The organism is Pseudomonas sp. CFII68, assembly GCF_000416195.1.
Classification (GTDB): domain Bacteria; phylum Pseudomonadota; class Gammaproteobacteria; order Pseudomonadales; family Pseudomonadaceae; genus Aquipseudomonas; species Aquipseudomonas kilonensis.
The window spans coordinates 1-54,888 of record NZ_ATLN01000088.1; the positions used below are offsets into that span (position 1 = coordinate 1).

Here is a 54,888-nt window from a genome sequence, read left to right on the forward strand (position 1 = left end):
CCGGCGGTGGCCGAGCCGTTGCCCATCGAGGCCGCGGCCCTGGTCAAGCGTCTGCGGGCGCTGGGGCAGGCAGAAGCCGAGCGCCTGGAAATTGCCCCGGAGCTGATGCTGCGCAAGAAAACCCTCGAAGCGCTGATCAAGAGCGGCTTCCCCGAGGGCCCTTACCAATTGCCTGATTCGCTGCGTGGCTGGCGCCGCGAGTTGATGGGCCAGGCGCTGCTCGACAGCCTGGCCACTGTAGGAGAACAGCCTTGAAACGTATCTGCTCCATCTACCGAAGCTCGAAGAAAAACGAGATGTACCTGTATGTGCTCAAGAGCGATGCCTTGGAGCGTGTACCTGAGCCGTTGATGGCCGCCTTTGGCAAGGCGATTCATGCCTTCGACCTGGTGCTGAGCCCCGAGCGGGCGCTGTCCCGGGAAGACATCAACAAAGTGCTGGAAAACCTCGACACCCAGGGCTATCACTTGCAAATGCCGCCGGCCGAAGATGAGTACATCGAGCATTTGCCTGAAGAGTTGCTACGCCGCAACGACCCGATCTGACGATTCCCTGGGCCCCCTGTCCTGGGGGCTCTTGAAACACACTGGAATAGTTTATTGGCGATGACCGCCTGGATGGAGCGACACTCTGTCGGCGGTTGTCCGCACTGTTTTTGAAAGGTTTGATTCATGCGCGTTCTGATTGCCGAACACGACCACCCGGTGTACGCCCAGCTTTTGCGTCAGGCGGCACCCGATATTGAAGTGCTGACCAGCGGCGACTCCGCCGAACTGTCGCGCCTGGCCACCGATTGCCCGGTCTGGCTCGGCCAGCCTGATCTGCTGGCCACCCTGTTGCGTCAAGGCCATAGACCCAGCTGGCTGCAATCGACTTGGGCGGGCATCACGCCGTTGCTGGCCGAGGGCTTGACGCGCAATTACCGCCTGACCCGCGCGGTGGGCATTTTCGGCCAGGTGATGGCTGAATACGTGCTGACCTACATGCTCGGCCATGAGCGTGAGGTGCTGGCACGCTTGGTCAGCCAGGTCGAGCGCAAGTGGGACAACCGCCAGGGGCAAGGCCTGGCCGGGCGCAAGGTGTTGATCGTCGGGACCGGTGACATTGGCCAGCGTGTGGCGCAGTTCCTCGTGCCGTTTGGTGTGCAGCTGTATGGCGTGGCCCGCGAGGCGCGGGCATTGGCGCCGTTCCTCGAGGTCGGGGCGCTGAAGGATCTGCCGCGCCTGGTGGGCGAGGCGGATTACGTGATCAATTTGCTGCCCAACACCCCCGATACCCATGATGTGTACGACGCGGCGCTGTTCAAGCAATTCAAGCCGACCGGGTTGTTCATCAACGTCGGTCGCGGCGTAGCGGTGGTGGATGCGGACCTGGTGCAGGCCCTGAAGGACGGGCACCTGGCCGGTGCGGTGATCGACGTCTGCCGCCAGGAGCCGCTGCCGCAGCGCCACCCCTTCTGGACCGCCTGGGGCCTGCTGCTGACCGGCCACAGCTCGGCACCGACCTCGCCACCGATGATGGTGCAGCTGTTCCTGGAAAACCTGCGGGCCTACCAGGCGGGCGAAGCACTGCGCGGGGAAGTGGACTTCACCCGGGGCTACTGACTTGGCGAGGGAGCGTGCTCCGTCCCGCCCTGTAGGAGCTGGCGAAGCCTGCGATCTTTTGATCTTTCGCTTGAGATTCAAGTGTCTTTGGAAAGATCGCAGCCTCGTTGCACTCGACAGCTCCTACAACGCAGCCTGGCGGGAGCAAGCTCGCTCCCACAGGGGGTCTTCAGCGGTCATAAAATGGGATTACAGGCTGAAATCGCCTTCTGCCACCAGTTCGCTCAACGGCCGGCGCGGGCTTGGGGTTTCGCGGGCCTGGAGGTACTCGGCCAGTGTCGATTTGTCCCCCAGCTTGCCAATCGCCACGGCGGCGTGCAGGGCGTAGCCTTCCGGGATCTTCAGTTCCTTGCGGGTCAGTTCCTGGTCGAAACCGGCCATACCGTGGGTATGCCAGCCGCTGAGGCTGGCTTGCAGCGCCAGGTGGCCCCAGGCCGCACCCGTATCGAAGGTGTGGGACTGCGCTGGGGTTTCTTCGGTGGCGCCGGGCACGGCGAAGGTGGTTTTCGAAACAATGATCACCAGTGCCGAGGCGTGTTGGGCCCAACCGCGGTTGAATTCATTGAGCAGACCCAGGAAACGCTCCCAATTCGGCGTGTCGCGGCGCGCATACAGAAAACGCCACGGCTGGGAGTTGTACGCCGACGGCGCCCAGCGTGCAGCTTCGAAGAAGCCCAGCAGGGTTTCTTCGGCAAGGGTCTCGCCGGTAAAGGCACGGGGCGACCAGCGCTCGATGAATTGAGGGTGAATCGCGTAATCGGCAATGCGGGGATTGGCACTCATGGGCTTACCTGGGTGGGGTTTGGAAAGTCAATGAAACAACCTACGTCCCGCCGCCCGGCCTGACAAGTCCCGGCCTACCGACAGTCGCCAATGCTTGGCCTGAAGAGGCCCGGGCACTAGACTGTCGGCCTTTTCACCACCTGATGTTGATGCTTGAGCCATGGCCGCCAAAGTCGAACCGTTCTGGAAACGCAAAACCCTCGATCAGCTCGACCTGCAGGAGTGGGAATCGCTGTGCGATGGCTGTGGCCTGTGCTGCCTGCAAAAGCTCGAAGACGAAGACGACAACAGCGTCTACTACACACGTATCGCCTGCAAACTGCTGGACCTGAAAACCTGCCAGTGCACCGACTATCCCAACCGCCGCGATTTTGTCCCCGATTGCATCCAGCTCACGCCGGGCAAGGCCGATGAGTTCAAGTGGCTGCCGCCGACATGCGGTTATCGGCTGGTCAGCGAGGGTAAGGACTTGCCGTTGTGGCACCACTTGGTCTGCGGTGATCGCGATGCCGTGCACCACGAACGTATTTCCCAGTCCGGGCGCATGCTGGCCGAAGGCAGCGTGCCGGAAGACGATTGGGAAGATCATCTGATTTTCCGCGCCGGCTGAACCGCCGGGCGGCGCACCACCAGGGAGACCCCATGGCTGCAGGATTGAAACGGATGCTGGCGGCGGGGCTGCTGGCGGTGTGCGCGCCGCTGTGGGCGGCGCAGAAAGTCGATCTGGATTATCACGTGCACCTGTTGCCCCAGAGCGATCAGGCCGAGGTGCGCCTGACCCTGGCCCGTGGTTCTGCGGTGCGCAGCCTGGATTTCGACCTCGGCGACGGCAGTCGCTACAGCGATTTCAAGGCCGACGGTCAATGGCAACTCACTCCCGGCAAGGAGGCGCGAGGTGTCTGGCGCCCGGCCGCCGACAAGGCCAGCCTGAGCTACCGCGTACGCATCAGCCATGCGCGCAAGAACGCCACCTTCGAAACCCGCATGACCCCGACATGGGCGTTGCTGCGCGGCGACGACCTGGTGCCGTCGGCCACGCTCGACCAGCAGGACGGCGTCGAACTGGTGGCCCGTCTTGAGGTTGAATTGCCCGACGGCTGGAAAAGCATCGAGACCCCCTGGCCGCGCATCGGCAAGCAACGCTTTCGCATCGACAATCCCTCGCGCCTGTTCGACCGCCCCACGGGCTGGATGCTCGCCGGCAAACTGGGCAGCCGCCGCACACGCCTGGGCGAAACTGAAGTGACGGTGGCCTCGCCCCAGGGCCAGGGCATGCGCCGGATGGATGTGCTGACATTGCTGACGTTCGTCTGGCCGCAGGTGCAAGCGCTGGTGCCGCGTCATCCGGCCAAGTTGCTGATTGTCGGCGCCGGTGACCCGTTGTGGCGTGGCGCCGAGGCCGGTCATGACTCGATCTACCTGCACAGCCGTCCGCCGCTGGTCAGCGAGCGGGGCAGTAGCCCGTTGTTGCGGGAGTTGGTGCAGGCGCTGGCCCGGGTCAATGATCATGATCGCAGCGACTGGATCAGCGAGGGGCTGACCGAGTACTACGCCATCGAACTGCTGCGCCGCGCTGGCGGCCTGAGTGATGAGCGCTATCAGACCTTGAACGACCGGCTCGCCCGCGACAGCAAGGGCATCACCACCTTGCGCGGCGAACAGATCAGCTCGGCGGCGGTGGCCAAGGCGGTGTTGCTGTTGCAGGAGCTGGACCGCGAGATTCGCCTGAAAACCCGTAACAAGCGTTCGCTGGATGATGTGTTGCAGGCGGCGATGCGACTGGAGACAGTGGATACCGAGGAGTTTGTGCAACTCAGTGAAAGTGTCCTGGATGGGGCTTCTACTGTGCTCGATAGCCGGTTACTTCAGTAATACCGCTATCGCGGGCAAGCCTTGCTCCCACAGGTATTGCATCGTATCTGTGGGAGCAAGGCTTGCCCGCGATGAGGCCATCAGCGGCACTGCAAAAATCAGAGCCCAACTTTGGGCGAATCCAACGAATCATTCCCCGTCACCGTAGCCGTGCCAGTCGCCGCCTCGGCATTGGCTTTCAAGCGGCTCAGTTCGTCACCGGCCTGCTCGATGCGGGCGCGGGCGCTGTTCAGGTTCTGGCGATTCTTTTCCAGCAGGCTCTTGGCCGAGCAATGCCCGGTGATCCCCCGTGCCAGCGCCATGCCGCCGATCGCCAGTTGAGCCAGGCCGACCACACCGCCACGGCGCAAACCCTTGCCCATCATCAGCACACCGCCGGCCAGTGAGCCAATGCGTTCCCAACCCTGCACGTTTTGTGGTGGATGGGATTGGAAAGGGGTGGTCTCAATCGGCTCGAACGGATTGTTATCGCTCATGATCTGTCTCCAGTGTGGGGATTGGTATAAAGCTGACTGCCCGAGCGCCTGCCTTGTTCAATCCAATTGCGCACCGATCAGCGGAATTGCGGCCCTGAGCGGGTGTTGTTGCCTTTGGCCATGCGGTCATACAGCACGACGTTGACGGTGGCGGCCAGGTTCATGCAACCGGTGGTGGGGATGTACACCACGTCCTCACACCAGTCGCGAATGTCCTTGTCGAGCGAGCCGTCTTCCGGGCCGAAGATATACAGCGCCCGGTCCGGGTGGGTGTATTCGGGCAGCGGGCGAGCACCTTCCACCAGTTCCACGGCCACCGGCACACAGCCCAGGGGCAGGATTTTCTTCAGGTCGTCGATACCGATCAGCGGGATGTCGTAGTGGACTTTCTTGGTGTCGGTGACGAAGTCGGCGGCACGCTCATAGCGCTTGCCGGTGTAGAACACCGACGCCACGCCGTAGCAGCCGGCGGCACGCATGACCGAACCGACGTTTTCCGGTGACTTGGGGTTGAACAGACCGATGCAGCTATAGCGTTTGTTGGCCACGGGCGGGGTGCCTTTGGGGAAAAGGCGCGATTATACGGGGAATGGGGGAGGGTGGTCAGGTTCGAGATGTGTGGTGTTTGTTTGATCGCCATCGCGAGCAAGCTCGCTCCCACATTGGACTTGTGGGGGCTGATGGTCGGTTACCTGTTCACGAACCTGACCAATCGGTAACGTCCCCGCCAGCGTCGTGAAAGGCACCAGTCGTTATGGTTTGCCTGACAAATGACTGCCGGAGTTCCTCATGAAGACCCTTGATGCCTTGCTCGCCGTTTCGATCCTGTCCCTTTCTTCCCTTGCCTTGGCGGAAGGCGGAGGTGACCGGGTTTATGGCCAGATGATCCAGAACAATCAACAAGCCATGGCGCGATACGCCGCCGAAAACGGCAAAGCTGTCGCCGAAATCGTTCATTACGAATACGGCATGAAACTCGATGTAAAAAAAGTGGTGAGCATTACACCGGCCAATAAAAGCTGTGGTGTCGGGCCGTCGCGCATGACTTACGAAGACTCGAACGGCAAGCTCAAAACCGTGGAATATAGACTCCTGGGTGATAACTGTCCGAATGGCGGCTGATTACCGTCTCGTTTGTTCTCCTTTGGTTTTGAGACGGTCAGGCGCCCTGGTGGCGCCTGTTTTTTGCGCGGATTATTGTGCTGGCGTGTTACGCAACCGCAAGGCATTGAACACCACCGACGCCGAACTCACGCTCATGGCGATGGCGGCAATCATGGGCGAGAGCAGGTGACCGGTCAGGGGATACAGCAGGCCGGCAGCCAACGGAATACCCATCGAGTTATAGAGGAAGGCAAAGCCGAGGTTCTGGCGCATGTTTCTAACGGTTGCCACCGAAAGGGTGCGGGCCCGCAAGATCCCCATCAAATCGCCTTTTACCAAGGTCAGTTGGGCGCTGTTCATCGCCACGTCCGTGCCTGTACCCATGGCAATGCCTACGTTCGCCCGAGCCAGGGCGGGAGCATCGTTTATTCCGTCACCCGCCATCGCGACCTGGCGGCCATCGCGCTGCAGGTCCGCCACCAGACGTTCCTTGTCCTCGGGTTTGACTTCCCCATGGACCTCTTCAATGCCCATCTCCCTGGCCACGGCGCGTGCAGTGGTGAGGCCGTCGCCGGTGGCCATGATGATTTTTATGTTGTGAGCCTTGAGCTGGCTGACCGCTTCCCTGGAGGTTGGCTTGATCGGGTCCGAGACGGCCAGCAGCCCGGCCAGCACACCGTCGACTGCCATGTAGATAATGCTGATGCCTTGCGCGCGTAGCTGCTCGGCCTGTTGTTGCAGTGGGCTGACGCTGATGCTGGCGGCGTTCATCAGGGCGGTATTGCCCAAGTGGACCTGTTTGCCGTCCACCTGGCCACTGACACCGATGCCGCTGCCGGATTCAAATGAAGCCGGCTTGATCAGTTCAAGATGCTCGGCTCGTGCGTGATCGACGATGGCGTGGGCCAGGGGATGTTCGCTGCCCTGGTCGAGGCTGGCGGCCAACAGCAGTACCTGGCGGTCGTCGAAGCCCTGGGTGGCTTTCACGCTGTGAAAGGCCGGGCGCCCTTCGGTCAGGGTACCGGTCTTATCGACGATCAGCGTGTCGATCCTGCACAAGTTCTCGATGGCGCTGGCGTCCCGGAAAAGCACGCCCAGGCTGGCAGCCTTGCCGGTGGACACCATGATCGACATGGGGGTGGCGAGCCCCAGCGCACAGGGGCAGGCAATGATCAGCACGGCGACGGCATTGATCAGCCCGAAGACCCAGCCAGGTTCGGGACCTAACAGCCCCCAGCCGAAAAAGGTCAGTACGGCGATGGCAATCACGCCCATGACGAAATAGCCAGCGATCACGTCGGCCATGCGCTGCATAGGCGCTTTCGAGCGCTGGGCCCGGGCGACCATCTGAACAATTTGCGCCAGGACGGTCTCGGCGCCGACCTTCTGCGCCGTCATCACCAAGCTACCGTGGGTGTTGATCGTGGCGCCGATCAGGTTGTCTCCGGCGCGTTTGATCACCGGAACCGGCTCGCCGGTGAGCATCGACTCGTCAACAGCGCTTTCACCTTCTAGCACCGTACCATCGACCGGGACCTTTTCACCGGGCCTGATCCGCAGGTGGTCACCCTGATGGACGTGGGTCAGAGGGATGTCTTGTTCCTGGCCATCGGCATTGATCCTGCGCGCGGTTTTGGGTGACAGCCCCAGCAGCGACTTGATGGCGGCCGACGTCTGCGAGCGAGCCTTGAGCTCCAGCATCTGCCCCAGCAAAGTCAGGGAGATGATCACCGCGGCGGCTTCAAAGTAGACGCCGATCCGCCCCTCTTGCACGAACGTGGCGGGGAATCCTCCCGGCCAAAACGTGGCGGCGACACTGTAGAGATAGGCCGCCGCGGTGCCCAGGCCAATCAGGGTCCACATGTTCGGGCTACGCTGGCGAACAGAGGCCACTGCCCGCACAAAAAACGGCCAGCCTGCCCACAGGACCACTGGCGTGGCCAGGAAAAACTCGACGAGATTTTGCGTTTCACCGTGAAACAGCGACAAGGCGTGCCCCGCCATGGCGAGCACCGTGACGATGACCGTCAACGGCAGTGACCACCAGAAGCGGCGGGTGAAGTCCTTGAGTTCTGGATTGTCCTCTTCTTCCAGCGCGGGCATCACCGGCTCCAGCGTCATGCCACACTTGGGGCAGGTGCCGGGGCCGGATTGGCGTATTTCCGGGTGCATGGGGCAAGTGTATTCAGTCGCCATGTCGCCGTTGGGTGCTGAAGCACTGTGGTGAAGGTGCGCTGGAGTGTCGGGCATGGCTAGGGGCCTTCCTGATCCCTGCGGTTGACGGGTGGTTGGCCATGTCGTCCATGACCGCCATGGCCGTGTCCGTGTCCGAAGATATGCATCAAGGGACATATCAGGAGAATCAGGTACGGCCAATTCGCCGCGATGTGGCTGAAGTGTTCTCGCGCCAGATAGAAGAGGCCGATGGCCAACAACATGATCAAGACAATGCCGGTCTTGCCCCGCCAGAATGGCGTTGCGCCCGCTGGGGGTTGATGAGTGTTCATGCTGTCGCTCCTTCAGGCCAGGCGAGCCACCGCCACCGATAACCACAGAATAGGCAGGGAGGGCTTTGGCAGATTGATATTCATCAACCTTGGCTTACTTCACCTGCAAATGAGGGAAGTAGCGGGCATGCTAAAGGTGCGAAGCTGTCAGCGACCTGACGGGGGCATTGCAGATTTGTCAGCGGGGCCATGAAAGCGGCCCAGGCAGCCGCTCCACAGTCGAGTGAGGGGATTTTATCTGTGGAGCAACACTTTGCGGCGCAAGGTAAACCCGCTCGTCACAACGGCTAATTACTCGTCTTTCTTCATCAACCCGGCCAGTGCGGCGAAGGGGTTGTGGGTCGCCTTGGCGATTTTCGGGGTGCTCAGGGAGCCGTCGCCGAAATATTGCTGGTCGGTGTAACGCGAGTGTTCGTTGTCGTGGCAGTACAGGCACAGCAGTTCCCAGTTGGAACCGTCCTGCGGGTTGTTGTCGTGGTTGTGGTCGCGGTGGTGAACGGTCAGTTCGCTCAGGCGCTTGCCGGAAAACTCACGGGCGCAGCGGCCACAGACATGGGGGTACATTTTCAGGGCTTTGTCGCGGTAGCCCATCTCCCGGTCGCGCTGGGCATCGGCGAGGATGCGGTCCAGCTTGGCGGTGTTGGACGGTGGCGTTGACGAACTCATGGGTTCACCTTTGTAAAAAAGACTGATGACGGTTGGGCACAGTTTAGCTCAGCCCTTGAGCTTCTCGGCAATCCAGATGGTGTGGCGGGTGCCTTTGTTGCCATGGGCGAACACTTGCACCTCTTCGGCCTTGAAGCCGGCCTTCTTCAGTTTGTCGGAAAACTGCCGGTCAGCGCTGGCCGACCACACCGCCAGCACGCCCTTGGGCCGTAGGGCCTTGGCGCAGGCGGCCAGGCCTCCAGCCGAATACAGCCAACTGTTGGCTTTCTGGGTCAGGCCTTCCGGGCCGTTGTCGACATCGAGCATGATCGCGTCGAAACCCTGGGGTTCGGCTTGCAGCACCTTGGCCACGTCTTCCATGCGGATCACCGTGCGTGGGTCCGCCAGCGGTCGCCCGGCCTTTTCACCCAATGGGCCACGGTTCCACTCCACCACGCCGGGCACCAGTTCAGCCACCACCACTTCGGCGGTCTTGCCCAGGTGCTTGAGGGCCGAGGCGAGGGTGAACCCCATGCCAAGGCCGCCGATCAGCACACGCGAGCCAGGACGACCGGCCACCTTGCGGCAGGGAATCTCTGCCAGGGCATCTTCGGAACCGTGCATGCGGGTGTTCATCAACTGCCCGCCGTCACCGCCCTGGATCTTGATGACGAAGTCTTCGCCGTACTCGAACAGGCACAGGGCACCGCCGTTATCAGGGATGGGCGTGGTGTCGAGCAGAACGAAACGTTTCATGGAAATCTCGTAGGAGGGCAGACCGGCGCGGTAACGACTAGCCTTAAAGCAGACAATAGCCACGGAGCCATTGATGAAGTGCATCATTCTAACGGCCATTGCCCTGACGGCGCTCTCAATAAGTTGCGCCCAGGCTCAACAACCGACGATTCCGGTCAACCCGCCGAGCATCCCCGGGTCGCCTGGCACCGCCACTCCCATGCCCTACCCGCCGGTCACGCCCAACGGTGTGCCCAAGGCTGGCACCGGAAGCGGTGGGCCGCCCTTGCTGCCACCGATCGAAATGCCCAAGCCGCCCAAGGACCAGCCGATACCGGGCATGGAACCCAAGCCTGTGAAGGCCAAGTCGCCGGGGGGGTAGATCTGAAGCCATTCGATGAAACAACTGAATGGTAAAAACCTGTGGGTTCGGGCATTGCGGTGGACTCTGTGGGAGCAAAGCTTGCTCGCGATGACGTCGGCATATGCAACACCGCTATCGCGAGCAAGCTTTGCTCCCACAGGCTTTGCTCCCACAGGCTTGCTCCCACAGGCTTGCTCCCACAGGTTCTGTGTTTCAACTGACAGAGGGGGTCAGACCTGCTGCGACAACAACTGCCCATCGGCCATGCGCAAGCGCTTGGACAGGGAGACGGCGAGGGCGCGGATGATCTTGGCGGCGATCTTCGGGGCGTCGTTGAGCATTTTCTCCAGGGAGTCTTTGCCCAGGTTCAGCAACTGGCAATCGCTGGCGGCGATGCAACTGGCCGAGCGCCGTTCGCCGTCGAGCACAGCCATTTCGCCGAATGCCCGGCCGCTGCGCAGCGTGGCGATGGTCACGGGTTGGCCGTCGGGGCCGGTTTTCTGCACGGCCACCTGGCCGGTGTGGATGATGCACATGAAGCTGCCGGCATCGCCCTCGCGGAAAATCGCTTCGCCCTCGGCGATGGCGCTGATGCTGAAATAGCCCGATGCCGCGGCGAAGTCGACGGGTAGCAACTGGTCGAACAGGCCGCAGTCCATCAGCCAGTCGCGGATTTCTTTGTTCAGTAAGGTCGGTTCTGACATGTTGGCACGGTCTTTTTCTTGTGTTTGTTGCAGGTTCAGTTTGGCCCGGGTGTAAGCAGATCTCTGGGACAGGCTTTTATCTTTTGTGGGAGCAAGGCTTGCCCGCGATACAGGCGACTCAGTTCTGTCTGTCAGATCAAGCCGATGCCATCGCGGGTAAGCCTTGCTCCCACAAAGCCTTCCCCACATTGGGCTGGGTTACAGCAAGGCCTTGCGCATGGAGCTAAGACCCGGCCATCCCACAGAGTTCCTCAGACCCTCCCCAAAACCTTCAAGACAAATGCATATTCGAGCGCTACGTCACGCAATCCCTGGTAGCGCCCGCTCATTCCACCGTGGCCGGCGCCCAGTTCGGTCTTGAGCAGCAGAGGGTTGTCGTCGGTCTTGGTGGCTCGCAATTTCGCCACCCACTTGGCCGCTTCCCAGTACTGCACACGGCTGTCGTTGTAACCGGCGATCACCAGCAGCGCCGGGTACGCTTGGGCGCTGACGTTTTCGTATGGGGCGTAGGCCCGGATCCGATCATAAACGTCCGGCTCCTCTGGATTGCCCCATTCGTCGTATTCGGTGACGGTCAGCGGCAGGTCGGGGTCGAGCATGGTGTTGAGCACATCGACAAACGGCACTTCGGCAATCGCGACCTTGAACAGCTCCGGGCGTTGATTGAGCACTGCGCCGATCAGCAGGCCACCGGCGCTGCCGCCGCTGATCGCCAGTTGCTCGGCGGTGGTCAAGCCGTTGGCGATCAAATGCTCGGCGCAGGCGATGAAGTCGCCGAACGTGTTGTGCTTGTGTTCCTGCTTGCCGGCGCGATACCAGGCTTCCCCCAGCTCACCGCCGCCCCGCACATGGGCGATGGCAAACGCCACGCCGCGGTCGAGCAGGCTCAGCCGCGCATGGGAAAACCACGGGTCGAGGCTCTCGCCATAGGCACCGTAGCCGTACAGGTACAGCGGTACCGGCTGGCCGAGGGCTTCGCGCTTGACCACCAGGCTGATGGGCACCTGGGTGCCATCCGCTGCCGTCGCCCAAAGCCGCTGGCTGACGTAGGCATCGGCATCGAACGGGCCCAGTACCGGGGTTTGCTTGAGCACGACCTGTACGCCGCTGGCCAGGTCCAACTGACGGATCTGCGCCGGACGGTTCAGGGCCTCGTAGCGCAGGCGGATGCGATCGCTGACGAATTCCAGGCTGTTCTGCACATGCAGGCTGTAGGCCGCATCCGGCAGTTGCACCCGATAGGCCGGCAAGCCTTGTGGGTGTACCTCGATGATGGGCAGGCCGCCTTCGCGCAGGCTCAAGGTCATGGCCCCGGCGTTCAGGCTCAGGCCGTCGATCATCACCGTGTCGCTGTGGGGGATCAGGTTCTGCCAGTCAGCCTCGGTCGGCGCCACGCCCGTGTCGGCAGCCTGGTACAGGGCGAAGTTGATCCCGTCGCGGTTGCTGCGGATCAACCAGGTCCATTGGCCATCGAGCAGGCCGTGGTCGACGTCGTATTCGTGGTTTTCCAGGCGTGGCGCCAGGCAGGTGAAGGGGTGTTGCGGCTGCGCAGCGTCCAGCACCCAGACTTCGCTGGTGGTCTTGCTACCGAGGGACAGGATCAACTGTTTTTCTGAGCTGGAGCGGTAGCAATGCAGGAAAAAACGCCCGTCTGGCTCATGGAACACTTCTTCGGCGGCCGTGCCATCCAGGCGATAGCGCCAGAGTTTGTGCGGGCGGTGGGTGTCGTCCAATTCGCCAAAAAACAGCGTCAGGCTGTCGTTGGCCCAGGTCATGCTGCCGTCGCAATCGGAGAAGGACAGTTCGCTGACCTTGTCGTTGGACAATTCCTTCACGAACAGGGTGTAGATCTCGTCGCCCGTGGTGTCCAGGCTGTAGGCCAGGCGCTGGTGGTCGGGGCTGATGCTGAAAGCGCCCAGGGAAAAGAAGCCGCCGCCAGCCAGCACGTTCGGGTCCAGCAGCAGTTGTTCACGGCTTTCATCCACGCTCAGGCTGTCATCGGCCGGACGCGGGCAGCGGTAGTGGCGCGGGTATTCGTCACCGGCCGTGGTACGGGTGTAATACAGGTACGGGCCCCAAGGCGAGGGCAGTGACAAGTCGGTTTCGAGAATCCGCCCCTTGATCTCCTGGAACAGGCTTTCGCGCAGCTCGGCCTGGTCGGCAAGTTGCGCCTCCTGGTAGCCGTTTTCCGCCTTGAGGTAGTCGAGCACGGCGTCGGTGTCGCGTTCCTGCAGCCAGGCGTATGGATCAACACCGGCGTCCCTGCGGGCAATCGGGGCGTTGGAAACGTGGGCAGATAGGGACATGAAAGGCTCTCGAACGTTATACGAAAAGGGACACATGGCCTGGACAAAACCCACCACACAGGCCATTCGCCAGACGCCGGGGCAGCCTGACGCGCGAAAAGCCGTTACTATAAGCGTCTCTTTGCCTGCCTTGCCATGGACACCATGACCGAGAACGACTATCTGATCGCCTGGGGCCTCTACGCCTTCGCCGCCCTGGGCTGCCTGCTGGTGTGGATGCGCATGACCCGCTGGATGTGGCGCTGGTTGCGCGAACCGCTGCGCTTGTTGATGGCGGTGTTGCTGTTCAGCCCCACTGTCGTTGACCCGGTGAAGGACAAGGTTGCCCCGGCCTTGGCCATTGTCGCCCTGGACGTCATGTTCAAGGTCGGTAATAACGTCTGGCGGGCGGCTTCCGATCTGCTCATGTACGGCATGATCGTCTTCGGCCTCTACTTGATTTTAGTGCTGATCCGCTTCCCTATCGAGCGTGCCGCCAACGCTCGCAAGGAACGGGCTGCCGCCGCCAAAGCCGCCGCCGCGGCCGATGAGCCGGAGGATGAGCCACCGTTCGGCGTAGCCGGTGATGACCGTTACGGTCGCCCGCCCGTGCCGAGCAACCCCCAGCGTTCGCGTATCGAACCGCGCCTGTAACCGGGCCTGCCCCTTGAAGCGAGAGTTCGAGCATGTGTGAGTTATTGGGCATGAGCGCCAATGTGCCGACCGACATCGTGTTCAGCTTTACCGGGCTGATGCAGCGCGGCGGCAAGACCGGGCCGCACCGGGACGGGTGGGGCATCGCCTTCTATGAAGGCCGTGGCCTGCGCCTGTTCCAGGACCCGGCCGCCAGCAGCGAATCGGAAGTGGCGAACCTGGTGCAGCGCTATCCGATCAAGAGCGAAGTGGTGATCGGGCATATTCGCCAGGCCAACGTCGGCAAAGTCAGCCTGTCCAACACCCACCCGTTTGTGCGTGAGTTGTGGGGCCGCAACTGGTGTTTTGCCCACAACGGCCAGCTCGCCGATTTCCAGCCGGGCGTGAGCTTCTACCGTCCGGTGGGCGATACCGACAGCGAAGCGGCCTTCTGCGATCTGCTCAACCGCGTGCGCCAGGCCTTCCCCGAACCGGTGGCGGTGGAACAATTGCTACCGGCGTTGATCGAGGCCTGCGCTGAATACCGCAGCAAAGGCGTGTTCAACTGCCTGCTCAGCGATGGCGATTGGCTGTTCTGCTATTGCTCGACCAAACTGGCCCAGATCACCCGTCGCGCGCCGTTCGGCCCGGCTCGCCTCAAGGATGTGGATGTGATTGTCGATTTCCAGGCTGAAACCACGCCCAACGACGTGGTCACGGTGATCGCCACCGAACCCTTGACCGAAAACGAAACCTGGACCCGCTACGAACCGGGCCAATGGAGCCTGTGGCGACGCGGCGAATGCGTCAGCCACGGCCGGACCGAATAAGGACGTCACGCTATGTTGCTCAGTTATCTACGGCTGGTGTTGTTCGCGGTGGGCCTGTTGGTTGGGGTCCAGGTGCCGGGCTTCATCAATGATTACGCCAAGCGGGTCGAGGCTCACCTGATCGAGGCGCAGACCGGCCTGCAAGGTTTCCAGGGCACTGCCAACCAGTTCTTCAAGGGCGACATGCAAGCCCTGGTGGCCCATTACCGCGCCAGCGAAGACCCGATCTTTCGCAGCGATGCCGACAGCCTGAACACCTTGCTTGTGCGCCAGCAGGCCTTGGACAAGCAATTCCAGGCGATGCAAGGCCCGTGGTACATCCGCTTGCTGCAAGTGGCGCTGGCCGCCGATCCGGACATTCGCAAGGAAACCTGGAACGGCTACAGCTACCAGATCCTGCTGACCCCCGAGGCCATGGTCTGGGGCATCAGCGGTGCGATGTTGCTGTCGTTCGGCCTGGAATGCCTGTTCCGCCTGATCGACTGGGTGGTGCTGGGCGGCAAGCGCCTGCGCCAGGGCCGGCCGATTGAAGAGCGCGACCTGCGCGGGCTGTAGCCTGTTGTGGCGAGGGAATTTTGCGAAGTCCCGCTGGGCACTGTAGGAGCTGCCGAGTGCAACGAGGCTGCGATCTTTCCATTGGCAATTGAGTCTTGAGCGAAAGATCAAGATCAAAAGATCGCAGGCTTCGCCAGCTCCTACAGGGATCTCTTGTGTGACGAAGATCCAGTGTGGGGACGAGCCTGCTCTGCCCTGAAGGGCAGCAAGCATCTTACTTGGAAAGAAACCGCATCCCTTCCTCCAACCCCCGCAAGGTCAGTGGATACATCCGATCTTCCACCAACTCGCGCACGATGTTGGTCGAGGCGGTATAGCCCCAGGTGTCCTTGGGGTACGGATTGATCCAGATGAGCTTCTTGTATTTCTCCATGAAGCGTTGCATCCACACATAACCGGCTTCTTCGTTCCAGTGTTCAACGCTGCCGCCGGCCTGGGTGATTTCATAGGGTGCCATGGCGGCGTCACCGATGAAGATCACTTTGTAGTCGGCGCCGTATTTGTGCAGCAAATCCTGGGTCGAGGTGCGTTCCGAGGTGCGGCGCAGGTTGTTCTTCCACACCGATTCGTAGACGAAGTTGTGGAAGTAGAAATACTCCAGGTGCTTGAACTCGGTCTTGCAGGCCGAGAACAGTTCTTCGCAGATCTTCACGTGGGCATCCATCGAGCCACCGATGTCGAACAGCAGCAACAACTTGACGGTGTTGCGTCGCTCCGGGCGCATCTGGATGTTCAAAAGGCCGGCGTCGCGGGCGGTGTGGTCGATGGTGCCGTCGATGTCCAGCTCTTCGGCCGCACCCTGGCGGGCGAACTTGCGCAGGCGGCGCAGGGCGATCTTGATGTTGCGGGTGCCCAGTTCCACCTGGTCGTCGAGGTTCTTGTATTCGCGTTGGTCCCAGACCTTCACAGCCTTGCCCTGGCGCTTGCCGGCGTCGCCGACCCGGATGCCTTCGGGGTTGAAGCCGCCGGAGCCGAACGGGCTGGTCCCGCCGGTGCCGATCCACTTGTTGCCGCCGGCATGGCGTTCCTTCTGTTCTTCCAGGCGTTTCTTGAATTCTTCGATCAGCTTGTCCAGGCCTCCCAGGGACTGGATCTGCGCCCGCTCTTCGTCGGTCAGCGAACGCTCGAACTCCTTGCGCAACCAGTCTTCGGGAATCAGCGCCTGGAGGTGATCGTCGAGTTTCTCCAGGCCGTTGAAGTAGGCGGCGAACGCCCGGTCGAACTTGTCGAAATGCCGTTCGTCCTTCACCAGGATCGCCCGGGACAGGTAATAGAACTCGTCCATGTCGGCGAAGATCACCCGCTGTTTCAGCGCGTTGATCAGGTCCAGCAGTTCACGCACCGACACGGGCACCTTGGCGGCGCGCATCTCATTGAACAGGTTAAGCAGCATGGCAATCGCCCTCGCTCTTGTTAGACGAAGAGGATCAGCGAGTGCCGCGACGGCTCATGAACGCCAGGCGCTCGAGCAATTGCACGTCCTGTTCGTTCTTGACCAGGGCGCCGGCCAGCGGCGGGATGGCCTTGGTCGGATCACGTTCGCGCAGCACCGCTTCGCCGATGTTGTCGGCCATCAACAGCTTGAGCCAGTCCACCAGTTCGGAAGTGGAAGGTTTTTTCTTCAGGCCCGGCACCTTGCGCACGTCGAAGAACACGTCCAGCGCTTCACTGACCAGGTCCTTCTTGATGTCCGGGTAATGCACATCGACGATTTTCTGCAGGGTGACGCGGTCGGGGAAAGCGATGTAGTGGAAGAAGCAGCGGCGCAGGAACGCGTCCGGCAGTTCCTTTTCGTTGTTGGAGGTAATGATGATGATCGGCCGTTGCTTGGCCTTGATGGTTTCGTCGGTCTCGTAGACGTAGAACTCCATCTTGTCGAGTTCCTGCAGCAGGTCGTTGGGGAACTCGATGTCGGCCTTGTCGATTTCGTCGATCAGCAGAATGACTCGCTCCTCGGAGTCGAACGCTTCCCAGAGCTTGCCCTTCTTCAGGTAATTGCGCACGTCGTGGACCTTGTCCACGCCCAACTGCGAGTCCCGCAGGCGGCTGACCGCGTCGTACTCGTAGAGGCCCTGGTGGGCCTTGGTGGTGGACTTGATGTGCCAGGTGATCAGGCGCGCGCCGAAGGATTCAGCCAGTTGTTCGGCCAGCATGGTCTTGCCGGTGCCCGGTTCGCCCTTGACCAGCAATGGTCGCTCCAGGGTGATGGCGGCGTTCACGGCCAGTTTCAGGTCATCGGTGGCCACGTAGGCGCTGGTGCCTTCGAACTTCATTCTGCAATTCCTCGAACGGTGTCGCCGGCCTGGCGAGGCGGGGCGCGGGAAATAAATATCGTGCCCGACTATAACGCGGCGCCCCGCCGACTGTGAACGCAGACGCTGTATTCAGTCTCTGAATGGGGCGTCACATGTTGACTCAGTCTTGGCGCCTTGCCAGTATTGCGTATCGCCAAATTGGCGATACGCTCGGTGGAATGTCTACTAAATATCGATTCAAAAATACGTACCGCATTCAATTGCGCGAAAGGGATCATCCACCGCCCCATGTCCACCTCACCGGTGGCGGGGTGGATGTGGTCCTGAGGCTGGACCCCGTCGAAGTGATGATGGGCCGGGCGCCGCCATTGATCATCAAGGAAGCGCTGGACTGGGTCAGCGCCCATCAAGCGCAACTGCTGGAGGATTGGCAACGATGCTACCCATGAAACGGCCACGGCTATTGGCCGTGCAGCCTTTATTGCCGTTCAGTCTGGACCTGACGTTCATTGACGGTCAGCAACTGAGGCTGGACTTGAGCGCCGATGTACAACGTTATCCAGGCTTGCAGCCTTTGCTTGAAGATGGAGCGTTTGAGGGCGCAGTCCTGGGCGACGATGGCTGGAGCGTGGAATGGCCTGCGCTGGATATCCAGATCGGTTCCGATACCTTGTATCTGGACGCACTGGCGCAGAACGCCGTGGACGAAAATACCCGCATCTTCATCGGTTGGCGCGCCCGCACGGGCCTGCCGCTGAACCAGGCGGCTGAAGCACTGGGGGTCAGCGCTCGCAGCATCAGCCGCTACAGCAGCGGTCGCGAGGCTGTGCCGCGTTCGCTGGCCTTGGCATGCCTGGGCTGGGACTCGTTGCAACGTAGCGGGGCAAGCGTGGCGGCGGAGCCGACCGGCCGTTACACCGTCACGCGCAAACCTTAGTCGGTCGACGGCGGCGGTTGTTCGTAACGGGCATTGAAGGCCTGGACGAAACCGTTGCGCAGGATCTGCAGGAAGGCTTCGAAGGCGCTGATGTCCTGCTGATGAACATTGCCGCTGAGTTCCACCCGGGTGGCGAACTGGTTCTTGCGCTGGTTCTTGAGGGCCGTTTCACCCGTGCCCACCAAGGCTTCCCAGACCGAACGGAAGATGTTCTTGTTCTGGTTCTCCACGTCCTGCTGCCAGTCGAACACATCGACATCGCGCAGCAATGGCTTGATGTAGCCGCTGAGCCTGGCGTTGTTGGCTTCGGCCTCGATCACCAGGTCGCCGTGGCCGGCATTGAAATCGAATTTGCCATAGGCCGCGGCGAAATCGTTCAGGCGCTTGAGTTCGATGTTCCTGGCCCGCAGACGGAAATCGAAATCTTCGAAATTGCTCAAGGGGTCGAAGGTGGCCTGCATCTCAAGGGGCGCGTGTTCGGCCACCAGGGCCTTGCCTTCGAAACGGGCGTCGCGCTTGCCTTTGGTGTCGACCACGTTGGTCAGGTTGTAGAAGCTGGCGTTGACGTCGGTGGCCCGCAGGTTGACCGGTGGCTTGGAGTTGAAATTGCGAAAGGTGACCTTGCCGTCCCTGATTCGCACTTCGTTGAAGGTGATGGGCAGCAGTTTGCTCAACTGCTCGCGCCAGTTGGTGCCCTGGCCAGTTTGGGAGTTCTGGCGGTTGGCGCCGCCGTCGACGAAGTTTACTTCCGGGCGGGCGAATTCCACCTCGGCCACCACCGCTTGGTCGTACCACAGCGAGTGCCAGCTCACAGACAGGTCCACCAGCGGTGCCTTGACGAACGGCACCGGGACCTTACCGTCGACCTTGACGATTTCCAGGCCGTTGATCCGGTAGGCCCCGCGCCACAGGGCCAGGTCCACGTCGGTGATCTGGCCGCGATAGTCGCCCATGTCGGCCAGTTTCTCGTTCAGGTAGTCGCGTACCAGGTAAGGCAAGGTGAAATGCAGGGTCACCAGCACCGCGACGATGGCGGCGAAAACCCACAGTGGCCAGCGGTATCGACGCTTCATGTCAGTCAGTCTCCAGCGTTTGTTGGGGAGCGCCTCCTAATGCCATTGACTGTTGCAACAACGGGAACGTTCGGTGCAACTGGACGACCATGGGCAACAGGCATACCTTTAAAGGCTTAAATTCCCGCCGCATCAAGGACCCAGCCATGAGCCGTATATTCGCTGACAACGCCCATTCCATCGGTAATACGCCACTGGTACAGATCAACCGCATTGCCCCGCGCGGCGTGACCATCCTGGCCAAGATCGAGGGGCGCAACCCAGGGTATTCGGTCAAGTGCCGGATCGGCGCGAACATGATCTGGGACGCCGAAAGCTCGGGCAAACTCAAGCCGGGCATGACGATTGTCGAACCGACGTCGGGCAACACCGGGATCGGCCTGGCGTTCGTCGCCGCCGCCCGTGGCTACAAGCTGATGCTGACTATGCCTGCCTCCATGAGCATCGAGCGGCGCAAGGTGCTCAAGGCCCTGGGCGCGGAGCTGGTGCTCACCGAGCCGGCAAAGGGGATGAAGGGGGCCATCGAGAAAGCCACCGAGATCCTGGCCAGCGATCCTGCCAAATACTTCATGCCGCAGCAGTTCGATAACCCGGCGAACCCGGCGATCCACGAAAAAACCACCGGCCCGGAAATCTGGAACGACACCGACGGCGCGGTGGATGTGCTGGTAGCGGGTGTGGGCACCGGCGGAACCATCACTGGGGTATCGCGGTATATCAAGAACACCTGTGGCAAACCGATCCTGTCGGTGGCGGTCGAGCCTGAGGTTTCGCCGGTGATTACCCAGGCGATGGCGGGCCAGGAGATCAAGCCCAGCCCCCACAAGATCCAGGGGATCGGCGCAGGATTCGTGCCGAAGAACCTCGATCTGTCGATCGTTGACCTGGTCGAGCGGGTCACTGACGACGAGTCCAAGGCCATGGCCCTGCGCTTGATGCAGGAGGAGGGCATTCTCTGCGGGATCTCTTGTGGCGCGGCGATGGCCGTGGCCGTGCGCCTGGCAGAGAAACCGGAAATGCAGGGCAAGACCATCGTCGTGATCCTGCCGGATTCGGGCGAGCGCTACCTGTCGAGCATGTTGTTCAGTGATCTGTTTACCGAGCAGGAGATTCAGCAGTAACCGTGAATTCACTGCGGTGGTGAGGGATCCCTGCTGTGGGAGCAAAGCTTGCTCGCGATAGAGGCGCCTCGGTTTCCTGGCAGACCGCATCATCTTCATCGCGGGCAAGCCTTGCTCCCACAGAAGGCCTGCCTGCAAAGGTTCATATAGCGGTGTTTTGACAGGCGTCAGCCAAGGTTCAGGTAGCGCCTGTTAGAAAGTGTTTATTGCGTTTTACTCAACAGAGAATGTTGCGTCAGACGGTTGCGGCCGGTGTTGGCTGTGGCGGTGCTGACGGCGCTTGGCCATTGGTTGTTCGTTTAAACATTGCGCAGTCCATCGAGCGCTGGTTATAGTCTGCGCTCTTCGGGTTTTCGAACCCCCCTTCAAGAGATCGGCTCATGCCTGCATCCCCTGTCATCGCGGTCGTGGTTCCAGCGTTCAACGCTGGCGTCGTGCCGTGTGGGAACCAGCAGCCTGCGCAGATCGGTCAATACCCCCCACCTGTCAGTAGCTCATCGGTGTACGCCTTCGTATCACCGCCGGGTGTTGGCATTCAGGGCTGATCGGCAACGGTTGCCGTCCCCTGTGCCCGCCTGAAAAAACTACTGGACTTCAGCTTCGGCTGAGTTGGCTTTTTGCCTGACTACAGGTGGTATCCATGTTTTCCCTTTCCAAAAACGCCTTGTTGGCGGCGGCTTCCACGAGCCTGTTCGTTTTACTGTGGAGCAGCGGGGCGATCTTTTCCAAGCTGGGCCTGGCCCACGCTTCACCCTTCGCCTTTTTGCTGATCCGTTTTGCCATCGCGCTGTCGGCGCTGGTGCTGTTGATTCCGTTGCTCAAGTTCAAGCTGCCCAAGACTGGCAAGCCGATGTTGTACGCGGCGACCACCGGGATGGTGCTGCTGGGCGCCTACCAGATCTTTTATCTGCTGGCGCTGCAAATGAGTGTCACGCCGGGGGTCATGGCAACGCTGATGGGTGTGCAACCGATCCTGACCGTGGTGCTCATGGAGCGGCAGCGTTCCTGGTCGCGGATGTTCGGCCTGGCGCTGGGTTTGGTCGGGCTGGTGATGGTGGTGTACCAGGGCATCGGCCTGGCCGGTATGTCCCTGGCCGGGATGCTCTGCGGGTTGCTGGCACTGGTGAGCATGACGGCCGGTTCGATCATGCAGAAGCGCATCACCGACAACCCACTGGGCACGCTGCCGGTGCAGTACCTGGCCGGGCTGGTGCTGTGCGCGGTGTTCGTGCCGTTCCAGCCGTTTCATTTCGAGTACAGCACGGGGTTCTTCGTGCCGGTGTTGTGGATGGGGCTGGTGGTGTCGGTGCTGGCGACGTTGTTGCTGTACCGACTGATCGCCCGCGGCAACCTGGTGAATGTCACCAGCCTGTTCTACCTGGTGCCGGCGGTGACGGCGATCATGGACTACCTGGTGTTTGGCAACCGGCTGGCGTTGTTGAGCTTGCTGGGGATGGTGCTGATCATCGTGGGGTTGGTGTTTGTGTTTCGTAAAAGCCGCTGAGTTTTGGCTGCTCGCTGACTGAACAACCGCCATCGCGGGCAAGCCTTGCTCCCACAGGTCATGTACAAGTCTTGCTCCCACAGGTGATGTACAAGCCTTGTTCCTACAGGTGATGTAGTCCTTGTGGGAGCAAGGCTTGCCCGCGATGGCATCTTGCGCTACACCGATGAACTACCGGGCAGACGCTTCAGCCGGTTTCACAACCGCAGGCTTGAGCACCAACCACAACGCCGCCGCAATCAACACCCCGCCATACAAATGCGCCATCCCCAACGGCTCATCCAGCAGCAACGCCCCCCACAGCACGCCGAACGGCGGGATCAGGAAGGTCACCGTCATCGATTTGACCGGGCCGATGGAACTGAGCAGGCGGAAATAAAGGATGTACGCCAACGCGGTACACACCAGGCCCAGCCCCAGCAATGACAACCAGACGCTCCAGCCACCCCAGCTGGCCGGTGGTTGGCTGATGACGCTGTAGCCAAACAGCGGCAGCAAGAACACCGTGGCGCCGAACATGCTGCCCAGGGCCGAGAGACGGCTGTCCAGGCCCCCTTGCTGATCGAGCCAGCGACGGGTGAGGAAACCGGCGAAGCCGTAGCAGGTGGTGGCCAGCAGGCAGGCGAGGGCGCCCATCAACAATTGCAGGTCGAACGCCACCGGGCCGGCGCGGGTCAGGATGCCGACACCGAGCAGCCCAAGGAAGACACCGCCGACCTTGGCCAGAGTAAGTTTTTCGCTGAAGAACAAGCCGCCGATCAACACCCCCATCAACGGCGTGGTGGCGTTGAAGATCGCCGAGTAACCGGCCGGCAGCACCTGGGCCGCCAGCGAATAGAACGTGGCCGGAATGCCGGAGTTGATCAGCCCCAGCCCCATCACGACCTTGAGCTTGCCGCGAAAATTCCAGTCGACGCGCATCAGGGCCAGGATCACCAGCAGTCCGACGAAGGCGATGGACACGCGAAAAAATGCCGTGGGGATGGTGCCAATGACGGGGGCGATAATGCGCATGAACAGGAAACTGGCGCCCCAGATGGCGGCCAGTGACAGTAAACGCAGGATATCGACGAGGTTCACGAGTCATTCCTTCCTTGATTGGGCGGCAAGTGTCGCCGCCCTGAATAGCGATGGCAATGGTTGCGTTGGCGCGTGATTGGCCTCTAAGCTCAGTCGCCAATAACAAGCATGACCCGCCGAGGTTTACCCTATGCCGCAGCCATGGCCCGCCCTCGAAATCGCCCGTTCGATTCTCGACGGCTTCGACGATTATCGTGAGCATTTCCGGCAGATCACCGATGGCGCTCGCGCCCGGTTCGAACAGGCCTTGTGGCTGGAGGCGCAAACGGCTTCGGCGGCGCGCATCAACTTGTATGAAGAAAAAGTCGTCGAAACCGTCGCCAGGCTGCACAACGCCTTCGATGACGAAACCCTGATGGACGTGAGCTGCTGGCCGCTGGTCAAGAGCGCCTACATCAGCCTGATCGACCTGCGCTTCGACGATGAGCTGTCGGAAACCTGGTACAACTCGATCTTCTGCGGGTTGTTCAGCCACGACCTGATCAGCGACGGCACCATGTTCATCCACACCACCCGGCCCAGTCTGCGCCGGGCCCGCGCCGCCCAGACCCGCACCTACAAACCCCAGGGGCAGTTGGACCGGATGCTGGCGAGCGTGTTCGCCGATTACCGTTTCAGCGAGGACTACGCCGATCTACCGGGTGACCTGCAGCGCCTCGAAGCGCAATTGCGCGAGAACCTGCCCGACTGGGTCTGCAAGGACCCGGAACTGACGGTGGAGTTGTTTTCTTCAGTGCTCTATCGCAACAAGGGCGCCTACCTGGTGGGCCGGATCTACACCCGCGAGGACCAATGGCCGCTGGTGATCCCGCTGTTGCACCGCGAGGGCCGAGGTATCCAGATCGATGCGCTGATTACCGACGAGGCGCAGGTGTCGATCATCTTCTCGTTCACCCGCTCGTACTTCATGGTGGACGTGCCGGTGCCGGCGGAATTCATCGGCTTTCTCAAGCGCATCCTGCCGGGCAAGCACATCGCCGAGTTGTACACCTCCATCGGTTTCTACAAGCACGGCAAGTCCGAGTTCTACCGGGCACTGATCAACCACCTGGCGAATACCGACGACCAGTTCATCATGGCCCCGGGTGTGCGTGGCATGGTCATGAGCGTGTTCACCCTGCCGGGCTTCAACACGGTATTCAAGATCATCAAGGACCGCTTCTCGCCGTCGAAAAACGTCGACCGGGCCACGGTGATCGAGAAGTACCGCCTGGTGAAAAGCGTCGACCGGGTCGGGCGCATGGCCGATACCCAGGAGTTCGCCGATTTCCGTTTTCCTCTGAGCAAGTTCGAGCCGGCCTGCCTGGATGAACTGTTGGAAGTGGCGCCGTCCACGGTGTCGGTGGAAGGCGAGACGGTGTTGATTCGCCACTGCTGGACCGAACGCCGGATGACGCCGCTGAACCTTTATCTGGAAAACGCCAACCCGGACCAGGTGCGCGAGGCGCTGGAAGACTATGGCCTGGCCATCAAGCAACTGGCGGCGGCCAATATCTTCCCCGGCGACATGCTGCTCAAGAACTTCGGCGTGACCCGCCACGGCCGCGTGGTGTTCTACGACTACGATGAAATCTGCTTCCTGACCGAAGCCAACTTCCGCCACATCCCCCAGCCCCGCACACCGGAAGACGAAATGGCCTCCGAGCCCTGGTACTCCATCGGCCCGCTGGACGTCTTCCCCGAAGAGTTCCCGCCGTTCCTGTTCGCCGACGCCGGGCAGCGCAAGCTGTTCGACCAGTTGCACGGCGAGTTGTACAACGCCGACTACTGGAAAGGCCTGCAAGAGGCGATTCGGGCAGGGAAAGTGATCGATGTGTTCCCGTATCGGCGCAAGGACCTGGACAACGAATAACCCGGCAAGAGCCCTCAAAAAAACTGTGGGAGCAAAGCTTGCTCGCGATGAAGATGACGCGGTCTCCCGGGGGACCGAGGCGCCTGTATCGCGAGCAAGCTTTGCTCCCACAGGTTTATTTGTGCGCAAATCTGCGACAATCGCCCCCTGCTCAAACCGACGACCCTTGCGTACCTGATGACTGACCAAGCCCCCGCTATCGACAAGCTGCTGAAAAACCTCGACCACGCCATGCTCGCCGACCGTCACCGGTTGCGGCGTCAGCTGCTCGAGCTGCGCAAGAAGCCCGACGAGGCCAAGCTGGCCCAGTGGGTGACGCGCATGCAGGCGTCGTGCGATCAGGTGCTGGCGCGCAAGGCGAGCCTGCCGGTGATCCGCTACGACGACAATTTGCCGATTGCCGCCAAGCGCGACGAAATCAAGGACGCGCTGCTCAAGCACCAGGTGCTGATCATTGCCGGCGAAACCGGCTCGGGCAAAACCACGCAGTTGCCGAAGATCTGCCTGGAAATCGGTCGCGGCCAGCACGGCTTGATCGGCCACACCCAACCGCGCCGGATCGCCGCGCGCAGTGTGGCGAGCCGGGTGGCCGAGGAACTGGCCACGCCCTTGGGGGCGCTGGTGGGTTATCAGGTGCGCTTCGAGGACCAGAGCGACGCCAACACCCTGATCAAGCTGATGACCGACGGCATCCTGCTGGCCGAGACCCAGAATGACCGCTACCTCGAGCGCTACGACACGATCATCGTCGACGAAGCCCACGAACGCAGCCTGAACATCGACTTCCTGCTCGGCTACCTCAAAACCCTGCTGCCGCGCCGACCGGACCTGAAAGTCATCATCACCTCGGCGACCATCGACCTGGAGCGCTTCTCCAAGCATTTCGATGACGCGCCGATCGTGGAAGTCTCCGGCCGCACCTTCCCGGTGGACACCTGGTATCGCCCGCTGACCCTGGAGCAGGACGAGGAGGGCAACCGGGTCGAGGACGACTTGACCGTCGACCAGGCGATCCTCGCCGTCCTCGACGAAATCGCCGCCTACGAGCGTAGCGAGCGGCGCAGCCCTGGGGACGTGCTGGTGTTCCTGCCGGGCGAGCGGGAAATTCGCGACGCCGCGGAGATGCTGCGCAAGGCCCAGCTCAAGCACACCGAGATTCTGCCGCTGTATGCGCGACTGTCGCCGGCCGAACAGCAGCGCATCTTCCAGTCCCACCCGGGCCGTCGTGTGGTGCTGGCGACCAACGTCGCCGAAACCTCGCTGACCGTGCCGGGCATCCGCTACGTGATCGACAGCGGCACCGCGCGCATCAGCCGCTACAGCTATCGGGCCAAGGTCCAGCGCCTGCCCATCGAAGCCATTTCCCAGGCCAGTGCCAACCAGCGCAAGGGCCGCTGCGGGCGGGTCGAGCCGGGGATCTGCGTGCGGCTGTACAGCGAAGAAGATTTTCTTGGGCGGCCGGAATTTACCGACCCGGAAATCCTGCGCACTAACTTGGCGGCGGTGATCCTGCAGATGCTGCACCTGCGCCTGGGTGAGATCACCGATTTCCCGTTCATCGAACCGCCGGATGGCAAGGCCATCAGCGACGGTTTCAATCTGCTGCAAGAATTGTCAGCGGTGGACCGCAACAGCCAGCTGACTCCGCTCGGTCGTCAGTTGGCGCGCCTGCCGGTAGACCCGCGCATGGGCCGCATGCTGCTGGAAGCGGCCAAACTGGGCAGCCTCCAGGAAGTGCTGATTGTCGCCAGCGCCATGTCGATCCAGGACCCGCGCGAGCGTCCGCCGGAGCGCCAACAGGCGGCGGACCAGGCCCACGCCCAGTGGAAGGACGCAGACTCGGACTTCGCCGGGCTGGTCAACCTGTGGCGCGGTTTCGAAGAGCAGCGCCAGGCCCTGACCGCCAGCCCGTTGCGCAACTGGTGCCGCAAGAACTTCCTCAATTACCTGCGCCTGCGCGAGTGGCGCGACTCCCATCGGCAGTTGAGCCTGATCTGCCGCGACATGCAGCTGAGCCTCAACAAAGAACCGGCCGACTTTCCGAAACTGCACAAGGCGGTGCTCTCGGGCCTGTTGAGCCAGATCGGCCAGAAAACCGAAGACGGCGACTACCTGGGCGCTCGCCAGCGGCGGTTCTGGGTCCACCCCTCGTCGGGCCTGGGCAAGAAGCGTCCGCAATGGCTGATGACCGCCGAGTTGGTGGAAACCACCAAGCTGTACGCGCGCATGGTCGCCAAGATCGAGCCGGACTGGATCGAGCCGCTGGCCGGGCACCTGATCAAGAAAAACCACTTCGAACCCCATTGGGAGAAGAAGCGCGGGCAGGTGGTGGCCTATGAGCAAATCACCCTGTTCGGGCTCATCGTCGTTGGTCGGCGGCCAGTGCATTACGGGCCGGTGGACCCGGTGGTCTCCCGTGAACTGTTCATCCGCGAGGCGTTGGTGCGCGGCGAGATCCAGTCCAAGGCCAAGTGCCTGAGCGCCAATACCCGGTTGCTGGAGCAACTCGACGAGCTGGAAGCCAAGGCCCGTCGCCGCGACATCCTGGCGGACGAGGAAACCCTGTTTGCCTTCTACGACGCGCGCTTGCCGGCCGAGATCCACCAGACCGCGACGTTCGACAGCTGGTACCGGATCAACAGCCAGAAAGACCCGCAACTGCTGATCATGCGCGAAGAAGACGTGCTGGCCCGCGAAGCCAGCGAAGTCACCGCCGCACATTACCCCGACACCTTGCGCGTCGGTGACCTGACCTTGCCGCTGAGCTATCACTTCGAGCCCAACCACCCGCGCGACGGCGTGACGTTGCGAGTGCCGGCGCCGCTGCTGCCGATGCTGCCGCCGGAACGCCTGGAATGGCTGGTGCCGGGGGTGATCGAAGCCAAGTGCATCGCCCTGGTGCGCAACCTGCCCAAGGCCTTGCGCAAGAACTTCGTGCCGGTGCCGGATTTCGTCAAGGCGGCGCTGCAACGCATCACCTTCGCCGAGGGCTCGTTGCCGCAGTCCCTGGGCCGTGAGCTGCTGCGCATGACCGGGGCGCGGGTCAGTGACGAAGCCTGGGCCGAGGCGGCCCAGCAGGTGGAAAGCCACCTGCGCATGAACCTCGAAATCGTCGACGGCCAGGGCAAGTTCCTCGGCGAGGGCCGCGACCTGGCCGAGCTGACGGCGCGTTTTGCCGAAGCCAGCCAGGCGGCCTTGGCCGTGCCGCAAACGGCGAAAAGCCAGGCACCGGTGGAGGCGAAGGTCTTCGCGCCGGTGGCCGAGAAAACCCAACAGAAGATCGCCGGGCTGTCGATGACGGTCTACCCGGCGCTGGTGGAAGAGGGCGGCGTGGTCAAGGAAGGGCGTTTCCCGACGCCGGCCGAAGCCGAGTTCCAGCATCGCCGCGCCTTGCAGCGCCTGCTGATGCAGCAATTGGCCGAATCGGCGAAGTTCCTGCGTGGCAAGCTGCCGGGGCTGACGGAGCTGGGCCTGCTGTACCGCGACCTGGGCCGCATCGACAGCCTGGTGGAAGACATCCTGCTCGCCAGCCTCGACAGTTGTGTGCTCGAAGGCGAAGCGAGCCTGCCCCGTGACGGCGCCGCACTGGCCTCCCTGGCCGAGCGCAAGCGCGGCGGCTGGACCGAGCACGCCGAGCGTCTGGCGAAACTGACCCTGGACATCCTCAAGCTCTGGCATGGCCTGCAAAAACGCTTCAAGGGCAAGATCGATCTGGCCCAGGCCGTGGCGCTGAACGATATCAAGCAGCAACTCAGCCACCTGGTGTATCCGGGCTTCGTCCGCGAAACCCCGCATCAATGGCTCAAGGAATTGCCGCGCTACCTCAAGGCCATCGAGCAACGCTTCGAGAAGCTCGGTAGCCAGGTACAGAAAGACCGGGTCTGGAGCGGCGAGCTGTCGAACCTCTGGGCCCAATACCAGGCCCGCGCCAGCAAACACGCCCAGGAAGGCAAGCGCGACCCGCAACTGGAGCTGTACCGCTGGTGGCTGGAGGAATACCGGGTGTCGCTGTTCGCCCAGCAACTGGGGACCAAGGTGCCGATCTCGGACAAGCGCCTGGGCAAGCAGTGGGGGTTGGTGGAGGGGTGATCGTACAAATTGGACAACACCACATATCCCCTGTGGGAGCGGGCTTGCTCGCGAAGGCTGTGGATCAGCTTGCATTTATAGTGAATGTACAACCGCTTTCGCGAGCAAGCCCGCTCCCACAGGGTTTTGTGTCGTAAGTAAGGGAGAATGGGCCAAACGCCAGCGTTTATGGCAAACTTCGCGGCTATAAATGCCGGTCCCGTGGTTTTGAGCTTCAATGCCTCGGGCGGATCGGAATAAAGCGATGCCAGGGCTGCTTCCCCGGATGGAAAAAGTCCCTTTGTGTATTGGTACGTCGGTACCAATACTTTCTGCCTGAACAGATCAGAGACACGACCATGCATAACGTCGTCATCAGCGGCACCGGCCTGTACACCCCGGCCAACAGCATCTCCAACGAAGAGCTGGTGCAATCTTTCAATACCTATGTCACGCAATTCAACGCCGACAACGCCGACGCCATCGCGCGCGGTGAAGTCGAGGCCTTGACCGAATCCAACGCCGCGTTCATCGAAAAGGCCTCCGGCATCAAGAGCCGCTTTGTCATGGACAAGGACGGCATCCTCGATCCACAACGCATGACCCCACGTTTGCCCGAGCGCTCCAACGACGAGTGGTCGGTGCTGTGCGAAATGGCCATCGGTGCCGCGAAACAGGCCTTGGAGCGCGCCGGCCGCACCGTCGCCGACATCGACGGGGTGATCGTCGCCTGTTCCAACCTGCAGCGTGCGTACCCGGCCATCGCCATCGAAGTCCAGGAAGCCCTGGGCATCGAAGGTTTCGGTTTCGACATGAACGTGGCCTGTTCCTCGGCGACCTTCGGTATCCAGGCTGCGGCCAACAGTGTGCAACTGGGCCAGGCCCGGGCGATCCTGATGGTCAACCCGGAAGTGTGCACCGGCCACCTGAACTTCCGTGATCGTGACAGCCACTTCATCTTCGGCGACGCGGCCACCGCCGTGATCATCGAGCGGGCGGACCTGGCGACTTCGCCGTACCAGTTCGACGTGGTCAGCACCAAGCTGCTGACCAAGTTCTCCAACAATATCCGCAACAACTTCGGCTTCCTCAACCGCGCCGCGGAAGAAGGCGCCGGTAGCCGCGACAAGCTGTTCGTCCAGGAAGGCCGCAAGGTGTTCCGCGACGTCTGCCCGATGGTGGCCGAGCTGATCGGTACCCACCTGGAAGAAAACCAGCTGAACGTTGGCGAGGTGAAGCGCTTCTGGCTGCACCAGGCCAACCTGAGCATGAACCACTTGATCGTGCGCAAACTGCTGGGACGCGAAGCCACCGAAGCGGAGGCGCCGGTGATCCTCGACCGCTACGCCAACACCAGTTCGGCGGGTTCGGTGATTGCATTCCACACATACCAGGATGACCTGCCCAGCGGCTCGGTTGCCGTACTCAGCTCGTTCGGCGCCGGTTATTCGATTGGCAGCGTGATTTTGCGCAAGCGTTGATCCACTGTTGCTGCGTCGAATTTTTTTGTGGGGGCAAGTCCTTGTGGGAGCAAAGCTTGCTCGCGAAACAGGCGACTCGGTTTATGGAGGACCGCGTCGCCTGCATCGCGGGCAAGCCTTGCTCCCACAAGTCTTGCTCCCACAAGCTGCAACAACCGCGATCTATCCAGCAATAGGGCGTTGAATGACGATCACCGATGACACCCTCTTGCTCCAACGCCTCCTGGCCGGTGAGCAGCAGGCCTACAAGGAGCTGGTCAGCGCCTACCAGAGCCCGATGCGCGCGGTGGCCTATGCCATCGTCGGCAGCCGCCATGCCGATGAAGTGGTGCAGGACGCGTGGTTGTCGGTGGTACGCAATCTCAGTGGGTTCCAGGGCCGTTCCAGCCTCAAGACCTGGCTGTTGACCATCACGGCCAACGCCGCCAAGGGGCGCTACAAGCAAAACCGCCGGGAAGTGCTGCTCGATGACCTTCCGTCCCCCCACGGTACCCTGGGCGATGATCGTTTCGCCGCCGACGGTCATTGGCTGCTGGCGCCGTTCGCCTGGCACCAGGACACGCCTGAGGCGCTGCTCACGATGAGCGAATTGCGCGATTGCCTGGAAAACACATTGCTCAGCCTGTCGGAACTGCAAGGCAGCGTGCTGACCCTGCGGGAACGTCAGGGCCTGGAACTCGACGAGATCTGTAATCTCCTGGACATCTCGCTCTCCAATGTACGCGTGCTGCTGCATCGAGCCCGACTGAAGGTCTTCGCGACTGTTGAACATTTCGAGGAAACCGGCGAATGCTGACCTGCAAGGAACAAGTGGCACGCTCCAGCGACTATCTCGACGGACAACTGAGCTTTCGTGAACGCCTGATGGTGCGCCATCACCTGATGTTCTGCCCCAATTGCCGGCGATTCATCCGCCAGATGCGGCTGATGCAGGCGACCCTCAAAAAACTGCCGCAACCACCGATTCCCGACCTGGATCACCTCGCCGAGAAACTCGCCGCCGAGCGCCGCAAAAACATCCGCTAAACCCGTAGGAGCTGTCGAGTGCAACGAGGCTGCGATCTTTCCCCTAACGATTGAGTATCAAGCGAAGAGGCAAAAGATCGCAGGCTTCGCCAGCTCCTACGGTTATTCCCATTCGAAGTAAAAAGTTCCGCTGTCATAAAATCTTTATCTGGTAGCAACTCCCCTGACACAACCCATCGCCAAGATCCCCTCCCAACACCAGCGGGCCCAGTTCCGCGTGTTTTCTAACGGCATAGACTACCAACAGGGGAATTCTTCGATGATTCGCAAGCACTTCGCAGGTGTTGCCGCCAGCGCACTGGCAATGGCAGTAACCGCCCAGGCTTTCGCCGGCACCGTCACCACCGATGGCGCCGATATCGTGGTCAAAACCAAGGGCGGCCTTGAGGTCGCTACCACTGACAAAGAGTTCAGCTTCAAGCTCGGCGGTCGTTTGCAGGCTGACTACAGCCAGTTCAAGGGGATTTACACCGACAATGGCGACAAGGCCGATGCCGCTTATATCCGCCGCGGCTTCCTGGAGCTGTCGGGCGTGCTGTACACGGACTGGGCCTACACCATCAACTACGACTTCTCCCATAACAGCGGCGACTCCGATAACGGCTACTTCGACGAAGCGTCCCTGGCCTATAACGGCTTCAAGCCGGTGTCGATCAAAGTCGGTCGCTTCGACCCCGACTTCGGCTTGGAAAAAGCCACCAGTTCCAAGTGGGTGACCGCGCCTGAGCGTAACGCCGCCTACGACCTGATCGACTGGGCCAACGGCCATCAGAACGGTCTGGGCATCCAGGCTTCCAGCACCTTCGCCGATTCTTTCTACGCCTCGGCCGGTGTATTCAGCAAAGACACCGACGACACCGACGGCAACAGCATCAAACAAGCCAACGGTCGTTTCGTATTCGCCCCGATGCACGAAGCCGGCAACGTGCTGCACTTCGGCTTGAACGTGGCCTCGCGTGACGTCTCCGACACTGCGTTCGATGCGCGTTATCGCTCCCGTCTGGGCATGCGTGGCGTCGAGACCCTGGGCGGCAACGATGCCGGTCCTAACGGCAACCGTCCGGTGCTGGGCGGCGCCAACAACTCGCCGGCCGGCTCGTACGACACTGACACCGCTTTCGGCCTGGAAGCCGCTTTCGCCATGGGTCCTGCGTCGATCCAGGGTGAATACGTCTCCCGCAAGACCAAAGCTGACAGCGCGGCCTTCGAAGACCTCAAAGGCCACGGCTTCTACGTCCAGGGTGCCTACACCATCACCGGTGAGTCCCGCGGTTATAAGGTCGGCAAGTTTGACGCGATCAAGCCTCAGAACAAATCCATCGGCGCCTGGGAAGTGTTCTACCGCTTCGACAGCATGACCGTTGAAGACGACAACATCACCACTGCCTCGGCCACCCGTGAAGTGGGCGATGCCGAAGCCAAGGTGCACAACCTGGGCGTGAACTGGTACGCCAACGAAGCAGTGAAAATCACCGGTGCCTACGTCAAGGCCAAGACCGACAAAGTCACCAACGCCAATGGCGACGACGATGGCGACGGTTTTGTGATGCGTGCCCAGTACGTGTTCTAAATCGCGCTGACTTGATACACCGCTCTGACTTCATCCGTTAAAGCGCTCCTTTGAACCCCGCCTCTGGCGGGGTTTTTTTATGTGCGGCCGGTCAGGATCGGCGATACTCGCTCCATCCGTCGTCTGGCTATCGAGTAACCGCATGCCGCTTCACGTCTTGGACAGCCTGTCCGCCATCGCGCCGCACGAGTGGGACGCACTGGTGCCCGCCAACCAGCCTTTCCTGCGCCACGCCTTCCTCAGCACCCTGGAAGACAGTGCCAGCCTGGGGCCGAGTTCCGGTTGGCAAGCCGAGCATTTGCTGCACATTGAGGACGGTCGTCTGCTGGCGGCCTTGCCCAGTTACCGCAAGTGGCACTCCTACGGCGAATACGTGTTCGACCATGCCTGGGCCGACGCTTGCGCCCGCGCCGGCATCGAGTACTACCCCAAGCTGCTGACGGCGGTGCCGTTCAGCCCGGTCAGTGGCCCGCGGTTGCTGGCAGCGCGCGCGGAAGATGGCCTGGAACTGCTGGGCAGTCTGCCCGGCTATCTGGAAATCGAAGGGCTTTCCAGCGCCCACATCAACTTCACCGACGCTTTCACCGACGCGGCACTCGCCGGGCAGGAAGGTTGGCTGCAGCGGATCGGCTGCCAGTATCACTGGCAAAATCGCGGTTATCGGGACTTCCAGGATTTTCTCGATGCCCTCAGTTCCCGCAAGCGCAAGCAGATGCGCAAGGAGCGCGAACAAGTGGCGGGGCAGGGCATCGCGTTCGAATGGCTCGAAGGTCATCAGTTGGACGAGGCGCAGTGGGACTTTGTCTACGTCTGTTACGCCAACACCTATGCGATACGACGCCAGGCGCCGTACCTGACCCGGGCATTCTTCAGCCTGCTGGCCGAACGCATGCCCGAGGCCATCCGTGTGGTGCTGGCCAAGCAAGGTTCGCGGCCGGTGGCGATGGCGTTCAGCCTGGTGGGTGGCGACAGTTTCTATGGACGTTATTGGGGCTGTCTGGCGGAGTTCGACCGCCTGCACTTCGAGACCTGTTTCTATCAAGGCATGGACTACGCGATTGCCCACGGTTTGCAGCGCTTTGACGCCGGTGCCCAGGGCGAGCACAAATTGATTCGCGGGTTCGAGCCGGTGATTACCCGCTCATGGCATTACCTGCGCCACTCCGGTTTGAAAGCCGCGGTCGAAGACTTTCTCGCCCGGGAACAGGAGGGTGTGCTGGCCTATGCCGAAGAGGCGAAGACAGCACTGCCTTATAGGCAGTGCTGATCTTCGCGGGTGTGACTCAGCGGTTTTCCTGGCCCAGCCAGCGGTACGAGACACCGCCGATGACGGCGCCCAGCAGCGGCGCCACCCAGAACAGCCACAGTTGCTCGATCGCCCAGCCACCGACAAGCAGCGCCGGACCGGTACTGCGGGCCGGGTTGACGGACGTGTTGGTGACCGGAATCGAGATCAGGTGAATGAGCGTCAGGGCCAGGCCGATGGCAATCGGCGCCAGCCCTGCCGGCGCACGTTTATCGGTGGCGCCGAGGATGATCAGGATGAACATCGCCGTCATGACCAGCTCGGTGACAAAACCGGCCGGCATCGAATACCCACCAGGGGAATGCTCGCCGTAACCGTTCGCGGCCAGGCCGGACGCAGCCAGGTCAAAGCCTTCCTTGCCGCTGGCGATGAAGTAGATCAGCGCCGCGGCCAACACGCCCCCTATGACTTGGGCAATGATGTAGGCAGGCAACTCCCTGGCCGGAAACCGCCCGCCCACGTACAAGCCCACCGACACCGCGGGGTTCAGGTGGCAACCCGAGATATGCCCGATGGCGAACGCCATGGTCAACACCGTCAAGCCGAAGGCCAGGGCAACCCCCAGCACGCCAATCCCTGAGGCAGCCAATACCGCGCTGCCACAGCCGCCCAATACCAGCCAGAACGTACCCAACAACTCAGTCGTTGAACGTTTGAGTAAAGACATAAGTATCCTTGATAAGACAGTCGTGATAATCGGTTATGCATCCAGCAGCATTACGACAGGTTCATCTCCAGAACCTGGGCTGAGTACAGCAGAGTGCGGCGACAAATCCAGCGACAAAAAAAACGCCAGCGTCATGGGCGGTGGCGGTTTTGGCCGTGGTCGGTGGGGAGTATGTGGTTGCGGTGTGGGCTAAATGGATCCTGGACAGAATTTTTCAGAATGGCGTTCGGACACTGGGCTGTGGGAGCAAAGCTTGCTCGCGATGCAGGCGCCTCGGGCCATCCGGGAGACCGCGTCATCTTCATCGCGGGCAAGCCTTGCTCCCACACGATCCCACACCTCCTGCCTGTAGAGGCCAACCCGACTCAGTCGATCCCCACGAACCCACCCGTCTGATGCTGCCACAGCCGCGCATACAACCCGCCATGGGCCAGCAACTCGGCATGGCTGCCGGTTTCGGCGATGCGGCCATTCTCCAGCACCACCAACCGGTCCATCCGGGCGATGGTGGAGAGGCGGTGGGCGATGGCGATCACGGTCTTGCCTTGCATCAGCGTCTCGAGGCTTTCCTGGATCGCCGCCTCGACTTCCGAGTCCAGCGCCGACGTCGCTTCGTCCATGATCAGGATCGGCGCGTCCTTGAGCAGCACCCGTGCGATAGCGATGCGTTGGCGCTGACCGCCGGACAGTTTCACGCCGCGCTCACCCACATGGGCATCGAAGCCGGTGCGGCCTTCGGCGTCCGACAGCAGCGGGATGAACTCATCGGCCCGGGCCTTGCGCACGGCTTCCCAGAGTTGCGCATCGGTGGCGTCTGGCTTGCCGTAGAGCAGGTTGTCGCGAATCGAACGATGCAGCAGCGAGGTGTCCTGGGTAATCATGCCGATGCGCTCGCGCAGGCTTTCCTGGCCGACTTCGGCGATGTCCTGGCCGTCGATGAGGATACGCCCGCCCTGCACGTCATAGAGGCGCAGCAGCAGGTTGACCAAGGTGGATTTACCCGCGCCGGACGGGCCGATCAGGCCGATTTTCTCGCCGGGCTTGATGGTCAGGTTCAGATCGCCGATCACGCCGCTTTTCTTGCCATAGTGGAAGTCCACATGCTCGAAACGCACCTCGCCCCGGGCCACGGCCAGGGGCTTGGCCTGGTCACGGTCGGTGACACTGACCGGCTGGGCGATGGTCTGCAGACCGTCCTGGACCATGCCGATGTTTTCGAAGATGCCGGTGACGACCCACATGATCCAGCCGGACATGTTGACGATGCGGATCACTAGCCCGGTGGCCAACGCGATGGCGCCGACGCTGATCAGCGACTGGGTCCACAACCACAGCGCCAGGGCCGTGGTGCCGACGATCAGCAGCCCGTTCATGCTGGTGATGACCAGGTCCATGCTGGTCACCACGCGGCCAGCCAACTGGGCTTTTTCGGTCTGCTCCTGGATGGCTTCGCGGGCGTATTGCTGTTCGAAATTGGTATGGGCGAACAGCTTCAGGGTGGTGATGTTGGTGTAGCCATCGACGATCCGCCCCATCAGCTTGGAGCGGGCATCGGACGACACCACCGAGCGCTCCTTGACCCGTGGTACGAAATAGCAGAGTGCGCCGATGTAGGCGGCGATCCACATCAGCAGAGGGATCATCAGGCGCCAGTCGGCTTCGGCGAACAGCACCAGGGAACTGACGGCGTAGATCAGCACGTGCCACAGGGCATCCACGGCCTGCACCGCCGAGTCACGCAGGGAGTTGCCGGTCTGCATGATGCGCTGGGCGATGCGCCCGGCGAAGTCGTTCTGGAAGAAATTCAGGCTCTGCTTGAGCACGTAGCTGTGGTTCTGCCAGCGAATCAGGCTGGTCATGCTGGGGCTCAGGGTCTGGTGCACGAGCAGGTCATGCAGGGCCACGAAGATCGGCCGGAAAACCAGCGCCACCACGGCCATCCAGGCCAGTTCCAGGCCATGGACCTTGAAGAAGTCGACGTTGGGCGTGCCCTGGGTCAGGTCGATGATGCGGCTCAGGTAGCTGAACAGCGCCACTTCGATCAGCGCGCCGATCAGGCCGACCACCAGCAGTACGGCGAAGCTGGGCCAGACCTGTTTCAGGTAATAGGTGTAGAAGGGCAGGACGCGATTCGGTGGGGCCGAGGTCGGGGCGTCGCGGAAGATATCGATCAGTGTTTCGAAACGGCGATAAACCATCAGTCAATGCCCTGGCAAGGGCTCTCCTTTTTGCTATGGGCGGCGCGGGTCACCGCGCCGCCCAGGCTTGCCGTGTGCCTCTTCAGTCGATGCGCTTGGCCGATTTGATGAGCACAGGGTCGATCGGCACGTTTTGCATGCCTTGTTTGGTCGTGGTCTGGGAGTTGACGATGATGTCCACCACGTCCATGCCCTTGACCACTTTGGCGAACACCGCGTAACCGGCGTCACGGCCCGGATCGAGGAAGGCGTTGTCGGCCACGTTGATGAAGAACTGGCTGGTGGCCGAGTCCGGGTTGGACGTGCGGGCCATCGACAAGGTGCCACGAACGTTGTGCAGGCCATTGCTGGCTTCGTTCTTGATCGGTGCCTTGGTGTCTTTTTGCTGCATCTGCTGGGTAAAGCCGCCGCCCTGGGCCATGAAGCCCGGGATCACACGGTGGAAAATCGTGTTGTTGTAGAAGCCGCTGTCCACGTACTCAAGGAAGTTCTTGGTACTGATGGGGGCCTTGACCGGGTCCAGTTCGATTTCGATCTGGCCGTTGGTGGTGTCTAGCAATACATGCGGTGCCTTGGCGGGTGTCGCGGCCATCAGGTTGGCGGCAAACAGTACGGTGCCGGCGGCAAGGGCGAGTTTTTTCAGCATGGGGTCAGAGATCCTGAGTGGTGGAATCGGTTGCGGTCAAAAAGTCGAGCAGGGTTTGGTTGAAGCGTTCGGGTTGATCCAGCGGGGTAGCGTGCCGTGAATCGGCGATGACCACCAGCCGTGCGTCGGGCAGCCGTTTTACATAGGCTTCTTTCAGCGCCACCGGGGTGTAGTCGTGGTCGGCGCAGATGACGAGGGTTGGACAGGCAACCTGCGAAAGTCGTTCCTGAACGCCCCAGCCTACGATCGCATCGAAGCTGGCGAGATAAGCACGTTTGTCGTTCTTTGCCCAGCGTCGGGCCATTTCCAGGCGTAACTCGGTTTGTTCGGGCTTGGGGAATAACTTGGCGCCGAGGGCCTTGCCGATGGTCTCCAGGCTGAGCAGGCGCATCAGGCTCCAGCGCTTGAACCATTGCCAGCAATCGTCGAGCGTGCGGACCTTGACCTCTGGCGCGCTGTTGACGATGCACAGGCTTTTGACCCGTTCGGGCTCATCCACCGCCAATTGGAAACAGATCATGCCGCCCATGGACCAACCCACCAAGTGCACCGGGCCCAGGTCCAGGTGATCGATCAGGGCGCTCAGGTCGGCGCTGAAACCTTCGATGCTATAGCGCTCGCGGGGTTTGTCGGAACGACCGTGGCCGCGCACATCCACCACGATCAGGTGGTAATGGGCGGACAGCACCGGGATCTGCTTTTCCCAATCCCGGGTACTGGAGCCCAGCCCGTGGACCAGCAGCAAGGGCGCGCCGTGGCCGTATTCCTCGTAGTGCAGGTTGCAACCTTCGTGTGCAAAATAGGCCATGGTCGAAGTCCTTGTCAGGCTTGTTCTGGGGCGGCGAACGGCGCATCCAGTGGCGCGGTGTCGAAGGTGCGCAGCAATTCGATCAGGATCTGCGTGGCCGGGCCCAGGGGTTTTTCCTTGTTCGAATACAGATAGAAGCTCGGGTTGCGGCTGCCGCCCTGATCCAAGGGTAGCTGTTTAAGTGTGCCTTCCTTGAGTTCCCGCTCAATCATGTGCCGGGGCAGCCAGGCGAAGCCCAGGCCGCTGCCCACGAAAGTCGCGGCGGTGGCCAGGCTGCCGACGGTCCAGCGCTGCTCGGCACCGAGCCAACCCACGTCGCGAGGTTGCTGGCGTCCGGAGTCGCGGATCACCACTTGCAATTGGCTTTCCAGATCCTGGAACGTCAGCTCGCGGTTGAGGCGATGCAGGGCGTGTTCGGGATGGGCCACCGCGACGAATTCAACGTCGCTCAATTCGGCTCCCAGATAGCCAGGAATGCTGAAGCTGCTGATGGCCAGGTCGGCCACGCCTTCGAGCAGCACTTCTTCGACACCCGACAACACTTCTTCGCGCAGCCGCACCCGGCAGCCACGGCTTTGTGGCATGAACGCCGTCAAGGCGCGAACCAGGCGGGCGTTGGGGTAGGCCGCGTCGACCACCAGGCGCACTTCCGCTTCCCAGCCTTGCTCCATGTGGTGGGCCAGGTCTTCCAGTTGGCTGGCCTGTTTCACCAGTTGTCGCGAGCGGCGCAGCAGCACACCGCCGGCTTCGGTCAACACGGCCTTGCGCCCATCGATACGCAGCAACGGCACGCCGAGCTGATCCTGCATGCGGGCCACGGTGTAGCTCACTGACGACTGGGAGCGATGCAGCACTTCAGCGGCCTGGGCGAAACCGCCGTGGTCGACCACGGCCTGCAAGGTGCGCCATTGATCAAGGGTTACGCGGGGCGCTTTCATATCGAGCTCCTCTTGTCCTAAGCTGGCAGTCCCTTGGTGGAGACTGCCGAATGAAGAAAATCTGTTGTGTGGTGCTGGCCTTGCTGCCACTGACTGCGTTTGCCTACCCGATCGATGTGGAAAAACACCTCAACGGCCTGAGCATCGACTACAACGCCTATGACACCGATGCCGACATCGGTTCCATCCAGGTCAACAACTACGGCAGCACTGACGCGGCCTGCACCGTGGTCTTCAGTAATGGCCCCGAGGCCCCTCGCACCCGCAAGCTCGAAGTCGCCGCCGGCAAGTTCAAGAACGCCACGGCCAAGTTCAACCGCAACATCATCAAGCTGCGCATCAAGCTGACCTGTCAGCCGAAATAGCCCGGCAGCGGGGCAGGCAATATTGCTTGCTCCGCTTATAAACGAATTTATCGATGCTTTACAGCAGTTATTTGCGCTTTTTCATCGATATGCTCGCGTTTAACCTTCACTCCATCGACTGACAACATTCTCAGATGGAGCCTACAAGCCATGTCCCGCGTTCTGATCATCGAAAGCAGTGCCCGCCAGCAAGACTCGGTGTCCCGTCAACTGACCCAGACCTTCATCAGCCAGTGGAAAGCGGCGCACCCGGCCGACGAAATCAGCGTTCGCGACCTGGCCATCAACCCGGTGCCACACCTGGATGCCAATTTGTTGGGGGGCTGGATGAAGCCGGCCGAGCAGCGCAGCGACGTTGAAAACGCCTCGCTGGAGCGCTCCAACCAACTGACCGATGAGCTGCTTGCCGCTGACGTGCTGGTAATGGCTGCACCGATGTACAACTTCGCCATTCCCAGCACTTTGAAAGCGTGGCTCGACCATGTGCTGCGTGCCGGCGTGACGTTCAAATACACCCCCACCGGACCTCAAGGCCTGCTGGCCGACAAGCGCGCTTTCGTGCTGACCGCCCGTGGCGGCATTCATGCCGGCGGCAGCACTGACCATCAAGAACCCTACTTGCGCCAGGTCATGGGCTTCATCGGGATCCACGACGTGACCTTCATCCATGCCGAGGGCATGAACCTGGGCGGCGACTTCCAGGAGAAGGGCCTGAATCAGGCCAACGCCAAACTGTCCCAGGTCGCCTGATCCGTTAATCCTCAGGTAATCGCCAAGTGGTCTAGTGGCTTGGCGCTTCCCTTCAAACCGTTTTGCGCATCGAACCTCCCTTTGCACTTATTGCTCCTGAGTGCATCAGCCCGATTGAACGCTTTAGCGAGATCGGGCTTTTTTTTGGGGAACAGAAATAACCACCACCTAAACATGAACGACCCCTCAAGCCTTGAGGGCTGGGAGATAGGCAGGCCGTAAACTCACTCGGATTGGGCAAGTCTGTCGATGTCTGGCTGTGGTACTTTATGCGCCGAATTACAGTAGGGAGGCTGTGATATGTTAAAAATCAAACGGCAAACATGGGCCTTATTTCTGGTCTATCTCATAGGGGCAGGTGGCTATATCTACTACCTCTATGTCGAGACGCAAAGCGTCCTTACTGACAACATTAATAATAAATTGCTGCATGCCGCGCTGGGTGCTTCGGCTATCCTCGGCGACCGTTACCATGACAATCTGGTCGATAAACAATCCAAATCGCAAGCGCAGGACTGGGATACCATTCAGCGCCTCTCCGGCTTCAACGAGTCCATGGGCACTGCTTTTGTCTATAGCGTGATCAAGCGAGGTGCAAAGGCCTACCTGGTCAGTTCCAGCGCATCGAAAAAAGAAATTCAAGAGAAGAATTTCGTGCGTTTTTTCGACCCTTATCCCGATGCCAGCCAGGCTTTACTCGATAGTTTTGAGCGTACCGAACCAACCTGGATCGACTACTCGGATCATTGGGGTGATTTTCGCGCGGTCTTTGTCCCCTTAAAATCACAAGACGGTACGGTGTATGTTGTCGGGGCGGAAGTTACCTTGGCGGACTACTACCAACAACTTAATCATGACTCCCTGTACCACATCATCCTGGCCATCCTGGTATTTCTCGCTTTCCTCCTTTTACGCATGCGCGCTCATCTCCAGCACCTGCGAGTCAATGAACAGGTATTGAATCAGGCAAAAAATGCCGCCGAAGACGCTGATCGTTCAAAAACCAGCTTTCTGGCAACCATGAGTCATGAAATTCGCACCCCGATGTACGGTGTCATTGGCGCGACCGAGTTATTGGCCCGGTCCGCCCTCGATCCCGAGCAACGCCGTCTTCTCACAACGATTCATTCCAGTGGACGGACCCTGCTGTCTCTTATCGATAACATTCTCGACCTGGCAAAAATCGAAGCGGGCAAACTTGAATTGAAACCTCGTGTTTTCGAAGTGAGAGCACTGGTTTCATCCTGTATGGAGCTAATCCGGCAAAATATCCAGGACAAACTCATAGTGCTGGAGGCGCAGTTTTCCCCGGACGTACCGCCTTTGGTCAAAACCGATATGGACTGCCTTCGCCAGATATTGATCAACTTGCTGGGCAATGCGGTCAAATTTACCGAAGTCGGAAAAATATCGCTCCTGGTCACCACCAGCGGTTACGGCTCTCAAGCGTGGCTCGACTTCTCCATACGTGATACCGGCATCGGTATCCCCGCCGAACGGCAAGACAATCTGTTCAAGCCCTTTGCCCAGTTCAAAGGGCCGGCTAGCCAACGCTTCACGGGGAGTGGGTTGGGTCTTTCGATCTGTAAGAACCTGCTCGAGGCGCAGCAGGGGACGTTATCGTTCACCAGCCAGCCAGGTGTCGGCTCGACATTCTCTTTTTCTCTCCCCATGGCGCTTTTTTCAGTCTCGGAAATACCCGATAGGGATGATCATGTGGTGGTTGGCTTCGACTCGTCTTTTGCCGAGGATTATCCGCTCGATATCCTTCTGGTGGAGAACCATTCGGTGAGCCAGAAAGTGGCCATGGCGATGCTACACGAGTTGGGTTATGCACCCGACCTTGCGTCAGATGGCCTGGAAGCGGTCAATCGTTGCATGGTTTCGACGCCAGAGATCATTCTGATGGATATCAACATGCCCGTGATGGATGGGATGGAGGCGGTGCGTAGAATCCGCGAGTTACCCCAGGGCGATACTTGCTACATCGTTGCTTTCACCGCGAGTGTTTTTTCCAGCGAGATAGAACGTTTCAGGGCCGCTGGTGCCGATGACATCTTGACCAAACCGGCCAACTTCCAGGCGCTGACCCGAGTGCTCCAGCGTGCCGCCAACCACCGGCACCAGCGTCAGGCCAATTCTTGGGTCGTGGATGAAGTTCCGAGTTAGTGGGGAATCTGTGGGAGCGAGCTTGCTCGCGATGGCGGTGGGTCAGAAATAGAGAGGCTGACTGACACACCGCCATCGCGAGCAAGCTCGCTCCCACCGTTCAAAACCGCTATCTTCGCCGCCATTCGAAACGAGGGCGGTATGGGCTATCTACTTTTTGTGACATTGATCCAGGCGTTTTCCTTCAGCCTGATCGGCGAGTACCTGGCCGGGCATGTGGACAGTTATTTCGCGGTGCTAGTGCGGGTGTTGCTGGCCGGGTTGGTGTTCATCCCGCTGACGCGCTGGCGCCAGGTGGAGCCGGCGTTCATGCGCGGCATGTTATTGATCGGTGCCTTGCAGTTTGGCGTGACCTACGTCTGCCTGTACCTGAGTTTTCGGGTATTGACGGTGCCCGAGGTGCTGCTTTTCACCATCCTTACCCCCTTGCACGTGACCTTGATCGAAGACGCGCTGAACCGTCGCTTCAATCCCTGGGCGCTGATCGCGGCGCTGGTGGCCGTGGCCGGCGCGGCGGTGATTCGCTACGACCGGATCAACCCGGATTTCTTCATGGGCTTCTTGCTGCTGCAACTGGCCAACTTCACCTATGCGGCCGGGCAGGTGCTGTACAAACACCTGGTGGCCCGCCACCCGAGCGAGCTGCCGCATTACCGGCGTTTCGGTTATTTCTATCTTGGTGCGCTGATGGTGGCGTTGCCGGCTTTCCTGCTGTTCGGCAAGGCCAACTTCTGGCCTGAAGCGCCGCTGCAATGGGGCGTGCTGGTGTTCCTCGGCCTGGTCTCCACCGCCCTGGGATTGTACTGGTGGAACAAAGGCGCGTGCCTGGTCAACGGCGGGACGCTGGCGGTGATGAACAACCTGCATGTGCCGGTGGGGCTGCTGGTGAACCTGCTGATCTGGAACCAGCACGAGGCACTGGGGCGGTTGCTGCTGGGTGGGTCGGTGATATTGGCGGCGGTTTGGATCAGTCGGTTGGGGGTACGCCATCCGCTGCCTGCACACTGAAAACCCTTGTGGGAGCGGGCTTGCTCGCGAAAGCGGTGGGTCAGTCAATTAAATATCGACTGATACTCTGCCTTCGCGAGCAAGCCCGCTCCCACAGGGGGATTTGTTGTGAGGGTCAGACCACCTGCTTCTGCGGTTCCGGCAGGTGGCTCGCCCCCAGCACCGCCGGCAGCAGCCCCGAGCGCAGGTCCGTGCCGCTTGGCTGCTGGTACAGGTTCAACCCGAACTCCGGCATCACCGCCAGCAGGTAATCGAAAATATCCCCCTGGATGCGTTCGTAGTCGGTCCACGCGGTGGTGCGGGTGAAGCAGTAGATTTCCAGCGGGATGCCCTGGGCGGTGGTTTGCATCTGCCGGACCATGCAGGTCATGTTCGGTTGGATCTCTGGATGGCTCTTCAGATAGGCCAGCGCATAGGCGCGGAAAGTGCCCAGGTTGGTCATCCGCCGACGGTTGGCCGACATCGCCGCGACGTTGCCCTGGGCCTCGTTCCAGGCCTTGAGTTCGGCCTGTTTGCGGCCGATGTAGTCGGTCAGCAGGCGTACCTGGGTCAGGCGCTGTTCTTCCTCGTCATGCAGGAAACGCACGCCGCTGGCGTCGATGAACAGGCTGCGCTTGATCCTTCGCCCGCCGGACTGCTGCATGCCGCGCCAGTTCTTGAACGACTCGGACATCAGGCGCCAGGTGGGGATCGAGACGATGGTCTTGTCGAAGTTCTGCACCTTGACCGTGTGCAGCGTGATGTCCACCACGTCACCGTCGGCGCCGACCTGGGGCATCTCGATCCAGTCGCCGACCCGCAGCATGTCGTTGCTGGTCAGTTGCACGCTGGCGACGAACGACAGCAGGGTGTCCTTGTAGACCAACAGGATCACCGCCGACATCGCACCCAGGCCCGACAGCAGTAACAGGGGCGAGCGGTCGATCAGGGTGGCAACGATGATGATCGCGCCAAACACATACAGCACCATCTTCGTCAGTTGCACGTAGCCTTTGATCGAGCGGGTCCGCGCATGTTCGGTGCGGGCGTACACGTCCAGCATGGTGCTGAGCAGGGCACTGAGGCTCAGCACCATGAACAGGATGGTGAACGCCAGGGCGACATTGCCCAGGAAAATCATGCCGGTCTTGCTCAGTTCCGGCACCAGGTGCAGGCCGAACTGGATGATCAGCGACGGCGTCATCTGCGCCAGGCGATGAAAGACCTTGTTCTGGCGCAGGTCGTTGACCCAGTTCAAGGCCGGTTGGCGCCCCAGCAACTTGGCGGCGTGCAAAATCAGGTAACGCGCCACGCGCCCGAGTACCAATGCGATGACCAGCAGCAACATCAGGGCGATGCCGGAATGCAGGATCGGGTGCTGGTCAAGGGCACCCCAGAGGTCTTGGATGTTGACCCAGAGTTGTTTGATGTCCATGGACGAAACGGTTCTTCTATAAAGACGCGACGGTGCGATTAGAGCATTTAAGCCCGGTCAAGTGACCGTTGATGCAGTAACGGCTGATAAAAATGCACTGATTTACCGCCGTTTGTATAAAGAAACTCGGCCTTCGCGCTCGAAACCGTTACCCTATGCAGCTGTTTTTTTGCATTTCTTCGAGGTAGCACCCGTGTTTTCCCAATTCGCCCTGCACGAACGCCTGCTCAAAGCCGTGGCCGAGCTTAAATTTGTCGAGCCAACGCCGGTGCAGGCAGCGGCTATTCCGCTCGCGCTCCAGGGGCGTGACCTGCGGGTGACGGCACAAACCGGCAGCGGCAAGACCGCCGCGTTCGTGCTGCCGATCCTCAACCGCCTGATCGGCCCAGCCAAGGTCCGCGTCAGCATCAAGACCCTGATCCTGTTGCCGACCCGTGAACTGGCCCAGCAGACCTTGAAGGAAGTGGAGCGCTTCTCGCAGTTCACCTTCATCAAGTCCGGCCTGATCACCGGCGGCGAAGACTTCAAGGTCCAGGCCGCCATGCTGCGCAAGGTGCCGGACATCCTGATCGGCACCCCAGGGCGGATGATCGAGCAGTTGAACGCCGGCAACCTCGACCTCAAGGAAGTCGAAGTGCTGGTGCTGGACGAGGCCGACCGCATGCTGGACATGGGCTTTGCCGAAGACGTGCAGCGCCTGGTGGATGAATGCGTCAATCGCCAGCAGACCATGCTGTTCTCCGCCACCACCGGCGGCTCGGGCCTGCGCGAGATGATCGCCAAGGTGCTGAACAACCCTGAGCACTTGCAGCTCAACGCGGTCAGCCAGCTGAACTCCACCACCCGCCAGCAGATCATCACCGCTGACCACAACCAGCACAAAGAGCAGATCGTCAACTGGTTGCTGGCCAACGAAACCTACGAAAAAGCCATCGTCTTCACCAACACCCGGGCCATGGCCGACCGCATCTACGGCCGCCTGGTGGCCCAGGAATACAAGGCGTTCGTACTGCACGGCGAGAAAGACCAGAAGGACCGCAAGCTGGCCATCGACCGCCTCAAGCAGGGCGGCGTGAAGATCCTCGTCGCCACCGACGTCGCCGCTCGCGGCCTGGACGTGGAAGGCCTGGACATGGTCATCAACTTCGACATGCCCCGCAGCGGCGACGAATACGTGCACCGCATCGGCCGTACCGGCCGTGCCGGCAACGACGGCCTGGCGATCTCGCTGATCTGCCACGGCGACTGGAACCTGATGTCGAGCGTCGAGCGCTACCTCAAGCAGAGTTTCGAGCGCCGCACCATCAAGGAAGTCAAAGGCACCTACGGCGGACCGAAGAAGGTCAAGGCCTCGGGCAAGGCCGTTGGCGTGAAGAAGAAAAAGGTCGACGCCAAGGGCGACAAGAAGAAAACCGGCGCCAAGGCCCCGACCAAGCGCAAGACCGCCAACCGCCCGAAGAGCGACGCCCCGTCGCTGGTCAGCAAGGACGGCATGGCCCCACTCAAGCGCCGCAAGCCAGAGGCGCCGGCGGCTGAGTGAGTCGGCGTTAGTGCTTGATAAAAAGAACCGGACCTTGGGTCCGGTTTTTTTATGGGGGAGTACTCAAACTCAAGTCCAGGGCAGGGCCCCTGTGGCGAGGGGGATTTGTGGGAGCAAAGCTTGCTCGCGATACAGACGCCTCGATTTCTGAAAGACCGCATCGCCTTCATCGCGGGCAAGCCTTGCTCCCACAAATCCCCTCGCCACAAAAGCGGGTTGTGCTCGGCTGTGGCTAATCACCCAGCTTTCTTTTCTGCGCTCTTCAATTCTTCCAGGCGCTTATCAATCAGCTGGCACTTATCCGGCACATCCTTACTGGCAGTCTCCAGGTCCATGGCCTGCAACTCGTCGTTGATTTCCTTGGCCTTGGTCGGGTTCTGTTCGGTGAGCTTGGTCACTTCATTTGCCAATTGTTCGCGCTTGGCGGTCGCTTGCTCTGGCGTGCAAGTGGCCCAGGCGGGTAGGGCACAAGTGAGGGTGGCTGCAAGGGTGAGTTTCAAGAGGGTTTTCATGGCAGAGCCTCATATTCCTTGTTGGGCAGGTAATGGGTTGAGGCCCGGGTTGGCTGGAAAGTTCACCTTGAGTCGCCACCGCTAGAGGTCTTTTTCGGCGTTCTCCTAGCCGATATTAAACAGTCGACTACCATGGAGGATGCGTTTGGACACTTCGCTGTCGGTGCAGATCATGCTTTAGCAAATGGAATAACTATCCAGGCATACGTATGACCTGAGGTAGTCACTCACTCAAGGAATGAAACCTATGAGCCTTAGAACGATACTCGGTCGGTTGGTGTTGTGTCTGTGTGGTTTATTTGCGCTCTCATCGGCCTATGCGGAGCGGCTGATTACCGCCACGCCGCTATTACAAGGTGGGGGGATTGTCGTCGATGTCTTTGACAATCCAGCCGCCTCAGGCGGCAAGCCTTCTTCGACGAGCACTGTGCCATTCAAGTCCACATACACTGTTCCGGTGGTGCAGTCGTTCAAGGGCCAGGTCTATATGTTCTGGACCAGTAGAGATGATCAGAAAAAAATCTATTATTCCTCCTCCGTAGAGGGGAAAAGCTGGTCCGCGCCAAAATTCATCCCGGTGGGCAGCATCTTGACTGATGTCTCGGCAACCGTATTCAAGCAAGAACTGGTACTGACCTTTGCTGATGTGCAAGGTCGCTTAAATACTATCAGCTCTCGGGACGGAAACGGCTGGCCGCCTAATGTCAGCCCTGTTCCGACCGTCCATACGGCCGCAAGTAACAAGCCTGTCGTCTATAACGGTCAGTTGTTCATCTTGTATAACGAAAACAGGGGTAAGGCTGTTTATTACGTGACCTATGATGGCGATAAATGGAGCCCGGAAAAAACCGCATTCCAAGAAGGCCCCGAGACGATCGTGAATCTGGTACCCGTCGTCTATAACGGTGATTTGAGGGTCTATTACACTTTTTTTAACGGCGGCCTGTTCGAGCGTACTTATGACCGGGGTGGTAACTGGGGTGCGAAGCAGGGGCTGACGGGGATACCTGACAAGAGCCCCCTGAACAGTGCAACGATGGTCAATGAGCGCTTGTTCATCAGCAGTGGCCCCAATACTTATTATTCAGCCGATTCAATCGGCCCAACCGGTTCAACCGCTGGACTTAAATGGGCGCCCTATTACGCTTTTCCCGGGCGCTCTGCCTACCCCTCGGGGTTGGGGGTTTCCTATGCTATTACTACAAGCGATCTAACCGCGCGTGACCCGCAACTGCCTGTGGATCTGCCGACGGGCCTTAGCCATACCGACTATGCAACCTTCGCCTGGCGCAGCTTTTTCGCACTCAACAATACGGCTGCGGCACCATTGCCCGCTAACCGCGGCGTCGGCAACCCCGCCAGCAGCTTTGCCGATTCGGGCAAGGTGCCGAAGTCTCCCAGTCCCTTGTTATGGCAAACCTTCGCTCACCGTACCGAGTTGTTTCCAGGAATGAACAGAAACGGAGCAGGCGGCCCTACGCGTCCGTTTGGTTCTGACCCGCAATACAGTTATATCGAGTTTCCCCAGGGGGCACCTTTGGCGTCGGGCGCTACCTATGCTCATTACAACAATCTGGACGAGGCGACCCAAATCGGTCAGAACGCCATATTTTTCCCGGTTAATCCTCCACATGCAGCGAAGACAACAGAAGACCCAACCGGGGACTACGCGCCTTCAAAGGACAGCCAGATATTGTTTGAGGCGAAGGCGAATCCGGTCATCTATGAGTACGCTCAGAAGCTGACGAGCTATCCCGAAACCAATATCGTCTTGCCCGACGGCGCGGTGGAGGTCAAGGCGGCATGGCGCAAGCTGGCAGACATCCCAGTAGAGAATCGCGGGCGCTACCATACGGCAACGGTGGTGACCTACCAAGGCACCGATGCTAATCCGACGGCTCACAACGAAGACTACGCATTGGTTGCGTTGCACATCATCCATAAGACGGCGAATTACCCGACCTTCATCTTTGCCACGTTCGAGCACGAAGATGCCCTCACATTACCTGACGGCAACTCGACGGGGCTCTACTACATCGCCAACTACAATAGGATTGATTACCCCACCATTTCCGCATTGAAGCCTGATGGTCCACCGGTCGCTAAGTTCTCCGACGGCAACGCAATCCATAAGGTTGTCCTGCCCAAGACCGATTTCGTGGCGTCGAGCGTTAACCCACGAATCTACTCCGGTACCAAGGGGATACCCAAGGGGCAGGCCGGTCCGATCACTGTAGTGCAACCGCTAACCGTCTTTAACGAAGTCGCTGCGGTCAACAAACAGGTCCAGGCGCTGATGGAGGGGAGCAGCGAGTTCACCGATTCAGTCTGGAAGCATTACCGGCTTAAAGGGGTGCAGGCCATCCCTTCGAGCGAACAAACAGACCCGGATTACTACCTGGCCAATATCATGGTCGAAAGCAGCCAGCCGGGGATCCAGCTGTTTCGCGGAGGCAATTCTTTCCCCATTCCAGAGGACAGCGTCCTGACCAATACCCGTGACTTTAAGAACATCAGGGTGCCGGATTATGACCACGGCACGCAAAGCCTGACCATGGGCGGTTGCATGGGGTGTCACGGCATTGCCCAGAGCCAATTGAAACAAGGCTTCAGTTTCCTGTTTGATGCGATCAAACCACCCAAGGTCAAACCTCATACGCCGAACTTCGTTGAGCCTACCGGCTTCAGGAACCCAGAAACCGTAGGCTTGCCGGATCCTCACACCATGGTTGAGCGGGCCCGGAAATATGCTTTGGGCTTTCAGAATCAGGACGTGGTTGAGAATACGGGCAAGTAGCAGCCAAACACCTCGAGCAGGAGGGTCGCAAACGCGGACCGCCCTGCTGCCTGAAACAGGAGCAACGCTCTTTCAATAAAAAAACCGGACCTTGGGTCCGGTTTTTTTATGGGGGGCGGACCCGGCCGCAGCTGCAAAGGGCGAAACGAGAATAGATAGAAACCTGGATTGTTGCCGCTTTACGATCTGTGGGTTGCTCGCCAGCATGTTGATTTGTTGCAGGTAGGAAAGCTCGCTTTCGCATGATTCATTCCCTGGACAATTCGGTCATCCCCTTGGCGCGTGCGACTACTTCCAGCACTTCGTCGATATAGCTTGTATCGCCGGTTTCCCGGGCATCTCTCATGAACTCTGCAATGGCCTCTGATGTGCTGAGATATTCGCGGGGTCAAACTCTGTGAAGGTCTCAATCATTTTGTGCTCTCCACGCATGTGAAAACGGCGACCCAAAGGTCGCCCGTTTTCATTATTCCGCTGCCTGCGTCCGCAACCGTCTCCCAATCACGTCCATCACATCACACCCATCGCGCAACCCTATCGTCAGCATCTTGCAGAAGTCAGAAAGCACCAACGTATCGGAGCTGATATCCGAACGGAATGCGATGTTTTCCAGCAGTTGGGTTACGGTTCGAATGCGGTAATCAGCTGTTTCGAAAAGGACATCGAGCGGGGCTTCGGTGTCGATGAGCAGGGTGGCCGGGATGCAGTCGATATCCGGTGATAGGCATGTATCTGGTCATAAGCAGAGCCTCGAAAGTTGATGAGTCTCTCTGTAGATCGGGTCGCCAAACCCGGTCGCCTTTTTGGGCGACGAGGGACTATAGGGCGACTCGCTCTTGAGCTACAAGACACCGCTTTCCGAGCTTCATGTAGGACGTTTGATCTGGTAATTGTCGGCTTAGGCTCAGGCTCAGGCAAAGCAAGCGACTGCTGCGCAGTCGAGCGGGAGCAAGCTCCCTCGCCACGGGGATCACGCTCGACTTGGGCGGGTTGGCGCATCAGCTGTGGCAGCAGCCGTGGGGCTTGGCGTCTTCGTATTTATCGTGATGCCGCACCCAGTCCATGATTTCGTCTTCGTTGCGGCCCTTGGGCGTCAGGTCGAGGTAGTTGTAGGTGCCGACCAGAATGTCGAGGCCGCGGGCGTAGGTGGAGTAGGTGTGGAAGATGTCGCCGGCTTCGTTGCGATAGAAGACGCTCAGGCCGGGGAGTTCGCCTTCGGTGGTGTCGGTTGTTTCGTAGTTGTAGGTGGCTTTTCCGGCGGCTGTGTCTTCGGTTTTGAAGCTGACGCCGAAGTCGTAGTTGAAGTCGCAGCCTTCGGATGAGACCCAGTCGAAGGCCCAGCCCATGCGGCGTTTGAAGGGTTGGAATTCGGCGAAGGGCGCGTGGGAGACGGCCACGATGGCGACGTCGTGGTGGGCCAGGTGTTGGTTGGCGCCGTCGATGTGGTCGGACAGGAATGAGCACCCCGGGCAGCCTTCTTTCCAGCCTTCGGCGAACATGAAGTGGTAGATGATCAGTTGGCTGCGGCTGCCGAACAGGTCGGCCAGGCTCAGTTCGCCCTGGGGGCCTTGGAAGCGGTAGGGTTTTTCGATTTTTACCCAGGGCAGCGCGCGGCGTTCGGCGCTGAGTTTGTCTCGTTCGCGGGTGAAGGCTTTTTCGTGGGCCAGGTGTTGGCGGCGGGCGGCGAGCCATTCTTCCCGCGAGACGACTGGATGGTTCTCTACGTTCATGGTGATTTCTCCTGTGGTCAGAGCCGCGAAATCGGCCTTCAACAGTTGGTCGTTTGGCCCCGGAGCGTTTCGACAGGCCGTTGGTCGGTTCAAGGTTGAGACCGCCCGGAAACCCGGCTGAACGGCGGCGCAGCGCCTCGGTCACAACCTAAGTAGGCATCTCACTCTTTGGAGGATGGACCAGGATGACGACTTATAACTGGGACTTGATCGAACGGTTGTTGCACGAAGTGCAGAACGGCGCCGGTCACAGCTTTACCCCTCGGCCTTATGCGGAGCAGTATGCGGCGGCGAAGGCGGCTGAAGGCGAGGCGATCGAGAACCTCGATCATCTGAAAACGGTTGCTGGGGAGTACGAAAAGTTGCTGCTCATGCGTGGCTATATTGAGCCTCGGCCGGAGGAAGAGGGCGGTAACGGCGGGAATTTTGTGCTGACGCCGCGGGGCTCGCGGTTGTTGAGCCTGATCGACAGCAGCATTCCGGGTAACGATCACCCGCGCCAGGTGCTGGATGATCAGGAAGATGCACTGGATGAGTCTACGTTTGATGAGTTGGCTTCGAAGCCGCAGATTGCCTGACAGGCCTGCACTGAATCCCACACAAGCTCGCTCTCACATGGAATCTCAGTGGTTTTAGGAGCGTGTGGCTTTCAGGCACTTCAAGTCAGTGAAATCCTTCTTCACCCCGTCGATTTTCTTCAGCAGCCGTTCGCGCTGGGGCGGGGTGCTTTGGGCCATCAGGTCCACCAGCAGGCTGCGGGCCTGGGCTTCGGTTTTGCTGAAGGCCTCGCGGTAGGCAGGGGTCCAGAGGCTTTCGCGATTGACCAGCAGTTGCTCGATGCGTTTGGGAAAGTCGGGGCTGTGGCGTTGGGCTACGGCTTCGCTGAACTGGTTTTGCCAGTGGGCGCGGTTGGCGATCCATTGCTGGTTCTGGTCGCCGAGGGCGGTGGACCAGGCCATCACCCGTTGGCGCTGGGCGTCGTTGAGCGGGCCGAGCCAGTCGTTCAGGCGTTTGACCATGCGTTCGCTGCGTTGCTGGATCTGCTCCTGCGACGTCGGCTTGAGGTATTGCTGCTGGCGTTTGCGCTGGTCCTTGACGAAGGCGGCGTCCATGTCATCGACTTGGTCGTCGTTCAGGCCTTGCAGCAGTTCGATGGCCGAAGGGGTGATTGCCCGGGCGGTTTCGGCGATGGCGGCCTTGGCTTCCCGGGTACGCTGCTGCAGGGCTTCGTCGGTTACCTGCTCGGTTTGCACCATGGTCTTGAGGCGATCCAGCCAGTCGAGGTAGCCGGGCAATTGGGTGGTGCAATGCCAGCTCAGGTGTTCCTCGAGGCGTTCGTTGAACCAGTCCTTTTTCTCGCCGTTGATCTCCAGGTAATCGTTGAGGGTCCAGGGGATGATCAGGTCGAGGTTGCGGTAGGCCAGGCCTATACGGCTGCAGGCGGTGAGCGTCAGCAGCAGGGCGATGAACATGGCGGTGCGGGTCAACCAGCGCGGCATGAGCGAGTCCTTGCAAAGGCGTAGGTGCTTTGTTTGAGCATGGCAGGTGCGCGGCAGTTCAGCCGATCGAATAAGTAACGCTTAGTAAAAAGGATGGGCCATCTTGAGGGTCAGCAGGCTGTCGCATTCGCTGTTGTGGCCGGAGTAGGCCGAGCAACTGCTGCCGCTGAGGCTTGAGTCGCTGTAGATCAGGTCCAGGTCGATGCCCATCCAGGGGCGGGAAATTTTCAATGACCAGTCGCTGAAACTGCCGACATAACCGTTCTCGACCGAGACCGGTGTATTAAGCCGGTGGGTGGTGTATTTGGCGCTGATGCCAATGCCGAACGGCACATTGCCACCCAGGTCGGCAAACAGCGTGCTGTTCTGTTTGTCCGGGTCGTTGCTCAGGGCGGCGCCAAGACGGCTGCCGAGTACGGTCAGGCCGCCGTAGAACTCCTGGCTGTCGAGGGTATCTACGGTGGGGTAGCTGTAGTGGATCAGGCCGACTTCGTAACCCAGGGTCTGGTCGAAGGGCTGTTTAAAGCCTATGTAGGAATCGACCTCAAGGTCGGCGGATGATGTCAGGCCGGCGCTGGGGGACCACTGGCCGACGTACCAGCCGCTGTCGTGGCTCAGGTCCAGGCCACCATGAAACGAACCGGTGCTCGACGGCGTGACCAGGCCCTCGGCCATGCTGCGGCTGGGGGTGGTGCCAAGCTTGAGGTCGAAGTCGCCGAGTTCGCGTTGGAATACCTGCCCATGGGCGAGGGAACAGGTCAGTAGGCTGATCATCAACAGAACAATAGGGGCGCGCATGCTTCACTCCATGAAAAGCGAGAAGCAGGATCGGTAACTAAGCTGAAACGCTTGGACTAGAGAGGTGCAAGCATACCGGCGAATGCTCGGCAGCGAGGGCCGTTCGTCGATTCATGGGAAATGGGTGAGGCGGGGAGGGTTCCAGTCCAAGCGCTTCGAAGCTCAAAGCGCTTTGGGACCAGGTGACGCGCAGGTTACTTCTTGCCCAGGCTGATCTGCTTGGACGGGCCGAATGTCTGGCCGCTGACGCCTTTGGCAATTTGCTGGATCTCGCCGCCGGACTTGAGGAACGCAGCGATCTGGTCGTTGATCGACTCGCTGGTTTCAACGGCTGGAGCTGGCTTTGCTTTGCTGTTGGATGCTTTTACGCGCATGACGGCCATTAACCTGTAGATAATTAATTGGGCCAGGCATCGTACAGGAAATACTTGACAATTGCTTGGCAAATATCCTTCTGAATTATCGCTGTCGTGACGGGAATAATAGACGACTTTCCTGCAATTATTGCCCTAAGCCTCTGTTTTAAATAACAACCGAGGGAGAAATAGGGCGCCGATGGCGAGCGATACGCAGCGCCACCCGCCTGACGAATGGCCGTGCCTGTGGCGTAAGCCCAGGAAAATCAACGGTTGTGCAGGGCCTTGCTGGCAAACCTTGCCTGCGACCACGAATCGCGCGG

52 protein-coding genes and 2 pseudogenes are annotated in these 54,888 nt (G+C 60.5%); 28 read left to right on the forward strand and 26 right to left on the reverse strand.

Features of this window, described 5'->3' with window-relative positions:
* The 3 genes and pseudogenes from CFII68_RS13175 to CFII68_RS13165 form a co-directional block, all read left to right on the forward strand.
* Positions 1-255, forward strand: a pseudogene (locus CFII68_RS13175) (ribonuclease D); the annotation flags it as partial.
* Positions 252-545 (forward strand): YcgL domain-containing protein, encoded by a 294-nt coding sequence (locus CFII68_RS13170; protein ID WP_014337057.1) that lies wholly within the window; start codon positions 252-254, stop codon positions 543-545. The pseudogene CFII68_RS13175 and the gene CFII68_RS13170, both read left to right, overlap by 4 nt.
* A gap of 126 nt (positions 546-671) precedes the next feature.
* A complete protein-coding gene (locus tag CFII68_RS13165; protein WP_018607520.1) occupies positions 672-1,604 on the forward strand; it encodes a D-2-hydroxyacid dehydrogenase in 933 nt (310 codons plus the stop codon).
* Positions 1,605-1,793: 189 nt separating this feature from the next.
* Here CFII68_RS13165 and CFII68_RS13160 read toward each other — a convergent pair whose 3' ends face one another.
* Positions 1,794-2,387 (reverse strand): nitroreductase family protein, encoded by a 594-nt coding sequence (locus CFII68_RS13160; RefSeq protein WP_018607522.1) that lies wholly within the window; start codon positions 2,385-2,387, stop codon positions 1,794-1,796.
* Between the two features lie 160 nt (positions 2,388-2,547).
* On the opposite strand from CFII68_RS13160, the gene CFII68_RS13155 reads away from it, so the two are divergent.
* A complete protein-coding gene (locus tag CFII68_RS13155; protein ID WP_018607524.1) occupies positions 2,548-2,997 on the forward strand; it encodes a YcgN family cysteine cluster protein in 450 nt (149 codons plus the stop codon).
* 32 nt (positions 2,998-3,029) lie between these two features.
* Positions 3,030-4,259, forward strand: a complete 1,230-nt coding sequence (locus tag CFII68_RS13150) for a hypothetical protein (protein ID WP_033062661.1) — start codon at positions 3,030-3,032, stop codon at positions 4,257-4,259.
* 98 nt (positions 4,260-4,357) lie between these two features.
* Here the strand turns inward: CFII68_RS13150 and CFII68_RS13145 are convergent, their stop codons facing one another.
* Positions 4,358-4,735, reverse strand: a complete 378-nt coding sequence (locus CFII68_RS13145) for a DUF2892 domain-containing protein (RefSeq protein ID WP_018607528.1) — start codon at positions 4,733-4,735, stop codon at positions 4,358-4,360.
* A 77-nt stretch (positions 4,736-4,812) separates the two neighbouring features.
* The gene (locus CFII68_RS13140; protein WP_003198862.1) at positions 4,813-5,283 is read right to left on the reverse strand and encodes an RNA methyltransferase; all 471 of its coding nucleotides are present in this window, start codon (positions 5,281-5,283) and stop codon (positions 4,813-4,815) included.
* Positions 5,284-5,524: 241 nt separating this feature from the next.
* On the opposite strand from CFII68_RS13140, the gene CFII68_RS13135 reads away from it, so the two are divergent.
* Positions 5,525-5,857 carry a DUF2790 domain-containing protein gene (locus tag CFII68_RS13135; protein WP_018607534.1) on the forward strand — a complete coding sequence of 111 codons (333 nt, stop codon included), beginning with the start codon at positions 5,525-5,527 and terminating at the stop codon, positions 5,855-5,857.
* A gap of 72 nt (positions 5,858-5,929) precedes the next feature.
* On the opposite strand, the gene CFII68_RS13130 is transcribed toward CFII68_RS13135, so the two are convergent.
* The 4 genes from CFII68_RS13130 to CFII68_RS13110 form a co-directional block, all read right to left on the reverse strand.
* Positions 5,930-8,089 carry a copper-translocating P-type ATPase gene (locus CFII68_RS13130; RefSeq protein WP_084483710.1) on the reverse strand — a complete coding sequence of 720 codons (2,160 nt, stop codon included), beginning with the start codon at positions 8,087-8,089 and terminating at the stop codon, positions 5,930-5,932.
* Positions 8,090-8,091: 2 nt separating this feature from the next.
* Complete coding sequence (locus CFII68_RS13125) at positions 8,092-8,346, reverse strand: DUF2933 domain-containing protein (RefSeq protein ID WP_018607538.1); 255 nt, start codon at positions 8,344-8,346, stop codon at positions 8,092-8,094.
* Between the two features lie 291 nt (positions 8,347-8,637).
* Positions 8,638-9,012 carry a YajD family HNH nuclease gene (locus tag CFII68_RS13115; RefSeq protein WP_003184246.1) on the reverse strand — a complete coding sequence of 125 codons (375 nt, stop codon included), beginning with the start codon at positions 9,010-9,012 and terminating at the stop codon, positions 8,638-8,640.
* 48 nt (positions 9,013-9,060) lie between these two features.
* Positions 9,061-9,747, reverse strand: a complete 687-nt coding sequence (locus CFII68_RS13110; RefSeq protein ID WP_018607541.1) for a spermidine synthase — start codon at positions 9,745-9,747, stop codon at positions 9,061-9,063.
* 73 nt (positions 9,748-9,820) lie between these two features.
* Between CFII68_RS13110 and CFII68_RS26820 the strand changes: the two genes are divergently transcribed.
* Positions 9,821-10,108: a hypothetical protein gene (locus tag CFII68_RS26820; protein ID WP_018607543.1), complete on the forward strand. Its 288-nt coding sequence runs from the start codon at positions 9,821-9,823 to the stop codon at positions 10,106-10,108.
* A 212-nt stretch (positions 10,109-10,320) separates the two neighbouring features.
* Here CFII68_RS26820 and CFII68_RS13105 read toward each other — a convergent pair whose 3' ends face one another.
* Both CFII68_RS13105 and CFII68_RS13100 read right to left on the reverse strand, forming a co-directional pair.
* Positions 10,321-10,794: a cyclic nucleotide-binding domain-containing protein gene (locus CFII68_RS13105; protein ID WP_014337065.1), complete on the reverse strand. Its 474-nt coding sequence runs from the start codon at positions 10,792-10,794 to the stop codon at positions 10,321-10,323.
* A gap of 251 nt (positions 10,795-11,045) precedes the next feature.
* Complete coding sequence (locus CFII68_RS13100) at positions 11,046-13,100, reverse strand: S9 family peptidase (RefSeq protein WP_018607545.1); 2,055 nt, start codon at positions 13,098-13,100, stop codon at positions 11,046-11,048.
* Between the two features lie 135 nt (positions 13,101-13,235).
* Between CFII68_RS13100 and CFII68_RS13095 the strand changes: the two genes are divergently transcribed.
* Genes CFII68_RS13095 through CFII68_RS13085 form a run of 3 tightly spaced genes read left to right on the forward strand, consistent with a single transcriptional unit; the run spans position 13,236 to position 15,097 of the window.
* Positions 13,236-13,733 (forward strand): hypothetical protein, encoded by a 498-nt coding sequence (locus CFII68_RS13095; protein ID WP_033062662.1) that lies wholly within the window; start codon positions 13,236-13,238, stop codon positions 13,731-13,733.
* A 32-nt stretch (positions 13,734-13,765) separates the two neighbouring features.
* Complete coding sequence (locus CFII68_RS13090) at positions 13,766-14,542, forward strand: class II glutamine amidotransferase (protein ID WP_018607550.1); 777 nt, start codon at positions 13,766-13,768, stop codon at positions 14,540-14,542.
* Positions 14,543-14,554: 12 nt separating this feature from the next.
* Complete coding sequence (locus CFII68_RS13085; RefSeq protein ID WP_018607553.1) at positions 14,555-15,097, forward strand: DUF2937 family protein; 543 nt, start codon at positions 14,555-14,557, stop codon at positions 15,095-15,097.
* Positions 15,098-15,311: 214 nt separating this feature from the next.
* Here CFII68_RS13085 and CFII68_RS13080 read toward each other — a convergent pair whose 3' ends face one another.
* On the reverse strand, positions 15,312-16,490 hold the full coding sequence (locus CFII68_RS13080; protein WP_003198888.1) for a VWA domain-containing protein: 1,179 nt from the start codon (positions 16,488-16,490) through the stop codon (positions 15,312-15,314).
* Positions 16,491-16,524: 34 nt separating this feature from the next.
* Positions 16,525-17,370 (reverse strand): MoxR family ATPase, encoded by an 846-nt coding sequence (locus CFII68_RS13075; RefSeq protein WP_018607555.1) that lies wholly within the window; start codon positions 17,368-17,370, stop codon positions 16,525-16,527.
* A 200-nt stretch (positions 17,371-17,570) separates the two neighbouring features.
* On the opposite strand from CFII68_RS13075, the gene CFII68_RS0126015 reads away from it, so the two are divergent.
* Together CFII68_RS0126015 and CFII68_RS13070 are read left to right on the forward strand one after the other, a co-directional pair.
* Positions 17,571-17,801 carry a DUF4160 domain-containing protein gene (locus CFII68_RS0126015; RefSeq protein WP_024618563.1) on the forward strand — a complete coding sequence of 77 codons (231 nt, stop codon included), beginning with the start codon at positions 17,571-17,573 and terminating at the stop codon, positions 17,799-17,801.
* On the forward strand, positions 17,789-18,289 hold the full coding sequence (locus CFII68_RS13070; RefSeq protein WP_033062663.1) for a DUF2442 domain-containing protein: 501 nt from the start codon (positions 17,789-17,791) through the stop codon (positions 18,287-18,289). The genes CFII68_RS0126015 and CFII68_RS13070 overlap by 13 nt, the downstream gene beginning before the upstream one ends.
* Here the strand turns inward: CFII68_RS13070 and CFII68_RS13065 are convergent.
* A complete protein-coding gene (locus CFII68_RS13065; protein ID WP_018607560.1) occupies positions 18,286-19,362 on the reverse strand; it encodes a DUF748 domain-containing protein in 1,077 nt (358 codons plus the stop codon). The genes CFII68_RS13070 and CFII68_RS13065 overlap by 4 nt on opposite strands.
* Positions 19,363-19,508: 146 nt before the next feature.
* Here CFII68_RS13065 and cysK point away from each other — a divergent pair, with 146 nt between their 5' ends.
* Both cysK and CFII68_RS13055 read left to right on the forward strand, forming a co-directional pair.
* Positions 19,509-20,483 (forward strand): cysteine synthase A, encoded by a 975-nt coding sequence (gene cysK, locus CFII68_RS13060; RefSeq protein WP_018607561.1) that lies wholly within the window; start codon positions 19,509-19,511, stop codon positions 20,481-20,483.
* Positions 20,484-21,123: 640 nt separating this feature from the next.
* Entirely contained in the window at positions 21,124-21,987 is an 864-nt protein-coding gene (locus CFII68_RS13055) for a DMT family transporter (protein ID WP_018607563.1), read from the forward strand.
* 171 nt (positions 21,988-22,158) lie between these two features.
* Here CFII68_RS13055 and CFII68_RS13050 read toward each other — a convergent pair whose 3' ends face one another.
* Complete coding sequence (locus CFII68_RS13050) at positions 22,159-23,067, reverse strand: DMT family transporter (protein ID WP_018607565.1); 909 nt, start codon at positions 23,065-23,067, stop codon at positions 22,159-22,161.
* Positions 23,068-23,197: 130 nt separating this feature from the next.
* Here CFII68_RS13050 and aceK point away from each other — a divergent pair, with 130 nt between their 5' ends.
* From aceK to CFII68_RS13015, 7 genes are all read left to right on the forward strand, one after another.
* A complete protein-coding gene (gene aceK / locus CFII68_RS13045) occupies positions 23,198-24,919 on the forward strand; it encodes a bifunctional isocitrate dehydrogenase kinase/phosphatase (protein WP_018607567.1) in 1,722 nt (573 codons plus the stop codon).
* 177 nt (positions 24,920-25,096) lie between these two features.
* A complete protein-coding gene (hrpA, locus tag CFII68_RS13040; RefSeq protein ID WP_018607569.1) occupies positions 25,097-29,008 on the forward strand; it encodes an ATP-dependent RNA helicase HrpA in 3,912 nt (1,303 codons plus the stop codon).
* Positions 29,009-29,346: 338 nt separating this feature from the next.
* Positions 29,347-30,468: a beta-ketoacyl-ACP synthase III gene (locus CFII68_RS13035; protein WP_018607571.1), complete on the forward strand. Its 1,122-nt coding sequence runs from the start codon at positions 29,347-29,349 to the stop codon at positions 30,466-30,468.
* 184 nt (positions 30,469-30,652) lie between these two features.
* Positions 30,653-31,264, forward strand: coding sequence for an RNA polymerase sigma factor (locus tag CFII68_RS13030; RefSeq protein WP_018607573.1), 612 nt, complete (start codon positions 30,653-30,655; stop codon positions 31,262-31,264).
* The gene (locus tag CFII68_RS13025; RefSeq protein WP_018607575.1) at positions 31,258-31,494 is read left to right on the forward strand and encodes an anti-sigma factor; all 237 of its coding nucleotides are present in this window, start codon (positions 31,258-31,260) and stop codon (positions 31,492-31,494) included. Before CFII68_RS13030 ends, CFII68_RS13025 begins: the two co-directional genes overlap by 7 nt.
* A 259-nt stretch (positions 31,495-31,753) precedes the next feature.
* Positions 31,754-33,064 (forward strand): OprO/OprP family phosphate-selective porin, encoded by a 1,311-nt coding sequence (locus CFII68_RS13020; protein WP_018607577.1) that lies wholly within the window; start codon positions 31,754-31,756, stop codon positions 33,062-33,064.
* A gap of 142 nt (positions 33,065-33,206) precedes the next feature.
* On the forward strand, positions 33,207-34,331 hold the full coding sequence (locus CFII68_RS13015) for a GNAT family N-acetyltransferase (protein ID WP_018607579.1): 1,125 nt from the start codon (positions 33,207-33,209) through the stop codon (positions 34,329-34,331).
* A 16-nt stretch (positions 34,332-34,347) separates the two neighbouring features.
* Here the strand turns inward: CFII68_RS13015 and aqpZ are convergent, their stop codons facing one another.
* From aqpZ to CFII68_RS12990, 5 genes are all read right to left on the reverse strand, one after another.
* Positions 34,348-35,037 carry an aquaporin Z gene (gene aqpZ / locus CFII68_RS13010; RefSeq protein WP_018607581.1) on the reverse strand — a complete coding sequence of 230 codons (690 nt, stop codon included), beginning with the start codon at positions 35,035-35,037 and terminating at the stop codon, positions 34,348-34,350.
* A gap of 365 nt (positions 35,038-35,402) precedes the next feature.
* The gene (locus CFII68_RS13005; RefSeq protein ID WP_014337085.1) at positions 35,403-37,235 is read right to left on the reverse strand and encodes an ABC transporter ATP-binding protein; all 1,833 of its coding nucleotides are present in this window, start codon (positions 37,233-37,235) and stop codon (positions 35,403-35,405) included.
* 82 nt (positions 37,236-37,317) lie between these two features.
* Positions 37,318-37,881 (reverse strand): peptidylprolyl isomerase A, encoded by a 564-nt coding sequence (locus CFII68_RS13000; RefSeq protein WP_018607583.1) that lies wholly within the window; start codon positions 37,879-37,881, stop codon positions 37,318-37,320.
* A gap of 4 nt (positions 37,882-37,885) precedes the next feature.
* A complete protein-coding gene (locus CFII68_RS12995; protein ID WP_018607585.1) occupies positions 37,886-38,689 on the reverse strand; it encodes an alpha/beta fold hydrolase in 804 nt (267 codons plus the stop codon).
* Positions 38,690-38,703: 14 nt separating this feature from the next.
* Entirely contained in the window at positions 38,704-39,627 is a 924-nt protein-coding gene (locus CFII68_RS12990) for a LysR family transcriptional regulator (RefSeq protein WP_003198924.1), read from the reverse strand.
* 50 nt (positions 39,628-39,677) lie between these two features.
* Here CFII68_RS12990 and CFII68_RS12985 point away from each other — a divergent pair, with 50 nt between their 5' ends.
* The 4 genes from CFII68_RS12985 to CFII68_RS12970 all read left to right on the forward strand — a co-directional run bounded on the left by CFII68_RS12985 (position 39,678) and on the right by CFII68_RS12970 (position 43,919).
* Complete coding sequence (locus CFII68_RS12985) at positions 39,678-39,992, forward strand: hypothetical protein (protein WP_018607591.1); 315 nt, start codon at positions 39,678-39,680, stop codon at positions 39,990-39,992.
* Between the two features lie 150 nt (positions 39,993-40,142).
* The gene (locus CFII68_RS12980) at positions 40,143-40,742 is read left to right on the forward strand and encodes an FMN-dependent NADH-azoreductase (protein ID WP_018607593.1); all 600 of its coding nucleotides are present in this window, start codon (positions 40,143-40,145) and stop codon (positions 40,740-40,742) included.
* Between the two features lie 300 nt (positions 40,743-41,042).
* The gene (locus tag CFII68_RS12975; RefSeq protein ID WP_018607597.1) at positions 41,043-42,911 is read left to right on the forward strand and encodes an ATP-binding protein; all 1,869 of its coding nucleotides are present in this window, start codon (positions 41,043-41,045) and stop codon (positions 42,909-42,911) included.
* Positions 42,912-43,052: 141 nt separating this feature from the next.
* On the forward strand, positions 43,053-43,919 hold the full coding sequence (locus CFII68_RS12970; protein WP_018607599.1) for a carboxylate/amino acid/amine transporter: 867 nt from the start codon (positions 43,053-43,055) through the stop codon (positions 43,917-43,919).
* Positions 43,920-44,034: 115 nt separating this feature from the next.
* On the opposite strand, the gene CFII68_RS12965 is transcribed toward CFII68_RS12970, so the two are convergent.
* A complete protein-coding gene (locus CFII68_RS12965) occupies positions 44,035-45,333 on the reverse strand; it encodes a mechanosensitive ion channel family protein (protein ID WP_018607601.1) in 1,299 nt (432 codons plus the stop codon).
* A gap of 193 nt (positions 45,334-45,526) precedes the next feature.
* Here CFII68_RS12965 and CFII68_RS12960 point away from each other — a divergent pair, with 193 nt between their 5' ends.
* Positions 45,527-46,873 carry a DEAD/DEAH box helicase gene (locus CFII68_RS12960; protein WP_014337093.1) on the forward strand — a complete coding sequence of 449 codons (1,347 nt, stop codon included), beginning with the start codon at positions 45,527-45,529 and terminating at the stop codon, positions 46,871-46,873.
* Between the two features lie 236 nt (positions 46,874-47,109).
* Here CFII68_RS12960 and CFII68_RS12955 read toward each other — a convergent pair whose 3' ends face one another.
* Complete coding sequence (locus CFII68_RS12955; RefSeq protein WP_018607603.1) at positions 47,110-47,385, reverse strand: hypothetical protein; 276 nt, start codon at positions 47,383-47,385, stop codon at positions 47,110-47,112.
* A 247-nt stretch (positions 47,386-47,632) separates the two neighbouring features.
* Here CFII68_RS12955 and CFII68_RS12950 point away from each other — a divergent pair, with 247 nt between their 5' ends.
* Positions 47,633-50,182, forward strand: coding sequence for a hypothetical protein (locus CFII68_RS12950; protein ID WP_018607606.1), 2,550 nt, complete (start codon positions 47,633-47,635; stop codon positions 50,180-50,182).
* A gap of 247 nt (positions 50,183-50,429) precedes the next feature.
* Here the strand turns inward: CFII68_RS12950 and CFII68_RS28210 are convergent, their stop codons facing one another.
* The 3 genes and pseudogenes from CFII68_RS28210 to CFII68_RS12945 all read right to left on the reverse strand — a co-directional run bounded on the left by CFII68_RS28210 (position 50,430) and on the right by CFII68_RS12945 (position 51,912).
* Positions 50,430-50,528 carry a hypothetical protein gene (locus tag CFII68_RS28210; protein ID WP_371103546.1) on the reverse strand — a complete coding sequence of 33 codons (99 nt, stop codon included), beginning with the start codon at positions 50,526-50,528 and terminating at the stop codon, positions 50,430-50,432.
* 120 nt (positions 50,529-50,648) lie between these two features.
* Positions 50,649-50,922, reverse strand: a pseudogene (locus CFII68_RS27925) (hypothetical protein).
* Between the two features lie 258 nt (positions 50,923-51,180).
* Positions 51,181-51,912 (reverse strand): thioredoxin family protein, encoded by a 732-nt coding sequence (locus CFII68_RS12945; protein ID WP_018607607.1) that lies wholly within the window; start codon positions 51,910-51,912, stop codon positions 51,181-51,183.
* A gap of 185 nt (positions 51,913-52,097) precedes the next feature.
* On the opposite strand from CFII68_RS12945, the gene CFII68_RS12940 reads away from it, so the two are divergent.
* Positions 52,098-52,490 (forward strand): hypothetical protein, encoded by a 393-nt coding sequence (locus CFII68_RS12940; RefSeq protein ID WP_018607609.1) that lies wholly within the window; start codon positions 52,098-52,100, stop codon positions 52,488-52,490.
* Positions 52,491-52,544: 54 nt separating this feature from the next.
* Here CFII68_RS12940 and CFII68_RS12935 read toward each other — a convergent pair whose 3' ends face one another.
* The 3 genes from CFII68_RS12935 to CFII68_RS12925 all read right to left on the reverse strand — a co-directional run bounded on the left by CFII68_RS12935 (position 52,545) and on the right by CFII68_RS12925 (position 54,592).
* Positions 52,545-53,411 (reverse strand): DUF6279 family lipoprotein, encoded by an 867-nt coding sequence (locus tag CFII68_RS12935; protein WP_018607610.1) that lies wholly within the window; start codon positions 53,409-53,411, stop codon positions 52,545-52,547.
* 81 nt (positions 53,412-53,492) lie between these two features.
* On the reverse strand, positions 53,493-54,209 hold the full coding sequence (locus CFII68_RS12930; RefSeq protein WP_018607613.1) for a TorF family putative porin: 717 nt from the start codon (positions 54,207-54,209) through the stop codon (positions 53,493-53,495).
* Between the two features lie 194 nt (positions 54,210-54,403).
* Complete coding sequence (locus CFII68_RS12925) at positions 54,404-54,592, reverse strand: hypothetical protein (protein ID WP_018607615.1); 189 nt, start codon at positions 54,590-54,592, stop codon at positions 54,404-54,406.
* Positions 54,593-54,888 lie beyond the last annotated feature (296 nt).

What these genes read in the sequence shown, in the direction of transcription:
- CFII68_RS13020 (WP_018607577.1), top strand. Translation starts at nt 31,754, where the DNA reads ATGATTCGCAAGCACTTCGCAGGTGTTGCCGCCAGCGCACTGGCAATG.
- CFII68_RS13070 (WP_033062663.1), top strand. Translation starts at nt 17,789, where the DNA reads ATGCTACCCATGAAACGGCCACGGCTATTGGCCGTGCAGCCTTTATTG.
- CFII68_RS12935 (WP_018607610.1), bottom strand. Translation starts at nt 53,411, where the DNA reads ATGCCGCGCTGGTTGACCCGCACCGCCATGTTCATCGCCCTGCTGCTG.
- CFII68_RS13035 (WP_018607571.1), top strand. Translation starts at nt 29,347, where the DNA reads ATGCATAACGTCGTCATCAGCGGCACCGGCCTGTACACCCCGGCCAAC.
- CFII68_RS13065 (WP_018607560.1), bottom strand. Translation starts at nt 19,362, where the DNA reads ATGAAGCGTCGATACCGCTGGCCACTGTGGGTTTTCGCCGCCATCGTC.
- CFII68_RS13110 (WP_018607541.1), bottom strand. Translation starts at nt 9,747, where the DNA reads ATGAAACGTTTCGTTCTGCTCGACACCACGCCCATCCCTGATAACGGC.
- CFII68_RS12965 (WP_018607601.1), bottom strand. Translation starts at nt 45,333, where the DNA reads ATGGACATCAAACAACTCTGGGTCAACATCCAAGACCTCTGGGGTGCC.
- CFII68_RS12985 (WP_018607591.1), top strand. Translation starts at nt 39,678, where the DNA reads ATGAAGAAAATCTGTTGTGTGGTGCTGGCCTTGCTGCCACTGACTGCG.
- CFII68_RS26820 (WP_018607543.1), top strand. Translation starts at nt 9,821, where the DNA reads ATGAAGTGCATCATTCTAACGGCCATTGCCCTGACGGCGCTCTCAATA.
- CFII68_RS12945 (WP_018607607.1), bottom strand. Translation starts at nt 51,912, where the DNA reads ATGAACGTAGAGAACCATCCAGTCGTCTCGCGGGAAGAATGGCTCGCC.
- CFII68_RS12940 (WP_018607609.1), top strand. Translation starts at nt 52,098, where the DNA reads ATGACGACTTATAACTGGGACTTGATCGAACGGTTGTTGCACGAAGTG.
- CFII68_RS12990 (WP_003198924.1), bottom strand. Translation starts at nt 39,627, where the DNA reads ATGAAAGCGCCCCGCGTAACCCTTGATCAATGGCGCACCTTGCAGGCC.
- CFII68_RS13145 (WP_018607528.1), bottom strand. Translation starts at nt 4,735, where the DNA reads ATGAGCGATAACAATCCGTTCGAGCCGATTGAGACCACCCCTTTCCAA.
- CFII68_RS12955 (WP_018607603.1), bottom strand. Translation starts at nt 47,385, where the DNA reads ATGAAAACCCTCTTGAAACTCACCCTTGCAGCCACCCTCACTTGTGCC.
- CFII68_RS13165 (WP_018607520.1), top strand. Translation starts at nt 672, where the DNA reads ATGCGCGTTCTGATTGCCGAACACGACCACCCGGTGTACGCCCAGCTT.
- CFII68_RS13160 (WP_018607522.1), bottom strand. Translation starts at nt 2,387, where the DNA reads ATGAGTGCCAATCCCCGCATTGCCGATTACGCGATTCACCCTCAATTC.
- CFII68_RS12930 (WP_018607613.1), bottom strand. Translation starts at nt 54,209, where the DNA reads ATGCGCGCCCCTATTGTTCTGTTGATGATCAGCCTACTGACCTGTTCC.
- CFII68_RS13025 (WP_018607575.1), top strand. Translation starts at nt 31,258, where the DNA reads ATGCTGACCTGCAAGGAACAAGTGGCACGCTCCAGCGACTATCTCGAC.
- CFII68_RS12925 (WP_018607615.1), bottom strand. Translation starts at nt 54,592, where the DNA reads ATGGCCGTCATGCGCGTAAAAGCATCCAACAGCAAAGCAAAGCCAGCT.
- aqpZ (WP_018607581.1), bottom strand. Translation starts at nt 35,037, where the DNA reads ATGTCTTTACTCAAACGTTCAACGACTGAGTTGTTGGGTACGTTCTGG.
- CFII68_RS13085 (WP_018607553.1), top strand. Translation starts at nt 14,555, where the DNA reads ATGTTGCTCAGTTATCTACGGCTGGTGTTGTTCGCGGTGGGCCTGTTG.
- CFII68_RS13100 (WP_018607545.1), bottom strand. Translation starts at nt 13,100, where the DNA reads ATGTCCCTATCTGCCCACGTTTCCAACGCCCCGATTGCCCGCAGGGAC.
- CFII68_RS13015 (WP_018607579.1), top strand. Translation starts at nt 33,207, where the DNA reads ATGCCGCTTCACGTCTTGGACAGCCTGTCCGCCATCGCGCCGCACGAG.
- CFII68_RS12970 (WP_018607599.1), top strand. Translation starts at nt 43,053, where the DNA reads ATGGGCTATCTACTTTTTGTGACATTGATCCAGGCGTTTTCCTTCAGC.
- CFII68_RS13080 (WP_003198888.1), bottom strand. Translation starts at nt 16,490, where the DNA reads ATGCTGCTTAACCTGTTCAATGAGATGCGCGCCGCCAAGGTGCCCGTG.
- CFII68_RS13000 (WP_018607583.1), bottom strand. Translation starts at nt 37,881, where the DNA reads ATGCTGAAAAAACTCGCCCTTGCCGCCGGCACCGTACTGTTTGCCGCC.
- CFII68_RS12995 (WP_018607585.1), bottom strand. Translation starts at nt 38,689, where the DNA reads ATGGCCTATTTTGCACACGAAGGTTGCAACCTGCACTACGAGGAATAC.
- CFII68_RS13135 (WP_018607534.1), top strand. Translation starts at nt 5,525, where the DNA reads ATGAAGACCCTTGATGCCTTGCTCGCCGTTTCGATCCTGTCCCTTTCT.
- CFII68_RS0126015 (WP_024618563.1), top strand. Translation starts at nt 17,571, where the DNA reads ATGTCTACTAAATATCGATTCAAAAATACGTACCGCATTCAATTGCGC.
- CFII68_RS13090 (WP_018607550.1), top strand. Translation starts at nt 13,766, where the DNA reads ATGTGTGAGTTATTGGGCATGAGCGCCAATGTGCCGACCGACATCGTG.
- CFII68_RS12975 (WP_018607597.1), top strand. Translation starts at nt 41,043, where the DNA reads ATGTTAAAAATCAAACGGCAAACATGGGCCTTATTTCTGGTCTATCTC.
- CFII68_RS13095 (WP_033062662.1), top strand. Translation starts at nt 13,236, where the DNA reads ATGGACACCATGACCGAGAACGACTATCTGATCGCCTGGGGCCTCTAC.
- CFII68_RS13105 (WP_014337065.1), bottom strand. Translation starts at nt 10,794, where the DNA reads ATGTCAGAACCGACCTTACTGAACAAAGAAATCCGCGACTGGCTGATG.
- CFII68_RS13130 (WP_084483710.1), bottom strand. Translation starts at nt 8,089, where the DNA reads ATGCCCGACACTCCAGCGCACCTTCACCACAGTGCTTCAGCACCCAAC.
- hrpA (WP_018607569.1), top strand. Translation starts at nt 25,097, where the DNA reads ATGACTGACCAAGCCCCCGCTATCGACAAGCTGCTGAAAAACCTCGAC.
- cysK (WP_018607561.1), top strand. Translation starts at nt 19,509, where the DNA reads ATGAGCCGTATATTCGCTGACAACGCCCATTCCATCGGTAATACGCCA.
- CFII68_RS13075 (WP_018607555.1), bottom strand. Translation starts at nt 17,370, where the DNA reads ATGAAGTTCGAAGGCACCAGCGCCTACGTGGCCACCGATGACCTGAAA.
- CFII68_RS13150 (WP_033062661.1), top strand. Translation starts at nt 3,030, where the DNA reads ATGGCTGCAGGATTGAAACGGATGCTGGCGGCGGGGCTGCTGGCGGTG.
- CFII68_RS12980 (WP_018607593.1), top strand. Translation starts at nt 40,143, where the DNA reads ATGTCCCGCGTTCTGATCATCGAAAGCAGTGCCCGCCAGCAAGACTCG.
- CFII68_RS13055 (WP_018607563.1), top strand. Translation starts at nt 21,124, where the DNA reads ATGTTTTCCCTTTCCAAAAACGCCTTGTTGGCGGCGGCTTCCACGAGC.
- CFII68_RS13005 (WP_014337085.1), bottom strand. Translation starts at nt 37,235, where the DNA reads ATGGTTTATCGCCGTTTCGAAACACTGATCGATATCTTCCGCGACGCC.
- CFII68_RS13030 (WP_018607573.1), top strand. Translation starts at nt 30,653, where the DNA reads ATGACGATCACCGATGACACCCTCTTGCTCCAACGCCTCCTGGCCGGT.
- CFII68_RS13125 (WP_018607538.1), bottom strand. Translation starts at nt 8,346, where the DNA reads ATGAACACTCATCAACCCCCAGCGGGCGCAACGCCATTCTGGCGGGGC.
- CFII68_RS13155 (WP_018607524.1), top strand. Translation starts at nt 2,548, where the DNA reads ATGGCCGCCAAAGTCGAACCGTTCTGGAAACGCAAAACCCTCGATCAG.
- CFII68_RS13115 (WP_003184246.1), bottom strand. Translation starts at nt 9,012, where the DNA reads ATGAGTTCGTCAACGCCACCGTCCAACACCGCCAAGCTGGACCGCATC.
- CFII68_RS28210 (WP_371103546.1), bottom strand. Translation starts at nt 50,528, where the DNA reads ATGAGAGATGCCCGGGAAACCGGCGATACAAGCTATATCGACGAAGTG.
- CFII68_RS12950 (WP_018607606.1), top strand. Translation starts at nt 47,633, where the DNA reads ATGAGCCTTAGAACGATACTCGGTCGGTTGGTGTTGTGTCTGTGTGGT.
- aceK (WP_018607567.1), top strand. Translation starts at nt 23,198, where the DNA reads ATGCCGCAGCCATGGCCCGCCCTCGAAATCGCCCGTTCGATTCTCGAC.